This is a genomic window from Oceanobacter sp. 3_MG-2023, assembly GCF_030688925.1.
Taxonomy (GTDB): domain Bacteria; phylum Pseudomonadota; class Gammaproteobacteria; order Pseudomonadales; family Oceanobacteraceae; genus Oceanobacter.
The window spans coordinates 57,672-114,214 of the sequence record NZ_JAUYVX010000006.1; the positions used below are offsets into that span (position 1 = coordinate 57,672).

57 protein-coding genes (2 of these 57 cut by a window edge) are annotated in these 56,543 nt (G+C 54.6%); 18 read left to right on the forward strand and 39 right to left on the reverse strand.

Going from position 1 to position 56,543, the window contains the following annotated elements; all coding sequences use genetic code 11:
- The 6 genes from Q8W32_RS07220 to Q8W32_RS07245 all read right to left on the reverse strand — a co-directional run.
- Window positions 1–2 carry a 2-nt sliver of an amidase gene (locus Q8W32_RS07220; RefSeq protein ID WP_305414335.1) on the reverse strand. Its footprint begins 1,288 nt before the window's first position, so just 2 of its 1,290 coding nucleotides fall inside the window; its start codon straddles the left edge of the window (only 2 of its three bases are visible, at window positions 1–2); its stop codon lies off the left edge, out of view.
- 391 nt (window positions 3–393) lie between these two features.
- Complete coding sequence (locus Q8W32_RS07225; RefSeq protein WP_305414337.1) at window positions 394–1,413, reverse strand: DUF3445 domain-containing protein; 1,020 nt, start codon at window positions 1,411–1,413, stop codon at window positions 394–396.
- Between the two features lie 82 nt (window positions 1,414–1,495).
- Entirely contained in the window at window positions 1,496–2,467 is a 972-nt protein-coding gene (locus tag Q8W32_RS07230) for a PDR/VanB family oxidoreductase (protein WP_305414338.1), read from the reverse strand.
- On the reverse strand, window positions 2,467–3,015 hold the full coding sequence (locus tag Q8W32_RS07235; RefSeq protein WP_303432840.1) for a dimethylamine monooxygenase subunit DmmA family protein: 549 nt from the start codon (window positions 3,013–3,015) through the stop codon (window positions 2,467–2,469). Before Q8W32_RS07235 ends, Q8W32_RS07230 begins: the two co-directional genes overlap by 1 nt.
- A 78-nt stretch (window positions 3,016–3,093) precedes the next feature.
- The gene (locus Q8W32_RS07240) at window positions 3,094–3,447 is read right to left on the reverse strand and encodes a cupin domain-containing protein (protein WP_303432839.1); all 354 of its coding nucleotides are present in this window, start codon (window positions 3,445–3,447) and stop codon (window positions 3,094–3,096) included.
- Window positions 3,448–3,495: 48 nt separating this feature from the next.
- Window positions 3,496–5,853: a DUF1989 domain-containing protein gene (locus Q8W32_RS07245; RefSeq protein WP_303432837.1), complete on the reverse strand. Its 2,358-nt coding sequence runs from the start codon at window positions 5,851–5,853 to the stop codon at window positions 3,496–3,498.
- A gap of 359 nt (window positions 5,854–6,212) precedes the next feature.
- Here Q8W32_RS07245 and Q8W32_RS07250 point away from each other — a divergent pair, with 359 nt between their 5' ends.
- The 3 genes from Q8W32_RS07250 to Q8W32_RS07260 are packed head-to-tail and all read left to right on the forward strand — an operon-like array spanning window position 6,213 to window position 9,014.
- Window positions 6,213–7,436 (forward strand): sensor histidine kinase, encoded by a 1,224-nt coding sequence (locus Q8W32_RS07250; RefSeq protein WP_305414341.1) that lies wholly within the window; start codon window positions 6,213–6,215, stop codon window positions 7,434–7,436.
- Window positions 7,437–7,440: 4 nt separating this feature from the next.
- Window positions 7,441–8,193, forward strand: a complete 753-nt coding sequence (locus Q8W32_RS07255) for a response regulator (protein WP_303432834.1) — start codon at window positions 7,441–7,443, stop codon at window positions 8,191–8,193.
- Window positions 8,190–9,014, forward strand: a complete 825-nt coding sequence (locus Q8W32_RS07260) for a PAS domain-containing protein (protein ID WP_303432833.1) — start codon at window positions 8,190–8,192, stop codon at window positions 9,012–9,014. Before Q8W32_RS07255 ends, Q8W32_RS07260 begins: the two co-directional genes overlap by 4 nt.
- Before the next feature lie 23 nt (window positions 9,015–9,037).
- Here Q8W32_RS07260 and Q8W32_RS07265 read toward each other — a convergent pair whose 3' ends face one another.
- Both Q8W32_RS07265 and Q8W32_RS07270 read right to left on the reverse strand, forming a co-directional pair.
- Window positions 9,038–10,441, reverse strand: a complete 1,404-nt coding sequence (locus Q8W32_RS07265; RefSeq protein ID WP_305414343.1) for a sigma-54 dependent transcriptional regulator — start codon at window positions 10,439–10,441, stop codon at window positions 9,038–9,040.
- Window positions 10,438–12,384 carry a sensor histidine kinase gene (locus tag Q8W32_RS07270; protein ID WP_305414344.1) on the reverse strand — a complete coding sequence of 649 codons (1,947 nt, stop codon included), beginning with the start codon at window positions 12,382–12,384 and terminating at the stop codon, window positions 10,438–10,440. Before Q8W32_RS07270 ends, Q8W32_RS07265 begins: the two co-directional genes overlap by 4 nt.
- A gap of 395 nt (window positions 12,385–12,779) precedes the next feature.
- On the opposite strand from Q8W32_RS07270, the gene Q8W32_RS07275 reads away from it, so the two are divergent.
- Genes Q8W32_RS07275 through Q8W32_RS07285 form a run of 3 tightly spaced genes read left to right on the forward strand, consistent with a single transcriptional unit; the run spans window position 12,780 to window position 15,321 of the window.
- Entirely contained in the window at window positions 12,780–14,189 is a 1,410-nt protein-coding gene (locus Q8W32_RS07275) for a cytochrome ubiquinol oxidase subunit I (RefSeq protein ID WP_305414345.1), read from the forward strand.
- Window positions 14,189–15,184, forward strand: a complete 996-nt coding sequence (gene cydB / locus Q8W32_RS07280; protein ID WP_305414346.1) for a cytochrome d ubiquinol oxidase subunit II — start codon at window positions 14,189–14,191, stop codon at window positions 15,182–15,184. The genes Q8W32_RS07275 and cydB overlap by 1 nt, the downstream gene beginning before the upstream one ends.
- Complete coding sequence (locus Q8W32_RS07285; protein ID WP_303432826.1) at window positions 15,184–15,321, forward strand: hypothetical protein; 138 nt, start codon at window positions 15,184–15,186, stop codon at window positions 15,319–15,321. Before cydB ends, Q8W32_RS07285 begins: the two co-directional genes overlap by 1 nt.
- 268 nt (window positions 15,322–15,589) lie before the next feature.
- On the opposite strand, the gene Q8W32_RS07290 is transcribed toward Q8W32_RS07285, so the two are convergent.
- The 14 genes from Q8W32_RS07290 to Q8W32_RS07355 form a co-directional block, all read right to left on the reverse strand.
- Window positions 15,590–16,588, reverse strand: a complete 999-nt coding sequence (locus Q8W32_RS07290; RefSeq protein WP_305414347.1) for a transposase — start codon at window positions 16,586–16,588, stop codon at window positions 15,590–15,592.
- 290 nt (window positions 16,589–16,878) lie between these two features.
- Entirely contained in the window at window positions 16,879–17,127 is a 249-nt protein-coding gene (locus Q8W32_RS07295) for a DUF2164 domain-containing protein (RefSeq protein WP_303432824.1), read from the reverse strand.
- Window positions 17,128–17,262: 135 nt separating this feature from the next.
- The gene (bfr, locus tag Q8W32_RS07300; RefSeq protein WP_303432823.1) at window positions 17,263–17,745 is read right to left on the reverse strand and encodes a bacterioferritin; all 483 of its coding nucleotides are present in this window, start codon (window positions 17,743–17,745) and stop codon (window positions 17,263–17,265) included.
- Between the two features lie 10 nt (window positions 17,746–17,755).
- Window positions 17,756–18,229, reverse strand: coding sequence for a bacterioferritin (gene bfr / locus Q8W32_RS07305; RefSeq protein WP_303432822.1), 474 nt, complete (start codon window positions 18,227–18,229; stop codon window positions 17,756–17,758).
- A gap of 210 nt (window positions 18,230–18,439) precedes the next feature.
- Window positions 18,440–18,919 (reverse strand): DUF2947 domain-containing protein, encoded by a 480-nt coding sequence (locus Q8W32_RS07310; RefSeq protein WP_303432821.1) that lies wholly within the window; start codon window positions 18,917–18,919, stop codon window positions 18,440–18,442.
- A gap of 144 nt (window positions 18,920–19,063) precedes the next feature.
- Window positions 19,064–20,467, reverse strand: coding sequence for a threonine synthase (thrC, locus tag Q8W32_RS07315; protein WP_303432917.1), 1,404 nt, complete (start codon window positions 20,465–20,467; stop codon window positions 19,064–19,066).
- Window positions 20,468–20,673: 206 nt separating this feature from the next.
- The gene (locus Q8W32_RS07320) at window positions 20,674–22,128 is read right to left on the reverse strand and encodes an NADPH cytochrome P450 oxidoreductase family protein (protein WP_305414352.1); all 1,455 of its coding nucleotides are present in this window, start codon (window positions 22,126–22,128) and stop codon (window positions 20,674–20,676) included.
- Window positions 22,128–22,958: a DUF4198 domain-containing protein gene (locus Q8W32_RS07325; RefSeq protein WP_305414353.1), complete on the reverse strand. Its 831-nt coding sequence runs from the start codon at window positions 22,956–22,958 to the stop codon at window positions 22,128–22,130. Before Q8W32_RS07325 ends, Q8W32_RS07320 begins: the two co-directional genes overlap by 1 nt.
- Before the next feature lie 37 nt (window positions 22,959–22,995).
- Window positions 22,996–23,517, reverse strand: a complete 522-nt coding sequence (locus Q8W32_RS07330) for a DUF2271 domain-containing protein (RefSeq protein WP_305414354.1) — start codon at window positions 23,515–23,517, stop codon at window positions 22,996–22,998.
- Between the two features lie 58 nt (window positions 23,518–23,575).
- Window positions 23,576–24,220, reverse strand: a complete 645-nt coding sequence (locus Q8W32_RS07335; RefSeq protein ID WP_303432816.1) for a PepSY-associated TM helix domain-containing protein — start codon at window positions 24,218–24,220, stop codon at window positions 23,576–23,578.
- 340 nt (window positions 24,221–24,560) lie between these two features.
- Window positions 24,561–24,947, reverse strand: coding sequence for a hypothetical protein (locus Q8W32_RS07340; RefSeq protein ID WP_303432815.1), 387 nt, complete (start codon window positions 24,945–24,947; stop codon window positions 24,561–24,563).
- 2 nt (window positions 24,948–24,949) lie between these two features.
- The gene (locus tag Q8W32_RS07345; RefSeq protein ID WP_303432814.1) at window positions 24,950–25,264 is read right to left on the reverse strand and encodes a rhodanese-like domain-containing protein; all 315 of its coding nucleotides are present in this window, start codon (window positions 25,262–25,264) and stop codon (window positions 24,950–24,952) included.
- Window positions 25,264–25,665 carry a hypothetical protein gene (locus Q8W32_RS07350; protein WP_303432813.1) on the reverse strand — a complete coding sequence of 134 codons (402 nt, stop codon included), beginning with the start codon at window positions 25,663–25,665 and terminating at the stop codon, window positions 25,264–25,266. The genes Q8W32_RS07345 and Q8W32_RS07350 overlap by 1 nt, the downstream gene beginning before the upstream one ends.
- A 107-nt stretch (window positions 25,666–25,772) precedes the next feature.
- Complete coding sequence (locus Q8W32_RS07355) at window positions 25,773–25,973, reverse strand: heavy-metal-associated domain-containing protein (protein ID WP_303432812.1); 201 nt, start codon at window positions 25,971–25,973, stop codon at window positions 25,773–25,775.
- Between the two features lie 314 nt (window positions 25,974–26,287).
- Here Q8W32_RS07355 and Q8W32_RS07360 point away from each other — a divergent pair, with 314 nt between their 5' ends.
- The 3 genes from Q8W32_RS07360 (at window position 26,288) to Q8W32_RS07370 (ending at window position 29,942) form a co-directional block, all read left to right on the forward strand.
- Complete coding sequence (locus Q8W32_RS07360) at window positions 26,288–28,864, forward strand: heavy metal translocating P-type ATPase (protein ID WP_305414356.1); 2,577 nt, start codon at window positions 26,288–26,290, stop codon at window positions 28,862–28,864.
- 97 nt (window positions 28,865–28,961) lie between these two features.
- On the forward strand, window positions 28,962–29,363 hold the full coding sequence (gene cueR / locus Q8W32_RS07365; RefSeq protein ID WP_303432810.1) for a Cu(I)-responsive transcriptional regulator: 402 nt from the start codon (window positions 28,962–28,964) through the stop codon (window positions 29,361–29,363).
- A gap of 177 nt (window positions 29,364–29,540) precedes the next feature.
- Window positions 29,541–29,942, forward strand: coding sequence for a NifB/NifX family molybdenum-iron cluster-binding protein (locus Q8W32_RS07370; RefSeq protein ID WP_303432809.1), 402 nt, complete (start codon window positions 29,541–29,543; stop codon window positions 29,940–29,942).
- Here Q8W32_RS07370 and Q8W32_RS07375 read toward each other — a convergent pair.
- A complete protein-coding gene (locus Q8W32_RS07375; RefSeq protein ID WP_303432808.1) occupies window positions 29,939–30,466 on the reverse strand; it encodes a DUF3087 family protein in 528 nt (175 codons plus the stop codon). The two genes, Q8W32_RS07370 and Q8W32_RS07375, sit on opposite strands and share 4 nt — an antisense overlap.
- Before the next feature lie 142 nt (window positions 30,467–30,608).
- Complete coding sequence (gene ffh, locus Q8W32_RS07380) at window positions 30,609–32,030, reverse strand: signal recognition particle protein (RefSeq protein WP_303432806.1); 1,422 nt, start codon at window positions 32,028–32,030, stop codon at window positions 30,609–30,611.
- 470 nt (window positions 32,031–32,500) lie between these two features.
- On the opposite strand from ffh, the gene Q8W32_RS07385 reads away from it, so the two are divergent.
- Window positions 32,501–33,184, forward strand: coding sequence for a DUF2461 domain-containing protein (locus Q8W32_RS07385; RefSeq protein WP_305414358.1), 684 nt, complete (start codon window positions 32,501–32,503; stop codon window positions 33,182–33,184).
- Between the two features lie 153 nt (window positions 33,185–33,337).
- Window positions 33,338–34,147, forward strand: coding sequence for an inner membrane protein YpjD (locus tag Q8W32_RS07390; protein ID WP_303432802.1), 810 nt, complete (start codon window positions 33,338–33,340; stop codon window positions 34,145–34,147).
- 9 nt (window positions 34,148–34,156) lie between these two features.
- On the opposite strand, the gene Q8W32_RS07395 is transcribed toward Q8W32_RS07390, so the two are convergent.
- Both Q8W32_RS07395 and Q8W32_RS07400 read right to left on the reverse strand, forming a co-directional pair.
- Entirely contained in the window at window positions 34,157–34,735 is a 579-nt protein-coding gene (locus Q8W32_RS07395) for a hypothetical protein (protein WP_303432801.1), read from the reverse strand.
- Between the two features lie 16 nt (window positions 34,736–34,751).
- On the reverse strand, window positions 34,752–35,090 hold the full coding sequence (locus Q8W32_RS07400; protein ID WP_305414360.1) for a hypothetical protein: 339 nt from the start codon (window positions 35,088–35,090) through the stop codon (window positions 34,752–34,754).
- 306 nt (window positions 35,091–35,396) lie between these two features.
- Between Q8W32_RS07400 and Q8W32_RS07405 the strand changes: the two genes are divergently transcribed.
- The gene (locus tag Q8W32_RS07405) at window positions 35,397–35,654 is read left to right on the forward strand and encodes a GlsB/YeaQ/YmgE family stress response membrane protein (protein ID WP_303432799.1); all 258 of its coding nucleotides are present in this window, start codon (window positions 35,397–35,399) and stop codon (window positions 35,652–35,654) included.
- A gap of 46 nt (window positions 35,655–35,700) precedes the next feature.
- On the opposite strand, the gene Q8W32_RS07410 is transcribed toward Q8W32_RS07405, so the two are convergent.
- The 4 genes from Q8W32_RS07410 to Q8W32_RS07425 form a co-directional block, all read right to left on the reverse strand.
- Entirely contained in the window at window positions 35,701–36,372 is a 672-nt protein-coding gene (locus Q8W32_RS07410; RefSeq protein WP_303432797.1) for a carbonic anhydrase, read from the reverse strand.
- 162 nt (window positions 36,373–36,534) lie between these two features.
- A complete protein-coding gene (gene oadA / locus Q8W32_RS07415) occupies window positions 36,535–38,334 on the reverse strand; it encodes a sodium-extruding oxaloacetate decarboxylase subunit alpha (protein ID WP_305414362.1) in 1,800 nt (599 codons plus the stop codon).
- A 15-nt stretch (window positions 38,335–38,349) separates the two neighbouring features.
- On the reverse strand, window positions 38,350–39,765 hold the full coding sequence (locus tag Q8W32_RS07420; protein WP_305414364.1) for an acetyl-CoA carboxylase biotin carboxylase subunit: 1,416 nt from the start codon (window positions 39,763–39,765) through the stop codon (window positions 38,350–38,352).
- Window positions 39,766–40,379: 614 nt separating this feature from the next.
- Entirely contained in the window at window positions 40,380–41,378 is a 999-nt protein-coding gene (locus tag Q8W32_RS07425; protein ID WP_305414365.1) for a YeiH family protein, read from the reverse strand.
- A 243-nt stretch (window positions 41,379–41,621) separates the two neighbouring features.
- Here Q8W32_RS07425 and Q8W32_RS07430 point away from each other — a divergent pair, with 243 nt between their 5' ends.
- A complete protein-coding gene (locus Q8W32_RS07430; RefSeq protein WP_303432793.1) occupies window positions 41,622–42,524 on the forward strand; it encodes a LysR substrate-binding domain-containing protein in 903 nt (300 codons plus the stop codon).
- A 192-nt stretch (window positions 42,525–42,716) separates the two neighbouring features.
- On the opposite strand, the gene ribB is transcribed toward Q8W32_RS07430, so the two are convergent.
- The 6 genes from ribB to Q8W32_RS07460 all read right to left on the reverse strand — a co-directional run bounded on the left by ribB (window position 42,717) and on the right by Q8W32_RS07460 (window position 48,237).
- On the reverse strand, window positions 42,717–43,388 hold the full coding sequence (ribB, locus tag Q8W32_RS07435) for a 3,4-dihydroxy-2-butanone-4-phosphate synthase (RefSeq protein WP_305414366.1): 672 nt from the start codon (window positions 43,386–43,388) through the stop codon (window positions 42,717–42,719).
- A gap of 119 nt (window positions 43,389–43,507) precedes the next feature.
- The gene (locus Q8W32_RS07440) at window positions 43,508–43,993 is read right to left on the reverse strand and encodes a flavin reductase family protein (RefSeq protein ID WP_305414367.1); all 486 of its coding nucleotides are present in this window, start codon (window positions 43,991–43,993) and stop codon (window positions 43,508–43,510) included.
- A gap of 10 nt (window positions 43,994–44,003) precedes the next feature.
- Entirely contained in the window at window positions 44,004–45,320 is a 1,317-nt protein-coding gene (locus Q8W32_RS07445; protein ID WP_303432790.1) for an LLM class flavin-dependent oxidoreductase, read from the reverse strand.
- A 35-nt stretch (window positions 45,321–45,355) separates the two neighbouring features.
- Entirely contained in the window at window positions 45,356–46,387 is a 1,032-nt protein-coding gene (locus tag Q8W32_RS07450) for an LLM class flavin-dependent oxidoreductase (RefSeq protein ID WP_305414368.1), read from the reverse strand.
- Window positions 46,388–46,389: 2 nt separating this feature from the next.
- A complete protein-coding gene (locus Q8W32_RS07455; protein WP_303432788.1) occupies window positions 46,390–46,689 on the reverse strand; it encodes a hypothetical protein in 300 nt (99 codons plus the stop codon).
- Between the two features lie 42 nt (window positions 46,690–46,731).
- Window positions 46,732–48,237 (reverse strand): hypothetical protein, encoded by a 1,506-nt coding sequence (locus Q8W32_RS07460; RefSeq protein WP_303432787.1) that lies wholly within the window; start codon window positions 48,235–48,237, stop codon window positions 46,732–46,734.
- A gap of 823 nt (window positions 48,238–49,060) precedes the next feature.
- On the opposite strand from Q8W32_RS07460, the gene Q8W32_RS07465 reads away from it, so the two are divergent.
- The 4 genes from Q8W32_RS07465 to Q8W32_RS07480 all read left to right on the forward strand — a co-directional run bounded on the left by Q8W32_RS07465 (window position 49,061) and on the right by Q8W32_RS07480 (window position 51,963).
- Window positions 49,061–50,044, forward strand: a complete 984-nt coding sequence (locus Q8W32_RS07465) for a LysR family transcriptional regulator (RefSeq protein ID WP_305414369.1) — start codon at window positions 49,061–49,063, stop codon at window positions 50,042–50,044.
- Between the two features lie 59 nt (window positions 50,045–50,103).
- Complete coding sequence (locus Q8W32_RS07470) at window positions 50,104–50,538, forward strand: MAPEG family protein (protein WP_305414370.1); 435 nt, start codon at window positions 50,104–50,106, stop codon at window positions 50,536–50,538.
- Window positions 50,539–50,644: 106 nt separating this feature from the next.
- On the forward strand, window positions 50,645–51,643 hold the full coding sequence (locus tag Q8W32_RS07475; protein ID WP_305414371.1) for an LLM class flavin-dependent oxidoreductase: 999 nt from the start codon (window positions 50,645–50,647) through the stop codon (window positions 51,641–51,643).
- A 35-nt stretch (window positions 51,644–51,678) separates the two neighbouring features.
- The gene (locus Q8W32_RS07480; protein WP_305414373.1) at window positions 51,679–51,963 is read left to right on the forward strand and encodes a hypothetical protein; all 285 of its coding nucleotides are present in this window, start codon (window positions 51,679–51,681) and stop codon (window positions 51,961–51,963) included.
- Window positions 51,964–52,002: 39 nt separating this feature from the next.
- On the opposite strand, the gene Q8W32_RS07485 is transcribed toward Q8W32_RS07480, so the two are convergent.
- Window positions 52,003–52,980 carry a glyoxylate/hydroxypyruvate reductase A gene (locus Q8W32_RS07485; RefSeq protein WP_305414374.1) on the reverse strand — a complete coding sequence of 326 codons (978 nt, stop codon included), beginning with the start codon at window positions 52,978–52,980 and terminating at the stop codon, window positions 52,003–52,005.
- A 304-nt stretch (window positions 52,981–53,284) separates the two neighbouring features.
- Here Q8W32_RS07485 and Q8W32_RS07490 point away from each other — a divergent pair, with 304 nt between their 5' ends.
- A complete protein-coding gene (locus tag Q8W32_RS07490; RefSeq protein WP_305414375.1) occupies window positions 53,285–54,265 on the forward strand; it encodes an MBL fold metallo-hydrolase in 981 nt (326 codons plus the stop codon).
- A gap of 48 nt (window positions 54,266–54,313) precedes the next feature.
- Here the strand turns inward: Q8W32_RS07490 and Q8W32_RS07495 are convergent, their stop codons facing one another.
- Window positions 54,314–54,964 carry a glutathione S-transferase family protein gene (locus Q8W32_RS07495; protein ID WP_305414376.1) on the reverse strand — a complete coding sequence of 217 codons (651 nt, stop codon included), beginning with the start codon at window positions 54,962–54,964 and terminating at the stop codon, window positions 54,314–54,316.
- Between the two features lie 201 nt (window positions 54,965–55,165).
- Window positions 55,166–56,543, reverse strand: the 3' portion of a protein-coding gene (gene ahpF, locus Q8W32_RS07500; RefSeq protein ID WP_305414377.1) for an alkyl hydroperoxide reductase subunit F. Its footprint extends 185 nt past the window's final position; the window shows 1,378 of its 1,563 coding nt (coding positions 186–1,563); its start codon lies off the right edge, out of view; the stop codon is at window positions 55,166–55,168.

Here is a 56,543-nt window from a genome sequence, read left to right on the forward strand (position 1 = left end):
ATCGATGCTCTACCTCGGGCGTTGAATCAGGTTAATGAGTCCATGGTACAACGCCAAATAAAAAATATTCAATTGAACATTCAAGTATTTGACCACATCGATAACTGAATATGGCCCATTGATAAACGAGGTCTTAACGAGGTCTTGATGCAGAACGATCGACTACCGTCGAGATCCGCCAAAGAAAGTCATACCAGAAAATTACAAAAAAAACCCGCCTCTCGGCGGGTAAAACTTGCGGGCTTGAAACTCGGTGTGGATACAGTCTGAGCTGTCATCCATGTGGCGTCTGGCTCACGGCCAGACATACCGGTAATGGAATAAGGACGATCATCCAGCGGTCAGGGAGCTGTCGCCATCCCCTGATCAACCGCTGGCGCTTGCTGCTGCCGTTTACTGTTCGCGATCAAACTGCGACAACCACTCAACCAACATCGGGTGGTAACGGGTCAGCCCCTTGTACTCAATCAGTGGCGCGGGCAAATCTTTCATGACCCGGTGCAGCCGTCTGGCCCAGTCCGGGTTGGCACACAGGTCGTTCATGCTGGCCATGTAGGTCCGGATATTGATCGACAGGGCGTTGGAACGTGGCATCCGGTCGATCACTTGCAGTTCGACTCGCAAGTAAACCTTTTCACCCACATTGTCCGGGGTTACGGACGCTCTGTCGTTACCCCAGTGAGGGTATTCCTCAGGAGAGGTATCCATACGGGCATTGACCGTTAACGTCCAATTCAGGCGGCGTACCGGTCGATTAACCTGCATGGCGGTCAGATATTTTAATGCCCGTTCAAAAATTCCCAGCTCGTGAGCCATGGGAACCGGGCCATGCCATTCGCTGAAGCTCATGCCCGCATCAAAGGCCAGCGACCAGTCGGCCGGACAAGTGACTATACCGGCGTCCATAAACAGGTCGCCGTCGCGTTGATCCATCAAGGCAAGGTCACCCTGAACCTGACGGCCGATGTATTCCATCGGCGGCATCGACAAGGTGCTGCTGTCACCAAAGGTAAAGGTATCGTCGATGTCCAGCAGAGTGTTCTGCCAGTGCCACTGGTCACCCTCTTTGCTGAGTTTGAACCAGTCCGGGTAATCCGCCGACAAGGCGTTCATGGCACGCTCGATCAAATCCCAGCAGGCCAGATCCATATGCGGCATGGCCAAGCAACGTTTTGGGCTTTCAGCCAGTACCAGGCCGCGCTCGTGCATTTCTGACAGGTAGTGTTCATCAACATCGAACAGGTGTTCATACACACTGTCCGGCTCTCCCGGCAGAGCATGTGGCTCGATATTCACCGTGTAGCTGTATTGATCTTCCGGAAAAGGGAACGGAAAACGCTGAATGGCAAATTCACTGTTTGTGTAAGTAAAATCGTCCCGGAAAGTTTCAAGTTTGGTCGGTGTCACACGCATTACGTATCCCTCTTGGTTGGCATTGGCCCTGATGGGCAAATGCCCTGTTCTTGTTCTGGTGATTGGTTATGACAATCTTGGACTATAGATCCAACACCAGGGTTTTGCTTTTGGCTCGTGATACACACGGCATGATGCAATCGGCTTTCTCTGCGGCTCCGAGGTAATTATCCCGGTGCTCAACATCGCCTTCGAGTACTTTGGTCTGGCATTGGCCACAGACCCCGCCCCGGCACATATTGGGGATCTCGAGATCCGCAGCCTCAAGCGCTTCGAGCAAGCTTTCTTCGGCACCGATATCGATGGTTTGACCGCTGCGTTTTAGCGTCACGCTGAAGGGTTCACCAGGTTGCGGCGCGGCAAATTCTTCAAAGTGAATCAGGCTCGCCGGGTAACCGATCTGGGCAGCGTTCTGCCGCACGCCTTCAATCAGCAGCTCTGGGCCACAGATGTAAATATGGGTGCCGCGTGGCTGCTGCTTGAGCAACGCCGTCAGATCACAGCGATTACCGGCATCGGCGTCGTAACGCACACAGGCATCACCCAGCTGTTGTTGCAGCTGGTCGGCATACGCGCCGGTCTGCTTGCCACGGTAGCAGTAGTGCAATTCAAAATTGGCACCCTGACGCTGCATTTCCGGCAAGTAGGACATAAACGGTGTGATGCCCACACCACCGGCAATCAGCAGGTGTTTCTTGGCCCGCCAGAGCGGTGCAAACAGGTTGGCCGGCGGGGTAATTTCCAGTACGTCGCCAATCTGTACCTGGCTGTGCATGAATTCGGAGCCACCTCGGGAGACTTCCTGCAAGCGGACGGCAATTTTATACGCCTCGGTGTCGCTTGGATCACTCAGTAGCGAGTAAGCATTTTTCCACTTTTTGGCTTTGCCATTGGCATCGGTGCCCGACATGGTCACCACGACGTGGGAACCGGGAGAAAACGGCGACAAAGCGCCGTCGACGGCAACCAGGGTAAATTCCTTGATGGTCGGTGCGACCAGCTTCATATCACTGACGCGGACCATAAGATGATGGCTGGGGGTATTGGCTGTCATTACTGCATCTCCTCAGGTTCGAAAGTCTCGCTGCGATCTTCGGCATTAATCGATACGCCAACGTAAGCACCGTACAGGCGCGAGAAATGATCCCGTACCAGCAACTGTTCACCACAACCCGAACAGGTATGCGGTGAGTGCGTGACGTCTTCCATCAGGGTGTAACAGTGGGTGCAAAACAGGCGACGGCGATGACTACTGGGTGCCATCAACTGAATCTGGTCGGGAGCAAAGTCCATCCCCAACAGGGTATTCCGGCAATCCCAGAGGAAGGGTTCATCACCAGCGACGTATACCGCAGCGGCTACCGGAGCATCCTCTAACAGTTTGAAGCTCTCCGCCTGGTCGTCACCAACCACCACCCAAAGAACGGTATTGTCAGGGTCGGCGATCGAAACACATTCATCATGCATTTGTTTCAGGCCTTGCTGGTCTTCATTCTGGGCAATAAATATTTGCCACTGTTTGCCACTGAGCAAGGTCAGTGGTTTATAGGACGGGCGGCTTTTGATTCGTTCGTCTAGCTCAATCGATTCGGTCGGGGTCATCGCTGGCTCCAGTGTTCATTCACAGACGTCCGCCTGCCAGTGTTATCCGGCGACGGGGATGCGGGTGTGAGCAGCAGCTCAACCACCACCTTCACGGCGCTGGCCAAAGAAACAACCTGTGCCATCGCTCGGTGGGTTAAAGGTGATGATGCTGCCTTTTTCAAAATAAAAAACGTCACCCACTTTGGCTTCAACGCGGTAACCGGTTTCATCACTAATGACCATGCCGCCTTCGACGATGATTTTCATCTCATGGTCGGTGTATTCACAAACCAGCGGCTCATCAGATTTTTCCATACGCGAGCAGCCGTCCAGACGGGCCTTGTCGGTATCGTCCAACTGGCTGACACCCTGCAACCAGGTATGGATACCGGGGCGGCTGATTCCCGCTTGCGGCGTTTTGATCGCTTGTGAAAAGTGGGTCATTGACATGGTTGTACTCTCACAGTCATTCATTATTCTGCGTTCACAATAAGCCGATCAGGAGCGTACCCGAGTGCGCTCAGGGTCATAAAACGGGGTGGTCGTGACCATCGCCGGAATACGTTTTTGCACCCCGTCAAGCTGGCCGACCTCCAGGTCGGTTCCGGGCGCAGCGGCATCTGGTGCCACCCGGCACAGGGCAATTTGCTGTTTCAGCAACGGCGAGAAGGTCGCGCTGGTCACCACGCCGACCGGGAAACGGCCGCCTTTGGCGAGTGGGAAATACACCTCGTCACCGTGGCTGACGGTCTCGGTACTGTCGATCAGCAACCCGACCAGTTTCTGGCGGCTTTCCGGTGCCTGACGCGCCAGCGCCGCCCGGCCGATAAAATCTTCTTCCTTGGTTTTCATCGGGACGGTAAAACCGATACCGGCTTCGTAAGGGCTGGTTTGTGGGCAAAATTCATAACCGGCAAAAATCAGCCCGGCTTCGATACGCAGCATATCCAGTGCCAGCAGCCCCATCGGCGCAATATCGAACGCTTGTCCAGCTTCCCAGATAGCGTCCCAGATGGCCGGGGCATCGTCCGGGTGGGTCCAGACTTCAAAACCCAGTTCGCCGGTGTAACCGGTACGTGACACCATGACCGGTTGTCCGCTCTCGCCACCCAGGCGACCGATGGTGAAGTGGAACCAGGCCAGGTCGGCAATATCCGGCTGATGCTCCGGCGTCCAGATCAGTTGGCTGAGCAGCTCACGGCTATTGGGGCCTTGTACGGCGACGTTGTGTAACTGACTGGTGGATTCTTGTACCCGCACGGCAAACTGATGCTCACTGGCCAGTTGCTTCAGCCAGGTGCAGACAAACGAATCACCCGTCACCAGACGGAATGCCTGCGGCCCCATGCGGAACACGGTGCCGTCATCGATCATGCCACCGGTCACATGACACAGCGCGGTGTAGGAGATCTCTCCCACCGACAGCCGCCGGACATTACGGGTCAGCGCCAGCTGTAACAGCCGTTCGGCATCCGGGCCAACCACTTCAAATTTGCGTAACGCGGTCAGGTCGATCATCGCCACCCGTTCGCGACAGGCGAGGTATTCGGCAGTGGCACCCCAGCCGGAATATTCGTCAGCCAGCCAAAAACCCTTGTACTCACCGAAGTGTGTGGTCAGGGCGGAAGTGCGGGAATGGAAACCGGTTTGCTGAGTCATACGTGGAAGCTCCTCGGGAATATCCCGCCAGGCGACAGATCGTGGAAAAGTTTGCTCGGCATCGTAAACCCGGACGTGAATATCGGTCGGGCACCAGCCATTGGCGGAGTCAACATCATCAGGACAGGCGGAACTGAGACACAGCAAATCGCGCTGTGCCTGCATCAGGACGTAATCCCCCGGCCGCGACCAGGGTTCCTCGCCATACACCGCACCACAGTCACTGACAGTGGTATTAAAAAAGAAATTGATCGCAGGCCAGCCAGCCCGGGGGGCAATCTGCCAGTCGCGCAGCTGGGTATTGAAATTGTCGGTACAGCTGGCATGACCAAAATAACCGGCGTCTTCATAAAAACGTGGCGTACAGGCCAGCATAAAGCTGTCGTGGCGACCGACGGTGTCTTGCACCACTTCCAGCATGATTTTCAGATTCTGGTCATAAAAACGCGAGTGCAGACCCGGCGTCGGCAAGCTGTGCCCCATCATGGTACGGGTCGCCACAGCATCCAGCATGGGAATGTCATGCGGAGATATTTCACCACGTCTGGCGGCTTCTACAGCGTCCAGGTCAAAGGCGATAAAATCGGAGCTTTGCTTGCCCTCGACATCAATCACCTGAATCCATTGCCCGGCCTTGACGGTATAGGCCCGGGCTGTGCTGTCGGGAATATGTAAATCCTGTACCGGTGGTGCCAACGGTTCCGGCAGGTTACCCGCAAATCGCGTGCTGCCGTGGCCAATTTCCACTTCTCCGGGGGCAATCTGGCTATCCACCGCCATCGGGGCCGCCGGGGCCACCACCACCAGGGTCTGTTCCCGGTGCGCGGTCAAGGTGCAGCCGGCCATGATGGTCTCGGCAGGGATGCTCAGCACATCACTCAAATGCCCGGCCACCTGCCAGTCTTGCAACTGCTGACGAGCCTGCAGCGAGCGGCTGTCGCCCTGCTCCAGCAGACTCAGGGTGCCGTCGGCCACAACCGGTGTCAGCGCCAGGGTGCTATCGTTGGCGGTCAGCGCCGGCGCTGACACGTCATCACAACGAATGATCTCGACGCCTTGCAGTGGGTCGCTGCCGCTCAGTATCAGGGTATCCCCTGGTCGTAACAGCAATCGCAACACCATCTGGCCACACAGCCGATAACGGCGACAATGGTCTGGAATCCGGGATTGAGTCTGTGGTTGCAAAGCAAACGCCATAACAACTCCTGCTGGCTCTCACGTCATTCTGTGCGTCAACCCAGTGCAATTCCGGCCGTCCGGAGTCACTCTGGTGCATATTCGCCGTCAGACATACACAAAGCCTGGTTAACAAATGGTGGAAACAGAGCGGGTGTTGCTGTTTCCCTTCGGTTAAAAATATTTACTCAAGGGATTGTTGGTCTCAATACTCAGGAAGGGATACTCACTTGAGAATATTCCTTATCAAGGGGGATATAACGGGACAAATATCAGCCAAAATATCGAAACTGGCACAGCACCTGCTACCTGTCTTGCCCAAAGGTATCCTCTGGTCGTCGATCACGTCGCGGCCGGGACCATAATCGGAGGGAAATTCGATGACAGTGATTCAATCGAATGGCATGGCCCAGCCAATATCTGGCCGACTGCAGCGCTTGTTGGAATGGGTGATTTCATCACAACAAAGCCGTTACATCACTCCCCGACCTGTGCCTGCCGATGCACCGGAATTTACCCAGCGCCTGCTGCCTGATCTCGCTTGCGATATCTCCAGCTGCACTCAGCCAGCAACCGAACTGGCCACACTGCTGGTGCCACTACAATCCTGGTTGCAACAGCAGTTTCATCCGACCCGCCCCGACAGCCTGCTGCAAGCACTGTGGTTACCCGGTAGCCAGGACAACGGTTACCGCTGCGTCATGCTGGCCAATAGCGCGGAGATCACTCCGGTTAGCGACCCTGTCCATGTGCTGTTGCCTGCTGGCCACCGGATGCAATCCCTGTCCCTGAAACAAGGGACAGCCTGGTTACTGGTGAACGGACAACATATCAAATCCCGAGACCAGGAATCGCTGGAGCAATGCCTGTCGCTGCTCGGCGAGCAACTGTGTCGTGGCCTGAATGGCTGGCAGCAACAGCAACAACGGCTGCAACAAGCACTGAAAGATGAGCGCCAGTGGCACGCCGCCGAATTACATGACTCTGTCGCCCAGGTACTGGGATACCTGCGCATGAGCAGTGCCCGCTTGGCCAAACGCTGCGATAACAGTGCCGAACTGTCAGCTTTGTTACCTGAAGCCCAGGACCTCTCCGAGCAATGTCTGTTTGCCTATCGCCAGACCCGGGAACTGATTGCAACTTCCCGCCTGTCAACGTTGGCCAGTGAACTCGGTAATGAACTCAATCAGCTGGTAGAAGAATTTGAAGAGCGTTCAGCACTGGTGTTTGAGCTGGATAATCGTTGCGAAAATCTGCCACTGAATGACCACCAGGCCACCCAGTTGCTCTATATTGTGCGGGAATCTGTGTGTAATCTGGTGCGCCACGCTCATGCCAGTCATGCCCGTATTCGTCTCTATCAGGAAGCGGACGGCACACTGGTTTGTGCGATAGAAGATAATGGGCGCGGCATTCAGGCAGCCGCCAACAATGGCAGCTTCGGGCTACAGATCATGCAGGAGCGGGCACAGCGTATCGGTGCCAGCCTGACGATCGGTTCCCGCCAGCCCAGCGGTACTTGTGTCCGCTTGCAGCTGCCACTGACCCATCCACTCACTCAGGCCCGACACGACCGCCTGGCTGAACCATCCTTTCGGAAATAGCATTATGACTCCGTCATCCGGTATGACACCTGGTAGTCCACCCGGCCACTCATCCATCCCCCAGGCTGCCGCCCGTGTGGTGGTGGTTGATGACCACCCATTGTTTCGCCGTGGTGTTGTCCAGCTGCTGAACGACAGCGACCAATTCAGCGTTGCCGCCGACCTCGAACACGGTGGCGACCTGCTGGCCGTGCTGGCGCAACATCGGCCACAGCTGGTACTGCTCGACCTCAATATGCCAGCAATCAGCGGCCTCGATTTACTTCGTCAGATTCGCCAGCACGAGATCGATACCAAGGTGGTGGTGATTACTGCCTCCGAGCATGACAGCGACCTGTTTGAAGCCCTCAGCAGTGGTGCCGATGGCTATCTGATGAAAGACACCGCCCCCGACGACATGCTGTCCCAGCTGGACGGGGTGTTAAGTGGCGAAGTCGCCCTCAACAATCACAGCGTCACCCTGCTGGCTCAAGCCTTCCGGCAACCAGGGCCAGGCGACCAGGATATCAGCCCTGCCACCACCGAATCCGACACACGGCTCCCGGGCGGCGTTGATCTGACAGCACGAGAGCGCCAGACCCTGACCCTGATTGCCCAAGGGCTGAACAACAAACTGATTGCCCGCGAACTGGGGATCAGCGACGGCACCGTCAAGGTCTATGTCAAAAGCCTGCTGCGTAAACTGAATCTGCATTCGCGGCTGGAGCTGGCTGCCTGGGTACACCAGCATCCGGATGCCGTGAGCCTGACGCTGTGAGCTGGCTGCGCCGTCAGTCCCGATCATTGCGGCACGCGGAGTCTGCGACGACCGATCTGCAACAGTTGCTCGACAGCCTGAGCGATGCCGTCTTGCAGCTCGACCAGCTCGGACGCCTGACCTACGCCAACCAGGCCTGGCAGCAACTGAGTGGCCACACCATTACGAGCAGCCTGAACCAACCACTGGCTGATTTTCTGCACCCGCAGGATCGTGCCGCCTGGCTACAGCTGCTTAACGGCAGCAGCGACCTGACTGCCAGTGGTCCGTATCCGCCGCTCAAGTTACGCCTCGCCAGCCCGGACCGGCAGCCACTCTGGTGTGAATTACGCCTGCAAACCCTGGGGCCGCAATCACCAAAGACCCGGCAATATTCTGCCACCCTGTGTGATATCTCTCTTCAGGAGCAGGAAGACCAGCAAAACCGTGCGACCCAGCGTGGCCTCAATGCTCTGGTGTCGCGCCTGCCAACAATGATTTACCGCTCTCGTAACGACCGCGACTGGACCATGGAATACGTCAGCGAAGGCTGTCTGGCCCTGACAGGGTACAGTGCCGACGATCTGGTCAGAATGACTCAGAAAAGTTATGGCAGGCTGATTCATCCGGCGGACGTCGACTACGTCTGGCAGCAGGTACAGGAAGCCCTGTCACAGCGCCGCAGCTTTGAACTGAACTATCGGCTGTTTCATACCAGCGGCCAGATGAACCATGTCACGGAAAAAGGCCATGGCGTCTATAGCAGTAACGGCAATGTCCTCGCCGTTGAAGGGGTGATTTTTGCCCGATCAGACTGGCACGATCAGGTCAAGTCAGCCTGATGGCAACGTCACCAGCCGCAGGCCTATAGCCCATAACGTTCTATTTTCTTGATTAACCCTTGCCGGGAGATACCCAATTGCCGGGCGGCCCGGGTACGGTTGCCGCTACATTGCAACAGCGCCTGCCCGATCAGTCGGATCTCCAGCGCCCTGACCTGCTCATCCAGGCTCGCTTCACTGAGAGGCACCTCAGCGACCGCACACTCGATGGCGGACGCTGGATTTCCGGCCACCGCTCCTGCCGTCGCAGGATACAGCAGCTGAATATCCTCCAGGGTGATTTGCCCCTCTGGGCAAATGGACGCCACGCTTTCGAGGGCATTCCTTAATTCCCGAACATTACCAGGCCAGGTCTGGCTCCGGAACCAGTGCATCGCCTCCGGGCTGAGCTGCCAGCTTTTACCTTGCTGTTGCTGCAAACGCGACAGGAATGCCTGCAGCAATACCGGTACATCTTCCTGTCGCTCCGACAGTGGCCGGGTTTCTATATTGACGCCTTTAATGCGGTAATACAGATCTTCGCGAAATTCAGCACCGCGTACCTTTTCGGCCAAATCGGCATTGGTGGCAGAGACCACCCGGATATCGATGTGTTTTTGCTCGCGCCCTCCCACCGGGAAAAACGTGCCTTCCTGCAACACGCGTAATAACTTCACCTGCATTGCCAATGGCATTTCACCAATTTCATCCAGAAACAATGTGCCGCCATCGGCCAGGCTTAACAAACCGGCCTTGTCTTTTTCGGCTCCGGTAAACGCGCCTTTGACGTAGCCAAACAATTCACTTTCCAGCAAGTCGGCCGGTATCGCTCCACAATGCACCGATACAAAAGGCTTGTCCGAGCGATGACTCAGGTCGTGTAATGCCCGCGAGATCACTTCCTTGCCCGTTCCTGATGGCCCGGTGACCAGCACCCGCACGTCCGTGGGCGCGATACGCTCAATCAAGGCCCGCACTTTTTGTGCACTGGCCGAAAGGCCCAGATAGGCCGCCGCCCCTGATGGCTGCTGGCTGGACTGTTTCAGCTGCTGCAGCTCTCGCTCCAGCGTCGTCTTGATCAGCGCCCGCCGCACCACCACCGCCAGCATGTCAGGATCAATCGGCTTGGCGATAAAATCCCACGCTCCTTGCGCCACCGCTTGCAGCGCCAGATCACGATCGGCATGGCCGGTGATAATAATCACTGGCCGACCGTCAAAGTCAGCCATCGCCGCCAGGGTAACCTGGGGGTCAAACAGCGGCGGCATGGATAAATCCAGTAACACCAGGTCAGCCTCAAACGACACCAGCGCCTGACGGGCATCGTCCAGGCTGACGGCAGTTTTGACGTGATAACCCTGATTCGCCAACCAGCGACTGGCCAGCTCCCGAAATGCCGGCTCGTCATCCACCAGTAATATGCGTTGTTGTGTCTTGGCACGTGTCATAAAAGTTGCTCTGGCAAAAAGTCATTATTCTGTGTAACCACGGCAGCCGGTTCGACAGCAGATGCCGTTGCCGGGCGGCACGGTAACCGCAGCTCAAACGTTACCGGCCAATCGCTATCCTTGCGGTGATAAATCTGGCCTTGATGGGCATCGACAATACGCCGCACAATCGCCAACCCCAGACCACTGCCGCCTGCCCGCCGAGTGACAAATGGCTGAAACAGGGCATCCCCTTGCAGTCCGGCATCCACTTCCGGCCCGTTGTTGTGAACGCGCACCAGCAGATATTGCCCCTCTTTCTCAGCCTCGATACACAAGTGGCCATCGGCCGCATTACGCAGGAACGACAGGGCATTATCGATCAGGTTAATAAACACCTGCTGCAGTCGTTGCGGGTCCCCTTCCAGCTCAAGTGTCTCGGCAATTTTCAGCTCACACACCACTCCGTCGGACGGAGCTTGCGCCAAGACATTCGCCACTAACGCCCGCAAGGGGATAACGCTGATTTGCAGAGTCAGACCGCCGGAATACACCAGCATATCGCTGACCAGCCGGTCTGCTCTCTTAAGCTGGGTTTGAATATGCTGGCGGGTGGCAGCAGGTGCATCATAAGCCGCCATCGCAATGATATTCAGGGGATTACGCAACTCATGCGCCATCGCTGCCGACAGGCTACCCAGCTCGACCAGGTGCTGTTCATCCAGCCGTTTACGCTCCGCCGCCGCCAGCGCCAGCGAATGCTCCAACAAACCACAACTGGTCGAGAACAGCGAGGCAAACACTTCCGCCGTCAGACGCATACCAGGGCTGGCATCGTCCCAACCCACCAACACAAAATGCCAGCCAGACGCTGATCGTGATAGCCGCAGCGCCAGCGCAGTGTGTTGGGATGGCTCCATCGGAACCGGCTTATCCAGCTGGATAGCGACCTTGTGGCGTATTTGTTGTGAGAGCAACTGCTCACCCAGACTGACCAGCTGAGACCAGTCTTCCGCTTCCTTTAACCGGGTTGACCAAGTCTCCAGCACAGTTTCATTCAGCGAAGCCCCCGGATAAATCAACCGCGATACCATCCGGCTTAACGGCTGATAGATAAATGCAGCCACCACCAATACCAGCAACGAATACAACCACAGTTGCCAACTGGGCACGTTCGCCAATGCCTGTAAACCGATACGTCCGGACACCACCCCGATCACCGCAATCAGACACAGAATCACCAACATCATGGACACCCACAACAGTGCCCGGTTGGCAAAAGCATTGACCGACAGAATCTGATAACGCACCACGGCATACACCAGCAGCAGCAAGTAGGTAGGCAGCAGCAACATCGGATAGGGAAACCAGCTGATGCCAAAAGAAGGAAAAACAAAGCTGGTAGCCAGTAGCAGCCCCCAGGCTCCTACACCAAACATCGCCAGAATCGATCGCTTTTTATTACCCGAATGACGATACCAGCCAAACAATAATACTGCGTGTGCCAGTATACCGATCAGTACGGTATAAGATAAATTCCAGACACCCACGTCGGTAAAGACAAAAAAGTAACGGATATCCAAGGTGCCAATAGAATCTCCGGCACCCACCCACCAGCTTTGTAGTACCACGGCAATACTGGTGGCATAAAACCAGGGAACCGTTTGATAAAGACGATCAAGTTTATCTTCTCTGGCAGCACCGGAGTTTACAAACCGAATCGCAAAGTGCAGGAAAAAAGTAGGCATCAGTGGATTGGCCAAAATCATATAAATACCAATACGTTCATAACCATGAAACAGCACCACATGGCCAAAACACCACACCGCCATCATGATGGCAAAACCAGCCAAGGCTTGCAGGTCGCTTTGTTTGCGAGCACGCCAGAGTAGCCAGGCCGCGACCAAAAAACCGCAAACACTGGAGACCAACATGGCGATTTCAAACATCAATGAGAGCTTCAAACTGTCAACCTCGCTTACACCACCACAACAAACAATCGTAAACTTACTTTACAGTTCACACAAAAATTAATTTTTATCCTTAAAAATCAACAAGATAAAAACCAATAAAAATTGGCCTATCGATTGCTTATAAGCAAATCATATTTCTTGATCTATCTCAAAATTTTATCTGTTTTTGGAGAAAGCAAAATGAATACTGGATTTTTCATGACGGAAGTCATCGCACTGTTCAGCATTGCTGGTTTGGCATTATTTCCTTTGGCCATCCAGAAAATGCGCACGCTGGCCAGCAACAAGGCCAACTAGCGGACGACTTGATCAATCATTTTTATCATTCACGGCTTTTGTTTTTTATAAAATATTAAAAGCTCTGGTTTAACACTATTGGAATGGCTATGGATCTCGACGTCGCTCTATTATCCAGATTGCAGTTCGCCTTTACGGTGAGCTTTCATATTATCTTCCCCAGCATTACTATTGGCCTGGCCACATTAATTGCTATCTGGGAAGGTTTATGGTTAAAAACCCACAACCCTTATTACTTGCAACTGGCCAAATTCTGGATAAAACCCTTTGCCATTACCTTTGGTATGGGCGTCGTATCCGGTATTGTTTTATCCTATGAATTCGGCACCAATTTTTCCAGGTTTTCGGAAATGACTGGCGCAGTATTAGGGCCATTAATGGCTTATGAAGTGCTAACGGCCTTTTTTATGGAAGCCGGTTTTCTTGGAGTGATGCTATTTGGCTGGCAGCGGGTTGGCCGCAAACTGCACTTCTTTGCCACCACGGTGGTGATGGTCGGCACCTGGTTTTCCGCATTCTGGATTATTGTTGCCAACTCCTGGATGCAAACCCCTGCCGGTTACATCATTGTCGATGGCCACTTTGAGGTGGCCAACTGGATGGAAGTCATCTTCAACCCCTCCATGCCCTACCGCCTGATGCATATGCTGATGGCCTCGTTGATCACCGCCACCTTTGTGGTCGCCGGTATCAGTGCTTACTACCTGTTAAAAAAACAGCATATTCCCTTCGCCCGCAAAGGCTTGTCCATGTGCATGTGGTTCGCTCTGGTCTTGACGCCATTACAAGCATGGGTGGGTGATATGCACGGCTTGAACGTCAAGGAGCACCAGCCAACCAAGCTGGCGGCGATTGAGGGCATTTGGCCTGCGGAAGAAAACAACGTACCACTACTGCTGTTTGCCATGCCGAACATGGCCACCGAATCCAACGATTATGAAATTGCGATTCCAAACCTTGGCAGCCTGCTGTTGACCCATAGCTGGGATGGCGCGCTGCAAGGCCTGAAAGCCGTACCGGCAGCAGATCGTCCCAACGTACCACTGGTGTTCTGGTCATTCCGGGTAATGGTCGGTATTGGCTTCGGCATGATCTGTATTGCCCTGCTGGCGCTGGCTTTACGTCGCAAGGAGCGCTTGTTTGAGAGCAAACCCTTTCTGGCACTGGTAACGCTGTTTACTCCCAGTGGAGTGATTGCGGTGCTCGCTGGCTGGTACGTGGTGGAAGTCGGTCGCCAGCCCTGGATTGTTTATAACCTGGTGCGTACCTCAGACATCGTATCGCCACTACCAGCCGAGCGGGTGTTGTTCACGCTGATCATGTTTGTGTTGATCTATACCTCCCTGCTGGGTGTTTACCTCTACTTCATGCGCAAATTGATTAAAAAAGGCCCACCCACCATGAACGCACTGGAAGAACAGTTGATTGGTATGGATGCCCCCGGCTATGCCCTCGCCTGGGTCAAAAACCTGAACCAACAAGAACGAGGAGCAAAATAATGGATCTGGCCTTGTTCTATTTTCTGTTATTGGGATTTTCCATCTTTATGTATGTGTTGCTGGATGGCTTTGACCTGGGGATCGGCATTCTCTACCCCTGGTTTGATCAGGATGGTGAACGTGATCACCTGATGCGCTCCATCTCACACGTCTGGGACGGTAATGAAACCTGGCTGGTATTTGGCGGCGTCATGCTATTTGCAGCCTTCCCTGCTGCCTATGCCGCGATTACCACGGTATTTTACCTGCCGATTATGCTGATGTTGTTTGCGCTGATTTTCCGGGGAGTGGCGTTTGAATATCGTTTCAAATCCGACACCTCGCGACCCTATTGGGATTTTGCCTTCAGCGCCGGTTCTGCCATTGCCGCTTTTTGCCAGGGCATGCTGCTAGGCTCTCTGGTGCAAGGTATTCCAGCAGGTAGTCACAGCCTGTCGAGCCTGCATTGGCTAACACCCTTTTCGGTATTGACGGGCTTTGCGGTTATGGCAGGTTACGCTTTATTAGCCGCCTGCTATCTCTATATGAAAAGTCGTGGCCAGATTCAGCAACACGCCGCCAAACTGGGAAAATACCTGCTGATGACCACCCTGTTCGCCATGGTGGCAGTGAGTTTATGGACCGTAATCAGCCAGCCAGCTATAAGGGATCGCTGGTTTACCGATAACCACTTTTTATTGTTGTCGCCACTGCCGATACTGACCTTTTTGGCAGCATTATTCGCCTGGCGAGGCCTGCACAACCACCAACACGAAAGCCGTCCCTTCTGGTGTGCCGCCATCATCTTTTTGCTCAGCTTTGCCGGATTGGTTGTTGGTCTGTTTCCCTATCTGATACCGGGCCAGCTAACCTTTATGGCAGCAGCATCCCCCGACAGCAGCCTGTACTTTTTATTACCCGGCGTGTGTATTTTTATCCCGCTGATTTGCCTTTATACCTTATGGGGTTACCGGGTATTTTCCGGCAAGGTAGAAGATTATCAGGAGGGTTATTAATGGATGTAACCACTATTAAAAACAAGATAGCCAGGCTCAAATCCTGGCAATGGTTTTTACTGCTGTATTTAATCGGTTTTACCGCCGTTTTTTCTATGTCCTACGGGATCAAACTACTGATGACAGGCTTGCCCTGAGCCACTCTGGTCAGGGACATCTTTTTAACTAGGACACCCACTTTTATTTTCCGGTGAAATTGGCTGAAATTGGGACACCCATTTTTATTTTCAAGCTGCGGTATCCCACTTCAGGCTTTGCCAGACGAATCTGCCTGTTTTGGGTGGTCATTGGCAGGGCGAACTAGTGATAAAAAGGATAAATCTTGATCGTTGCGCGTGATCAAGCCTCAGAGTATGTCTCTGATCGTCGTACCTGGTTTGGGAAATTCGCGGTGAGTGATTCGGATCAGCCCGCCAACAGCTTCCTGGCTGGCGCTATACCGGTCGGTCGTTTGTAACCGAGTCGTTCGCAGGCAGAACGAACATTGGATTCGCTACCAACAAAGGTTGTGAAGCACTGCTCGAATTGCTGACTAATGGTCAGCCACTGATTGTCATCCAGGCCAATTCGGCTGAGGATCGGCGATACGCTTGTATCAATCGCGCCACGTTTATCGCCGCGAGCTATCCGCCCGGTTGCATCAACTAACGCCAGATAGTCACTCAATGGCATCTGGATACCCACGGGTGAATGTTGTTTCGGATGGCCAACAAATGGCAAAAGCCCGGAAGATTGCCGTTCGATGGCATCGGTATTTACCGTCGTTGTTGCGTCATTGATTCGACGGCTAACGGATGTGTGATCGGAGGTTTCAAGCGTCGCGGCAATTTTCGCTCTCACCGGATTCAAATCCACGTAAGCCATGCAACTGAGTAACGCTGCTTCATCGAGCAATGCCTGGGACTTGAAACGACCTTCCCAGAATCGCCCGGAACAGTCATCTTCCGCATTCGCCTCGCGGGCAATGGCTTCGTTTAACACGCGCATAAACCAGCTGATATCCGACAATCGGGAACGCCATTCCTCAATCAGAATCGACAACCGCTGCTGCTCCGGCTCTGAGAGCAATTCTTCCTGCACAAACCGCTGCGACAGCGCATTGCCCTTGAACAGCTGATGCCAGCGCAGCACAACGTCCATATCGCTCCAGGCCTGAGCCTGCCGGGTATCGATAAACAGCACCACGTGGTAGTGATTCGACATCACTGCATAAGCCGCAACCTGGATGGCGAATATTTGCGGTAACGCCAGAATACGCTCTTCCAGCCAGCCGCGCCGATGTTCGTAACTCTGGCCAGACACTGAATCTGTTCCACACAGATAAGCGCGACGTACACAGCGGGAAACGCAGTGGTAATAAGGAGTGGCCTCAATCGAGACCTGTTGTTTACGAGGCTTGGGCATAGTCGAACTCCGTCCGTGAAGTTGATGATTTTCAATTATGACATCGCGACGCGGCAATGGAATCAGGCAAAAGTACTTGATTAGTGGGTGTCTTAATGGATTTTACTAATGGATTGTTAATGGATTGCTTGATTGATGGGTGTCTCAATGGATTGTCGAGTGCCTATAGAATTGATGGGTGTCTTAATAGTGATTCCTATAGAATTGATGGGTGTCTTAATAGTGATTCCTATAGAGTTGATGGGTGTCTCAATAGTAGGATTGTTTAGTGGGTGTCTTAATAGAGGATTTCACTCCCCCTCTGGCTGTTCCAGCTCTTGCAGCAAATAGCCCACTTCTTCCATCTTTTCATGCAGCAACTGCTGGCTGTCTTGCAAACCACGATTGTAGTAATACGGGCCGATTTCACGGGCAAAAAAATCAATCAGAAACTCGGCATCAAAGCTGCCAATGTCTTGCTGCAGCTCGTCGTTGAAGTATTTTTTCACTTTGGCTGCCATGTGTGATTTTTGTTCTGTAGAAAATCGAATTTCGTTCATGTCGGTTCCTGGCTAACCCTTTATTTTGATGATAAAAAACAGCCCCAGGTTGATCGCTCAACAAGGGGCTGCTTTGAATCGTGCTTGAGTTTACGCAGTCCGTCAAAGCGGACAGCTGCTGCGGGCATCGCGTCCTCAGGCAGCAGGGGCATCCATTTGTGATTGCAGGTAGTTCTGCAAGCCGATGCGCTTGATCAGGCCCAGCTGTTTTTCCAGCCAGTAAGCGTGGTCCACTTCGGTGTCATCCAGCATTTTCAGCAAGATATCACGCGTTACATAATCCTGAACCGACTCGCAATAAGCCATCACCTCACGAACATCGGCCACCACCTGATATTCGAGGTTCAGGTCATTCTGCAACATGGTCGGTACATCGTTACCAACGTGAATCGGTGTACGGGTGACCATATCGGGTGTGCCTTCGAGGAACAGGATACGTTCAATCAGGTCGGCAGCGTGTTGTTTTTCGTCATCAAATTCGTGGGAGATACGGACGTACAGCTTGTCCAGGCCCCAGTCCTGATACATGCAAGAGTGAACAAAGTACTGGTCCATGGCAGTGAGTTCACCCGCCAGCAGTTCGTTCAGTTTTTCAATAACCTGTTGATTGCCTTTCATGGTGTTCCCCTTAGTCGTCGCTCATCATGGACTGCAGATAGTTTTCGATACCGGTGTTGGCGATCAGATGCTGCTGGGTTTCGATCCAGTCCAGATGCTCTTCTTCGTACTCTGTGATTTCTTCCAGTACTTCGCGACTGACGAAGTCCTTGACCGATTCACAGTAGGCGATGGCTTCACGCAGCAGCGCCAGCTGTTCGACGATCTGGTCCATGTCGCACTGCAACATCTCAGCCGGGCTTTCACCGATGCGCAGACGATTCAGTTTCTGCAGATTAGGCAGGCCTTCCAGAAACAGTACGCGTTCAATCAGTTCATCAGCCTGTTTCATATCCTTGATGGATTTTTTGAAGCATTTTTTGTCGAGTGCTTCGAAACCCCAGTTCTTATACATGCGGGCATGCAGGAAATACTGGTTGATCGAAGTCAGCTCAATGGTTAACACCTGGTTCAGGTATTCAATAACCTTGCTATCGCCTTTCATAAGCCCCTAATCCTTGTCGTGATTACATTGATGCCAAGTCTAGGTATCAAAAGGCTGGTCGGCAAGTCTGTAAATGCAATATTTACGTTATAAATAAGTTTGCACCTACCAATATTATTGAATTTTCAATTTTGTAGCAAAACAAACAAGTTATTGATTTTAAACAATTTTATATCAATAAAACTCAATCGCCTTATCATTTGAAAACCATCACCGTTTAGGACGAGTTCCTGTTTGATATAAGCCATCATTAAAAAACCACACCACTTCATCACGACTCTTTCCCAGTAACATTGGCTGGTCATCAACAAAAAGAAAATTCTTCCAGTGTTGCTGAAATATATCCCAGCGCGTCTGGACAATATGATCGACGTCGTAACAAAAAAAGACGGTGACGTTGGTCTCCCAGTGAATATGCTGCGCCAGGTCTTCCGGCATGCTGTTTTCGTCGGCTTCCCAGGCATTCTGCCAGTTTGCCTTCGGCTGCCAGATACCTTTTTTGGATGGCCAGTCATCACCTAGAAAGTGGCTGGCATGCGCCGCTTCCTTGCTGATATGGGTTTTCCAGAACTGGTTGGCTGAGGCCTTGTCGAGCGGGCGAATCAGCGCCAACGTCTCAGAATCGATCGGTAATTCACGATGACGGAAAATCCAGCCCCATTTAAAGTCGTTCAGGGATACGTACTGCATGGCAAGCCTCGAGGGAAGAGAGTCAAACTCGGAATGTCAGATGTACCATCATTACCATAATCTGCACAGCAGTCAGTGGTCGATGGTCAAGTGATAAGAAACCAGGCAGCGGGCACGCTGGTGCCCGCTGGCAAGGCAAGCCAATCAGTCTTTGAAGGTGTGGCTGGCAATAAATGCGTGCACGGTGGCCAGATCGGCAGGTAATACGCTCAACCGCTCTTCGCGTTCCATCAGATCGGTTAGATGATGCGGCAGTTTGGGCATTTCGAATCCGGCGCGCTGGACCGCTTCTTCAAATTTCACCGGATGCGCGGTGCCCAATGTGATCATCGGAATCCGGGGGTTGCGACGGCATTCCCGAGCGGCTTTCACACCAATGGCGGTATGCGGGTCCAGCAGGTAGCCGGTTTCGGCAAAGACCTGTTGCATCGTTGCAATGGTGGCATCCTGATCCACCGCGAGGCTGTCGAACAACTGGCGGGCGCTGGCCAGCTTGTCTGCGTCGAGGGAGACCACTTCGGTTTTGGCATTCATCCGGCCCATCAGGTCGGCCAGAGCGGCGCCGTCGCGATCGTACAGGTCAAACAACAGACGCTCAAAGTTGGACGATACGGCAATGTCCATGGATGGCGTGATGGTGTGCTTGAGCGGGTGAACTTCGTACAGGTTCTGGCTCATCAACCGATGCAGGACGTCGTTTTCATTGGTCGCAATGATCAGCTGCTCGATTGGCAGGCCCATTTTACGCGCCATGTATCCGGCAAAAATATCGCCGAAATTCCCGGTCGGTACCGAATACGCCATTGGCCGCAGTGGACCACCCAGGTTCAGGCTGGAATAGAAGTAATAAACAATCTGGGACATGATGCGCGCCCAGTTGATGCTGTTGACAGCGACCAGCTTGCGTTCACCGCGCAAGAAGGACTGGTCGCCAAAGCTGGCCTTGACCATATCCTGCGCCTGGTCGAAATTGCCTTCGATGGCGATGTTGAAGATATTGTCGCCGGTAACGGTAGTCATCTGGCGGCGTTGCACTTCAGAGACCTTGCCATGGGGATGCAGGATAAAGATATCCACATTACGACAAGCCTTGGTGCCTTCGATGGCCGCCGAGCCGGTATCACCCGAGGTGGCTCCCATGATCACGACCTTTTCCTGACGCCGTTCCAGTACGTAATCCAGCAAGCGTCCCAGCAGTTGCAGGGCAAAATCCTTGAACGCCAGCGTCGGGCCGTGAAACAGTTCCAGCACGTATTCGTTGTGGTCGATCTGCTGCAACGGCGCAACGGCTTTATGACCAAAAGCACCGTATACATCATCGATCATGCCTTGTAATGCATCGGCGTCTACGCAACCTTCCACGAAGGGATAAATCACCTTGTGCGCCAGTTCGGTGTACGACAGGTCACGCCAGGATTCAATCTCTTCCAGAGAGAATTGTGGCACGTCTTTCGGTACGTACAGGCCGCCATCAGCGGCCAGACCGGTTAACAGAACGTCGTCGAACGCCAGCTCTGGCGCATTACCCCGAGTGGAGATGTATTTCATCATGGTGTGAAAACCCGAATGCAGTGGTGGATTCGTGCAGCGCCAACACCGGCGTGGCCGTGCAGACCATCAATGTACCGGCAGGGTGCTAGAAAAGTGGGCTAGCTTACCTGTTTTGACCGCATTGCGCACGACCAGCAGGAGGAATTGTGAACAGCAAGCCGTCACCTGACTGACGACTTGCTCCACCGGGCAAGTGCCCATATTCAATAGACATCGCGGCGATAACGGCCCTGCACATCCAGCGCATCGACCTGATCATCTCCCAGTACAGCACGCAGTACCTGATCAACAGCGCTGGCCATACCGGCACGACTGCCACACAGATAAATCATCGCGCCCTGTTGCAGCCAGTGCTGCAGTTCTTGCTGCTGTTGTTCCAGCACCTGCTGCACATACCCCCGGGTCAGATACCCTGCCTGTAACTCTCCGTCAATGTCGCGGGAGAACGCCAAATCCAGACGCCCCAGCAAACCTTGCGCTTGCCATTGCTGCAGCTCTGTCTGCCAGAGCGCATCGTGAGCCAGGGTACGTTCACCAAAGATCAGCCAATGCCGGGCCGTTGAACTCCGTTCAAAGCGCTGCTGCAGATGCGCCCGCAGTCCGGCCAGCCCGGTGCCATTACCAATCAGAATCAGCGGGACATCGGTATCCGGGGCATGGAAACCAGTGTTCTCAATAACCTGTAAACGCGCTGCTGCCTGCAATGGCAATTGTGTACATAAAAAGCCGCTGCCCAGTCCGGGCTGACCATCAGCCTGGAACTGCTCCCGTACCAGCAACCGCAGATGCCCTTCCGATGGCGTGCTGGCGATGGTGTAATCGCGGCTTTGTATTTTGCCTGCCGCATCATCCAGACTCAGCCGGGCGATATCTCCGGCTTGCCAGACGTCGGAGCATTGAAAATCCAGTTCGAACACCCGATGACCGGGGCTGCCGTGATTCAGACACTGTCGCCGTAACAAGACACTTGCCGTATGCGCCGGCTTGGCGGATAACGGCCCAGCAGCGGCGGCTGTCGAAATACCGTCGGTCTCTGTGATGGCAGTCGTATCGCCCCATAAACCGGCACTCAGACCGGTATAATCCGGCACCCTGTCGAGATGAGACTGCCAGCGCTGCAAATCGGCCGGAGCCAGATTATCCACCAGCACCGGCTCAAACAATCGCTCGGCCCCTGCTGTCTGCAAGGCATCGCTGACAGCCACCCCAAACGCACAGAATTCCGGGTAGGCACGGTCTCCCAGCGCCAGAACGGCAACCCGACACGTCCAGCGCTCATGGTCAGAGCGCGGGTCTTGCAACCGGGACAAAAACCGGTTGCCATTATCCGGGGCTTCTCCTTCTCCGGTGGTGCTGATAAAGAGAAAGATATCCCGACCGTGCGGCGATGAGGACGACAACGGTGCCTGAGTCAGCTGATTCAGGGTTAGCAGGTGAGCAGCACGACCCTGGTGCTGCAATCGCTGTTGCCACTGTTCCGCCAGCGAGCGGGCATGACCGCTTTCACTGGCGTAGACACACAATGGCCCACCGACACCATCGGCGTCAGCAGGTGTAACCCCCCAGCCGAGCCGGTGCCGATAACACCAGCCCGTCAACAGCAACCAGGCCAGCACCAGTACAATGGCTTGCAGTTCCGCCATCCCGATGTAACTCATCAGTCCGGCAGTACCTCAAAGACACCCACGTAGCTGCCGGTACGTTCGGTAGCCGGTTTTTTGGCGTCGTCGTCCTTGTATTCCGCTTCCAGGAAGTAGCGACCCGGGGCAGGCCAGTCAATCTGGATATTACCCTGGCGACTGGTGGTCAGCTCGATGGCTTCCTGATCGTTGCGGTAGCGGGAACCTTCACGAATCAGGGTGACTTTTGCGCCTTTGGCGGGCTTGCCGTCAATCAGAAACTGGAACGTCGCGTCTTCCCCAACGTACAGGTCTGTCGGATGTGTGACCGGCTTCATTTCAAAGCCCTGGCCAGTCACCTTGTTGGCATTGTCGGAGGGTTCGCCAGCAGTCACAAAGGTTTCCAGGCGGCGGGAGTATTGGCTTACTTTCAGGTTTTTGGCGTTTTTGGGGACGTTCTTGTCAAAACCTTCCTGGGTGTAGTCTTCACCTCGCCCTGGGTAAGAGCCTCGCTTGCCATCACTTTTTTCCCAGCGCGCACGCAGACCTTGTGAGGCGATAAAGACCCGGTACGTGCCTTCTTGCTTCAGGGTCAGATCGAAGGTGCTGCGGTAGCGGGCTTTGGCGGCGTTTTCCGGCTCCACCATGCTGCCATCGGGTGCGGTGATACGAACGCTCTTAACGTTCAGGGCAAAATGGTCAAAATTGAAGATTTCGTTGGAGACAGCAGCATCAAACGCCACCACCGGCTCTTCTCCGGACAAGACCGTCACATCCGGCAAGATCCAGGCACGGTGCGCATTGACCTGCATCGACATCAGGGTCGCACCGGCCAAAACGGCAGCGCTCAATAATTTCAGTGGTTTCATACACGTATTCCTTTATCAAATGATGGGTTGGCAAGGATCAGGGCTGGATACTGAGGACAACGTCGCCCAGCTCCTTGGAGCCATTGGCGGTGGCACTGAAGCTGCCGTCCACCGGCCATTGAAACGGGATGCTCAGCAGTTCACGTCCGCCCACTTCCCGAGCGGCTTCCACACGTAGCTGGTAATTACCCGCTGGCAAGTCCGCCAACCGGGCCTGATTGCTACGAAAAGAAAGGTCGTACTGGCCTGGGCCACGGGTGGCACTGGTGATGCCGTCGACGGGCATATCCAGCGAACGGCCGCTTTTGCGCCACCACTGGCGCATGTCTTTCAGCCACTTGTTACCTTCGTTATCCGCCATGTCGGCGTCGTACCAGACGTCCAGGTTGGTCACTGCGCGGGTGTCCTTGTTTTCCAGCCAGATCGCAACATAGGGCTTGTGGTATTCCGCGACCTTGAGGTCAGGCAGTTCAATACCGATGCGCAACTCGGTAGCGCTTGCCTGACTGGCCAGCACACTGGCTGCCAGAACCAGCAAGCATTTTTTACCCGGTAACATACAGACTCCTTATATGGTGTGTTCATGAGCCATCCGCCAAGGATGGCGCGTTACAGATTTAATGGATGGTCAGTAAAACCAGCAGCAGAGGTATCACCAGTCCCAGCGACACCATCGGCCAGGTTCCCGGCCGCTGGCGGGCATATCGCACCAGCAACCAGCAGCCACTCAGAGAAAAAACAATGCAACTGACCGAAAACACATCCAGAAACCAGCTCCACGCCACTCCGGTATTACGGCCTTTGTGCAAATCGTTCAGAAACGAGATTGGCCCACGGTCGGTCTTTTCGTAAATCAGCCAGCCGGATTCCAGATCCAGGCTCAGCCAGGCATCACCGCCCGGTCGCGGCATACCGAGGTAGACTTCAAGATCGTCCCATTCGGCATCCAGTGCCGGAATACTCAGATCGTGGTTTTGCTGCAGCCATTGCCGCACCGACAAGGGCAAGGGGCCGTCTGAACGCTGTGCCAGTATCTCCAGCAAGCCGGGCGACAAGGTGGTTTCGATGGTGGTAACCACGGCTTCGGCAGGAATATGGCGGGCGTTGTTCAAGGTGATGCCAGTGATGGCGAACAGCAGCATGCCAACCAGACACAAGGCGGAGCTGACCCAATGCCATTGGCGCAAGGTCGCCAACGACACGGATTTCCAACGGGTGGCTACTGGAGTTGCAGAATTTGCTGCCGGGGGCGCCGCAGACATGGTGTCCCTGTTTGTTATGGTCAAGTGGATGAATCAGACGATGAACACGTAATACACGGCGCCAACGGTCCTTTTTGTGGCGACAGAGTGTGTCTCAGTTAGTTACAAATCTACAATTGAAAATATTAATGAGAAACAGTATCAGTGCGTTTTGTAGGTATAAAAGGCAGACCGATATGCCAGGAGCAGGCCATAGGTACAGGTACAGCACAGGAACAGTGCCGGGAATAACAGAAAAAATCAGAGAACGGCTAGATCACCTGCGCAACAGCCTGCCATCAGTGAATGCAGGGCGGTTACTGCAGGACACAGCATAAGATGTGGTTAATGCAAGACGCGGTTAATGCAATACAGGCAAAGGCTGGATTTCATTCACATCCAGATGCACAGCCAGGATACTGACCAGTGATGGCAGTGACAGGTTTTCAAACACGTCGTACACCGGATTGGCTTCCGATGACTCGGGGTACTCCAGATGAACGCCATAACGACCTGGCGCCTGACCCAGGGTATACAGGTAAGCGCGCATTTCCGGTTCGTCCAGATCACAAATATACACCGCTCGCAGATCGGTCAGGATGCGTTCGTCAATCGCAAACCCATCCTCCCCCAGCTGTTCTGTCAGCAGCAGCAACAGGTGCTTGATATCCTGATCCTTGTCCATCGCCCAGATATTCAATTCGCCGACCCGGATACCTGCCGGGTCGGTCTGCATGGTGGTTTTCATAATCAGCTTGCCACTTGCAGCTCCTGCCAGCGCAGGTAGCCTCCACCAAGGTTATAAACCTGTTTGAAACCGAAGCCGCCAAACAGCTCACACAGGTTTTCACTGCGATGACCCGAGTAGCAATAAATCAGGATCGGTCGTTGCTTGTCGCCCTTGCGCACCAGACTTTCGATCAGGCTGTCGTGGGCATGCAAGGCCCCTTCAAGATGATGGCTGCGATAGTCGCCAACATCGCGACAATCGAGCAGCAACAGATCGGGCTTGTCGAGCAGATTCTGGATGTCTTCACACAGAATCATTTTGACGGGATCGGTCATCAGTGCGTCTCCACTAACCGGCTGATCATGGAGTCGTAGGACTGGTGATCAAACTCGATATGTTCACGCGAAAAGAAGTCGGCGGCGTTTTCGACCGCATCCTGAATCGCCGCCAGTACATAGGCCTGACAGTGACGGGACCCAACCATATGCGCAGGGACCGAGGATTCGATCCGCAAACGCCGATTGGTGCGGTCAAATGAATGAAAACGCATCCCCCGAAACGGCGGTACATCGGTGCTGCCCGGCACCAGAAAGTAGAGATCCAGATGAGGATCTTCCGTGTTGGTCTGACGCCCGCTCATACTTGTCAGTTTTGCTGCAACCCTTGTCAGCGCCCCGACAAACGGGCTGTCTGATAACCCGCTTTCTGGCAAATATGCCCCGCAATACAGTGTCATAACGGCAGTCTCCCTAGTCAATTGCCAACTCACAAAGAGGTATTGCAAAGAGTCTGCCAGCTTGCTGGGCCTGCCTCACAGAAGGGCTATTGGCCGCTATGATTCGGTTACCCTTGCTCGTGAGCCGGGAAGCCAGCCTCATGTAACGCCGCGATCAACTCGGCTGCCGCGACCCGGGCATTGGTTTCTACCAGCCCGCTTGCCAGCGACACCTGGACTTCAGACTGATCATCCAGTCCAGTAATAATGCGGGTAACCGCGTTAACACAGCCACTGCACGTCATGCCTTCGACACTGAGTTTCATCATGATGACTCCTGTTTTATCGGCGGGTATCTGTGCTCCGCCGCGGTGATTTTAATGTGGGTTCTGATGCTATGTTGATGATTCAACACCGCTTTCATATGAGCCCTGTCCCCATGACAAGGTCAATACAACCGCAACGCCAAATACCATTCTATTGATCTGGCTCGATGGACAGGGTACAGGCTGACGGATTTATCCTGATTCGGTTTACCTTGCCATAATGGGAAGGTTTACCCTGTCCCTCTCGTCGCCGCTGATTAACTGGCACCGCCAACACTGACGCTTTATTCGACCTGACAACCTGACAAGGAGATGCCATGTCTGCCATTGCTACCACCAGCCCAGCCACCGACCCAACCGTGGCTCTCGCAGAACACACAGTGCAGCTGCGTATCGATGGCATGACCTGCGCCTCCTGCGCTGCCAGAGTGCAAAAAGCACTGCTCCACGTCGACGGTGTCGAAGACGCCAACGTTAATCTGGCGACGGAAACCGCCACCGTAACAGCCAGACCAGCACCCGCCGGATCATCGACACCCCCCCAGGCCAGCCTGTCGGTACAGGCCCTGATGGACGCCATCACCCTCGCCGGGTACAAAGTGCATCTGCCGCCCCCCATAGAATTGGCCATCGAAGGCATGACCTGTGCGTCCTGCTCCGGTCGTATCGAACGACAACTCAATCTGCAGGCTGGCGTCATCAAGGCCGAGGTTAATCTGAGTACGGAACAGGCACGCATCCAATGTCTGCCCGGCACCACCGCCGAACACCTGATCACCGTGATCGACAAAGCCGGTTTTGGCGCCCGCGCCATCAGCAGCGCCGAACCCGCTGGGCAAGCGTCGCTGGACACCCAGGCCAAGCGCAACGCCGAAGCCAGAATATACCAGCGCGACTTCTGGCTGGCCGTGGCCCTGACCTTGCCAGTGTTTATGCTGGCCATGGGAGGCCATTTGGTGCCAGTGCTGCAGCAGTGGCTTATGACCGTTCTGGGCCAACACACCAACTGGCTGATACAAGGCGCGTTGACCACGCTGGTGCTGCTAGGTCCGGGACGAGGATTTTATCTGCGGGGCATTCCCGCCCTGCTGCATGCCGCACCCGATATGAATTCATTGGTGGCGGTCGGTACGCTGGCAGCCTGGGGGTTCTCCACCATCGCCACACTGGCACCCGGCTTGCTGCCACACGGCACCGTGCACGTGTATTACGAAGCCGCGGCGGTAATCGTCACGCTGATTCTGCTGGGGCGTTTGCTGGAGGCCCGGGCCAAGGGGAAAACCTCCGCCGCCATTCGCCACCTGATGGGACTGCAGCCCCAGACAGCACGGGTACAGCGTAATGGCCAGCGGGTCACAATCGCCCTCGCCGATGTAGTAGCGGGAGATCGTATCGAACTGCGGCCCGGTGAGCGCATCCCGGTGGATGGCAAAGTAGTGGCAGGAGACAGCTATGTCGACGAATCCATGCTGACAGGAGAGCCGGTAGCCGTTCACCGTCAACCCGGCGACAGCGTTACCGGTGGCACCCTGAACCAGTCCGGTGCCCTGACCCTGCAGGCAACCGCCGTTGGAGAACACAGCGTACTGGCGCAGATTATTCGTATGGTCGAGCAGGCCCAGGGGGCCAAACTGCCGATTCAGGCCCTGGTCGACAAGGTCACACTCTGGTTTGTGCCTACCATTATGGCGCTGGCCTTGCTGACTTTTGGGGTATGGCTGATCTTTGGGCCTGAACCGGCATTAACCTTTGGCCTGGTCAACGCCATCGCGGTGCTGATTGTTGCCTGCCCTTGTGCCATGGGGCTGGCCACCCCCACCTCGCTGATGGTCGGCACCGGGCGCGGGGCGGCCATCGGTGTGTTATTCCGCAAAGGAGAGGCCCTGCAACAGTTACAGGATGTGGCGATGATTGCATGCGATAAAACCGGCACCCTGACTGAGGGCAAACCGGCGTTGACCGATTTCGACGTCACCCCGGATCTTGAAGCAGATTCTCTGCTGGCCATGATCGCGGCGGTTGAACAACACTCCGAACACCCCATTGCCCGCGCCATTGAAGATGCCGCGCAGCAACGACAACTGAACCTGCCGACCTGCTCCGACTTCGCCTCGCTTGCGGGCTTGGGGGTAACCGCCAGGGTGATGACAGACGTCACGCAAAATAAACAGATGCAGACCATTGCACTGGGATCGGATCGACTGATGCAACAACTCGGCATCGATATTCGCCCGCTGGCCCATACCGCTGCCCGACTCGGCCAGGAAGGCAAAACGCCACTGTATGTGGCGTTGGCAGGCCAACTCGCCGCCATTATCGCCGTCTCTGACCCGATCAAGGCCAGCACCCCCGCCGCCATTGCCGGTTTGCACCAGCTGGGTCTCAAGGTGGTAATGATTACCGGCGACAACCACCACACCGCCGCGGCCATTGCACAGACACTGGGGATCGATCAGGTGATTGCCGAGGTATTACCCAGCGGCAAGGTCGACGCCTTGCAACAGCTCAAGAACAAACTCCCGACAGGCCAACAATTGCTCTTTGTTGGTGACGGCATCAACGATGCCCCGGCACTGGCCGCCGCCGATATCGGCATGGCGATTGGAACAGGCACCGACGTCGCCATTGAAGCCGCCGACGTGGTACTGATGTCGGGTAACCTTAACGGTGCCCGCACGGCTATTGCCCTGAGCAAGGCCACCATGACCAATATTCGCCAGAACCTGTTCTGGGCTTTTGCCTACAACGCAGCTCTGGTGCCATTGGCGGCCGGGGTGTTTTATCCATCCTTCGGTTGGTTGTTATCCCCCGCCGTTGCGGCCGCAGCCATGGCCATGTCGTCGGTGTTTGTTATTGGCAATGCCTTGCGACTTAACCGTGTCCGTCTGGCCTGATCACGGTGATCTTCCAGACAACAATGGCTCCTTCACACGGTTGACCCTTCACACGGTTGACCCTTCACACGATTGTCCCACAAGAGAGGAGACCAGCATGAACATTGGAGCCGCCGCCCGCGCCTCAGGCATCAGTGCCAAAATGCTGCGCTATTACGAGAATATTGGCCTGATCCAGCCTGCGGGACGCAGCGCTGCAGGCTATCGCCAGTACTCCTCGGCCGATATTCATACACTGAGGTTTATCCGTCGCGCCCGGGATATGGGATTTTCGATTAAAAAAACCGGAGAACTGCTGGCCCTGTGGCAAGACCAGTCTCGCCACAGCGAAGACGTCAAACGCCTGGCCACCGAACATATTGACGTGCTGAATCACACCATTACAGAGCTGCAAGCCATGGTCAGCAGCTTGCAATCGCTGCTGCAAGGCTGTGCCGGTGACGATCGCCCGGACTGTCCGATTCTGGAAGAAATCGCCAATCCTCAGCCGCAGAAATAACTGGCGATATCAATAACAGCCAGTTCAGCACAACCGGTACAAGCGTCAGTGCACCACTCAATGCTCAGTCATGCCATTCTGGACATTTTCGTCCGGTTGATGTGCCCTTGCCTGCGACGGATCAAATTCGCAATGCCTTCCCGTTTTAGCATAACGCCATTAACCGGAGGAACTCCCATGACAGACACCCTGATCGCTGTTGCCGTACAAGACAACGGCAGCGTATCTCCCCACGCTGGCCGAGCAGCACACTGGCATGTCTATGCCATCTCACAGGGCCAGCCCGAACTGGTCTGGAACCTGACCTTGTCACCAGCAGGCAGCTTGCATGAATGGCATGTCCGCGGTGACGGTAACCGGCACCCATTACACGAGGTGGATATTGCGATTTGCGGATCGGCCGGGGAAGGTGTCACCCGGAGGCTGGCTGAACGCCACACGACTCTGGTGGCGACGTCGGAATCTGACCCGGTCACGGCAGTCATCGCTTATCTCAACAGCAACCTTGCCCCCGGCCGCCCTCATGAAGAACTGCCGTGCCTCGATCCCGAGCATCGCCAGGCAGTCAGCGGCCGCTAAACTCCTGACTTCAGCCGCTGTTTAAAGGCATCCAACAGCGCCGGGCTGTATTCATCAACGGATACGGTCAATTGCCGCTCTGCCAGAGTGGCTTCCAGTTCGATGATTTTCTCTTGCAACTCTGGCAGCGTCAGGGTGTTGTCTTCGGCGGTGTACAACAGCTTGGCGCCGCGCAAGTTAAAGTTCTGAATCACAAATGCCTCACGATCGCCATCAGCCAACGCCTGTTCTATCAGCTTGCTGCTGCGATAAATCCGGTTCAGCTCCTGCTTCAGGCGCCACAGGTACACCACGTCCGCCATCCAGGGTTTGTCCTTGATGATATTAAAGACCAACCCGACCAGCCCCGCAGCCGTGGCGACAGCCAGCGCATTTAACCAGGTGCTGGACTCACCATTGGCCCATAACCCCCGATACAGTTCAGAGAACAGTAGCGCCAGTACCAGCAAGGCCACCACCGCGCCTCCCTGCACTTGATTAAGACGTTTTTTGTAGCTGCTTTTATCTATGGGACGCAACTGCACAATCATCCTTCCTGTATCGATAAAAAGAAGCCGCAGCATAAAACAGAATGGGTTGTTAAGCAGGTAACGGCATAAAAAAAGCCTGACGGGGATAACCACATCAGGCTTTGGGTATCGACTGGTTGATTGACCAGCTGATGGCCTAGCGCATGGGTGGCATACCGCCACCACCGCCAAAGCCCGGTGGCAAGCCGCCACCCGGACCGCCCATACCGCCGCCACCCATACCACCCATGGCGCGCATCATTTTTTTCATGCCACCTTTGGCGGTGACTTTTTTCATCATTTTCTGCATTTGCTTGTGCTGTTTCAGCACCCGGTTAACGTCCTGGATCTGGGAGCCAGAGCCGTTGGCAATACGTTTTTTACGGGAACCGTTGATCTTGTCCGGGAAACGGCGCTCGTCCAGCGTCATGGAAAAAATAATCGCTTCCATCTGCTTGAACTGGCTTTCAGCGGCGGTGGTTTGTTTCGCCATCTGGTTCATGTTGCCCATACCCGGCAACTTGTCGAGCATACCGGTCAGGCCACCCATATTTTTCATTTGCTGCAACTGGTCGAGGAAGTCTTCAAGATCGAAGCCTTTGCCTTTTTGCAGTTTTTTCGCCAGCTTGTCGGCCTTGGCCTTGTCGATATTACGTTCGGCTTCCTCGATCAGGGTCAGTACGTCACCCAGGTCGAGAATACGGGAAGCAACACGATCGGGATGGAAAGGCTCCAGCGCGTCGGTCTTCTCACCCATCCCCATAAACTTGATCGGTTTGCCGGTAATATGACGCACCGACAGGGCCGCACCACCACGCGCATCACCGTCTGCCTTGGTCAGTACCACCCCGGTCAATGGCAAGGCTTCACTGAAGGCCTTGGCGGTGTTGGCAGCATCCTGACCCGTCATGGCATCAACCACAAACAGGGTTTCGATCGGGTTGATTCCGGCGTGGAGTTCCTTGATCTCGGCCATCATGGCATCGTCGACCGCCAGACGTCCGGCGGTATCCACCAGCAGCACATCAGCGTGGGCCTTTTTCGCCGCGTCGATCGCACCGCGGGCAATGACCAAAGGTTTCTGGCTGATATCAGACGGGTAAAACAGCGCCCCGACTTCGTTGGCAAGGGTTTCCAGCTGTTTGATGGCGGCCGGACGATACACGTCGGCAGAGACCACCATGACTTTTTTCTTTTCACGCTCGGCCAGATATTTGGCCAACTTGGCGACGGTGGTGGTTTTACCCGCACCTTGCAGACCGGCCATCAGCACAACAGCCGGAGGCTGGGTCGCCAGGTTCAGCTTTTCGTTGGCTTCACCCATGACGCTTTGCAGCTCTTCATGGACAATTTTCAGAAAGACCTGACCCGGATTCAGGCTTTTCAGCACCTCGGTGCCAATGGCGCGCTCTTTAACCTGATCGGTAAAGGCTTTCACCACGGGCAAGGCCACGTCGGCCTCCAACAGCGCCATGCGAACTTCACGCACAGTGCCTTTGATGTTTTCTTCGGTTAACTTGGCCTGGCCGGAAATGCTTTTAAGGGCTTTGCCAAGTCGGTCGGTCAAACTTTCGAACATAATGACAACTCGTATGCTGGTACGTCTGGCCGGGACTGGATAACCGGACCGGCGCTTCGTTTGCGAAAAATAGCCTTGAGAGGACATCGATTTAATCTTGCACGGCTCTGCGCGAGTGTTGCCGTTGTTCAGGGGCTGCCGGATGATCTCGACTCGGTGTCGCCGACTTTTGACTTGACCCGTCAGGCCTGCAAGTCGGCTTCGTGATTCGAAACCATCCAGTGGCCCAGAGTGAGCACCGGATTAAATAGATGTCCCCCCGAGTATACCCTCTTTAAAGGCGGTTATCTTCACACCCTTGGGCGAATTCGTCACAGTCGACGTTACCCGAACCATACCCGTTGGTGGCAAGCTCGACACCAGCGCCGACCAGGCAAAGCCGATTGCCTGGCTACCGGGGTTCTGGCAACCAATCAAACGCGGCCGCGGGAACTCATGCCATCGCCGCCACCTCTTGGGAGAGCAACACGATGTTTACGGCTTTTTCACCGGAATTACTGACTTTTTTGCAACAACTGCGAGAGAACAACAACAAGGCCTGGTTTCAACAACACAAGGCCGAATACGAACAGCAGGTGCGAGGCCCGGCGCTGGCGTTTATCGCGGCGATGGAAATGGAAGTTCGTGCCATCTCTCCGTATTACACCGCAGTGGCCAAAAAAGTGGGCGGATCGTTAATGCGGCCGTACCGGGATACCCGTTTTTCGAAGGACAAAACGCCGTACAAGCTGAATGTCGGCATCCAGTTTCGCCACGAATCAAGCAAGGATGTCCATGCGCCGGGGTTTTACCTGCACATTGAACCGGACGAGGTATTTATCGGCGTGGGTGTCTGGCACCCGGATTCGCCCTCACTGGGCAGGATTCGCGACGCGCTGGCAGAACGACCGGCCCATTATCTGGATGCCATGGCGAACGATGATTTCCAGCAATACTTTCAGTTGGCGGGTGACCGCCTGATCCGGCCACCCCGGGGTTACGACAAGGAACATCCGCACATTGAGGAAATCAAGCGCAAGGATTTTATTGCCCTGACTACATTAGACCCGGCCATGCTGTTTCAGGCCGACTTTTGCGATCAGGTCGCCCGGCGCTTTCGGGCTGCCAGTCCATTTCAGGGCTGGCTCTGCGATGCCCTTGGGTTGAGATACTGAAGTAACACGCCAGCAGAATAATCCCGATGGAACGAGCCGCCGCTCTTGACCGGCATGCCAATTGCTCCCCAACGGGGTTATCTCGGCATGGCATCTGCTTTGCGAAGCGGAAGCCATGTGCGACACTGGACGCGTCTTTTTGGAAACCTGTTTATGTCCGAATTTTTTGTTGCCCTTCCTGCGGCTGCCCTGTATCTGTTTTCTGCCTTCCGCCAGTGGCAAACCATTCGTGGTGATCGCCCGGCCAATCGTAATATGGTGCTCACCCTGGCCATGCTGGCCTCTCTCACCCATATGGGTGTACTGGTGTTCAGTGCCGCCACCAACAGTAGCGACCAGTCCGGAATCAATTTCGCCTTTTATGACATTGGCTCTGTAATCGGTCTGCTTATTACCTTGCTGTTGCTGTTTTCCAGTCTGAAAAAACCGGTAGAGAATCTGTTTGTCGGGTTATTCCCGATGATTGTGATAGTGCTGCTGGTGTCATCGCTGTCCCAGCGCCACGAGTCTTTACAGCATCTCAGCTACGGTCTGGTCTGGCATATCATGCTCTCGATGCTGGCATACAGCGTGTTTGTGATTGCGGCAGTGCAGTCGATCCTGCTGTCCTTGCAGGACCGTCACTTGCGCAAGCACAAGACCCACGGCCTGATCCAGGCCTTGCCACCGCTACAGACCATGGATGTGCTGCTGTTTGAGATGATCTGGCTGGGTATGATTCTACTGACCATGGCGTTTGCCATTGGCTGGCCGAGTGTGGTGGATCTGAAAGAGCAGCATCTGATTCACAAGGTCGCTTTTGCCTCGATTGGCTGGTCGGTATTTGCCTTGCTGCTGTTTGGTCGTTATCGCTTTGGCTGGCGTGGTGTCACAGCCAGCCGCTGGACGTTAATCGGTACCGGTTTTCTGGTGCTGTCCTACTTCGGTTCCAAGTTTGTGCTGGAAGTACTGATCGATCGATAAAACCAGCAATCAGCGGCGCTGGTTCAGTAACTGCAAATAGTCACAGATACTGGCCATCAGCCCCTGATACACCCAGAAAGCATCCTCACCATCGGATTTTTTCAGTTCGGCAATGCCATTCAGCCAGCGACTCAGGCGTTTCATCACGGTTTCGATACTCATCACCAGCCAGGCGTCATTGGCGATGAACTTGTCGACGATGTAATCCAGCCGGTCAAACGTGTGCTTCAGCAGTGGATAGCGGGTATTGAATACCTTGCTTTGCTGTATCTCGATAAAGTGCTCGTAGGCGTCGTCACAGTAGTGTCTGGGCTTGCTGGCTTCCGCCAGATACCCAGCCTGATAGGTGGCCATCAACGAATCAAAGCCTGCCTCAAAAGCGGCCACTGAGTTAAGTGCCACAAAGGGAGACAGGATGTCGCCGACAAAATCGTAGACCTTCAATACATCCTGCACCATCGCCTCAAAGGTCTGTGAAAAGTCGCTACCCGGCACATGGCCAGCCACCGTACGGTGAATTTCCAGCCATTCCGCCCGGGTAACAGACACGACTGCCAATTCTTTCAGAATAGTCAGCTCATTATTCATCGCCTTTCTCCACTTGTCAGGCTGTCGTCAAATCAGCAATCGCTGCAATGCAGGCGTTATCCTTGACGGCGTGCAGGGCGTTGTCGAACAACATCTGATCTCCAAATAACGCACTTTTGGCAATGATCTGGCCTTGGGTGTCCTTGATAACAAAAAAGGTCTCACCTGCAGGGGTTCGGCCTGCTGCAATCTGATGTCCCATCAACGAACCCAGCTGCACGTCCTTGATTCCTTGTTCGGCCTCGGCTTTGGTCGGGTAATCACCGCCCAACAGCAGTGAGTGGCCACGACTACTGAGCAGTTCAAACGTAAATGCCTGGCTGATCGTCGTTTTCAGTTCAAATGTCGCTGACATAACTGGCTCCTGTAGCGTCTGACGCTATGCTTTGAATGAAGGTGTCCTTGATACGTCAGCAAGCCAGGGGCCAGGGTAAAAACCGCCCTTTTGACCTCTTTGCCCAGGGTTTCGTAGGCTTTTTTGTCATCAACCCGACAAGGCTGTCAGAAACACTCTGATACTTTGTCAATGCTGAACATCAGGCATCACATTGATTTCATGTGTCATTATCGATTTTCTTGAACTATGCAAGGCACATCAATCCAAAGGCAGGCATGGCGACGGGTACAACATCAGCCAATAAACAAGAGAGGAGGGGAAATCATGGAGTTAGCGAATTTATTGGTGTTTTTATTCATTGGCGCGACTGCCGGATGGCTGATCAGTACGCTAAAAAAAGAAGGTGGCTTCAGGATTATTGTCAATCTGATAATTGGTATTGTCGGGGCGTTTATTGGTGGTCTTGTCTTTGCGCTCACCGACCTTGCCGCCATTGGTTTTATTGGTTCGGCCCTGATGGCAACGGTCGGGGCATTACTCTTGCTGTACATTGGTGACGTCATGCAAAAGCCCGATCCGTAAAAGGATCAGGCCAACCTCTGCCGGAAGCAATATTGGGTTCCTTGTGTCAGCTGTCAGCGAGTGCCTTGATATGGTCTGCGTAACGCTCGGCAAACGGCATAAAGTCTTCACACTGTTCATCGCTGCACAAAATATCGCCGCTCTTGATGTCATACACCCAGCCATGCAGATAAATCTTTTTGGCGGCCACCTTGGCGGCCACACAAGGATGCGTCCGAATATGGGCGACCTGCTGCAAAACGTTCTGGCTGATGGCCTCATTCAGATAACAGGTGTCTACCGGTGTATTCCAGGCGATGCCATGACGCTCACGCACAATATCCATGGCGGAACGGCAGTGCCCCAGCCATTCTTTTACGTGTGGTAAACCCTGATCCTTGATCGCCTGAATATCCAGCGCCCCCTTGATCGCGCCGCAGTCGGTATGGCCACAGATAATCACATGGCGCACCCCGAGTACCGCAACAGCGTATTCAATGGAAGCCGTCATCCCCCCGGTGAAGTTCGAGGGTGGCGGCACAATGTTGCCGGCGTTGCGGCAAATAAACAGGTCGCCAGGTTCTGAACCGGTGACCAGGTTAGGATCAATGCGGGAATCAGAACAGGTAATAAACAGGACATCCGGGCTTTGGCCATCGGCCAGCTCACCAAACAAATCTTTATTTTTCGGGTAGATGTTTTGCTGAAAATTCAGCACACCCTGCACCAGTTTTTTCATCTCTCTTCCTCAAAATGCCATCAAGCGGTTGTTCCGATTTATAAGCCGGGAGATTACGTCACCCGCGTAATCAACACATCTCTTTTGATGTGAATCATCGGAGTCATTCCATCAGCATGGTGAGTTGGGTAGCAGATTGCCGGTGTGCGTAAACGAAGTGGCTCAGCCGATCTCGATCAGCACTTCGCCGGGAGTGACGCGATCCCCTTTGGTGACATAAACCGCCTGGATCACACCGGCGATATTGGCGCTGATTTCAGTTTCCATTTTCATGGCTTCTGCCACCATAACTGCCTGACCGGCTTTGACGGTATCGCCTTCCTTGACCAGCACATCCACCACATTACCTGGCATGGTGGCCGTGACGTGACCGGGTTCCGTTGCGCGTTTACGGCCTTTGCTGGCACCGTCATCAACATATTCATTTAACGGTTCAAAGATCACTTCTTGTGGCACGCCGTCCATACTGAGATAGATCTTGCGCTTGCCAGCCCCAAAATCACCAACGCCGGTGACTGCGATATCGTAGCTTTCTCCGTGCACATCGATAACGAACTCGGTGGCCACACCCATTTTGCTTTTGCTGTCGACATCCGCCGCCAGCAGCGCTTCGGGCATCAATGTACCGGCAGCACGCTGCTGCAGGAATTCACGCCCCAGATCCGGGAACATGGCAAAGGTCAGTACGTCTTCGTCATTAAGGGCCAACTCGCCGATATCGGCTTTCAGGCGCGCCATTTCGGCATCCAGCAAATCCGCCGGACGGGTTTCAATAATACCTTCCGTACCAATCGCTTGCTGTTGCAGTTCGGCGTTCACGGCCGCCGGTGCCTTGCCGTATCCCCCTTGCAGGTAACGTTTGACTTCGTTGGTGATGGTTTTGTAACGCTCCCCTGCCAACACGTTGTATACCGCCTGGGTGCCGACAATCTGAGAAGTCGGCGTCACCAGAGGAGGGAAGCCGAGGTCTTCACGTACCCGTGGAATTTCTGCAAATACATCGCGAATCCGGTCGAGGGCATTCTGTTCTTTCAACTGGTTGGCGAGGTTGGACATCATGCCCCCGGGCACCTGGTTGATTTGCACCGAGACATCTTCACGGGTGAACTCGGATTCAAACTGGTGGTATTTTTTGCGCACATCACGGAAGTAATCGGCGATCTCGCCCAGCCCTTCCAGATCCAGCCCGGTATCGTATTCGGTGCCTTTCAACGCGGCCACCTGTGATTCACAGGCCGGATGGCTGGTACCACTGGCAAAGGAAGAAATCGCGGTATCTATCCGGTCGACACCGGCTTCAATCGCTTTCATCTGACACAGCGGCGCCAGACCGGAAGTGCTGTGGCTGTGGATCACAATATCTACGTCCACCGCTTCTTTCAGCGCCTTGACCAGGTCATAAGTGCCATACGGTGTCAGCAGACCGGCCATGTCTTTAATGGCAACGGAGTCGGCTCCCATATTGACCAGGTCCTTGGCTTGCTGCACAAACAGATCCAGCGTGTGTACCGGGCTGGTGGTGTAACAGATAGTGCCCTGGGCGTGTTTGCCTGCGGCCTTGACCGCTTTCATCGCGGTTTCGAGGTTACGCAGGTCATTCAAGGCATCAAAAACCCGGAACACATCCATGCCGTTTGCTGCCGCTTTATGGACAAATGCCTCAACCACATCATCGGCGTAATGGCGGTAGCCGAGCAGGTTCTGGCCTCGCAGCAGCATTTGCAAACGGCTGTTGGGTAACGCCGCCCGCAGTTGGCGCAAGCGTTCCCAGGGGTCTTCTTTCAGAAAACGGACGCAAGCATCAAACGTTGCCCCACCCCAGACTTCCAGCGACCAGAATCCGGCTTGATCCATTTTTTCACAGATCGGCAGCATGTCTTCGGTACGCAGGCGGGTAGCAATCAGCGACTGGTGAGCATCACGCAGTGTGACGTCGGTTACCTGTACTGGCTTCTTGGTCATGTTCAATCTCCTCGATTAGGCGGCCATATGGGCTGCGATGGCCGCGGCCAGCGCCAGGGCAATTTCACTGGGGTCTCGTTTTTCTGAGTAGTTCATCAGCTCAGGGTGGCTGGGTACAAAACTGGTATCAAACACCGCTTTTTCAAAATCTGGATGAGCCAGAATCTGCTGGTAATAAGGTGCTGTGGTTTTGACTCCGCGCAAACGCATATCATCGATGGCCCGTTTACCCCGGGCGATCACTTCTTCCCAGGTCAAGGCCCAGCAAATCAGCTTCAGACACATGGAATCGTAATGAGGCGGAATGTCGTAACCGGTGTATATCGCTGTATCTACCCGAACCCCCGGGCCACCCGGCGCGTAGTAATGGGTGATATGACCGAAGCTGGGCAAAAAGTCGTTTTTGGGGTCTTCGGCATTGATACGGAACTGCAAGGCAAAGCCGCGATAACTGATGTCTTGCTGACGATAACTGAGCGGTAAACCCGCAGCGATACGCAGCTGTTCGCGCACAATATCGACGCCGGTAATCTGCTCGGTAATGGTGTGCTCTACCTGAACCCGCGTGTTCATTTCCATGAAATACACCTTGTTGCCGGTCAGCAGGAACTCAACCGTACCGGCATTTTCATAGCCCACCGCAGCGGCGGCCTTGACGGCAAGAGTGCCCACATACTCACGCTGCTCCGGCGTGAGTTGTGGGCTGGGTGCAATCTCAATCAGTTTCTGGTTGCGACGCTGGATCGAACAGTCGCGTTCGTACAGATGTATGACATTTCCCTGGCTGTCGGCCAGAATCTGTACTTCGATATGGCGGGGATTAACGATGCACTTTTCCAGAAATACATCGGCAGAACCAAAGGCCTTGGTCGCTTCGGATATGACTCGGGGGTACTGCTGGCGTAATTCTTCCGGGCTGTCGCAGCGGCGAATCCCCCGACCACCACCACCGGAAGTGGCCTTGATCATCACCGGGTAGCCGACCTCTTCTGCCAGCGTTAACGCTTCGCTAATGTCTGCCAGGTTACCGTCGGAACCGGGCGTAACCGGCACACCCGCCGCCCGCATCGAATCACGGGCCTGGGTTTTGTCACCCATGCCATGAATCACCGCCGATTTGGGGCCAATAAAGGTAACGCCTTTTGCTTCACAAAGGCGGGCAAATTCCGCGTTTTCAGACAAAAAACCGTAACCGGGATGGATGGCATCACAACCGGTCGAGACTGCCAGATTCACCAGTCGCAGAGGGTCCAGATAACCCGCTAACGGATCGTCCCCTAACGAATAGGCTTCGTCCGCTCGTTTGACATGCAGGCCATAACGATCGGGTTCGGTGTAGATGGCAACCGAGCGAATTCCCATTTCGGCGCAAGCGCGCACAATACGCACTGCAATTTCGCCACGGTTGGCGATCAGTACCTTCTTCAACATGAGTCAAGCCTCGAACATGGTTGATGGGTTCACCCTACGACACTCGTATATCAATCCAAAATTGATATTATTTTAGTCAGCCATAAGCTTTACCTTATAGACAAGCTGCAGCTATGGACTCAACAAAACCCGGCAGAACCAGTTCTGTTCAACGATGGTGTCAGCCTCTTCTCTATAGCCGTTACCCTGATGACTGATGACCACCGATTGCCCAACAACAGCCACATCAGCCGCATCACCATGACAGGGCAACCGGCCAGCAGCTTGACCTGACGCAATCAGCCCCGGTCTTGACGTCATAACGGCCTGAATATGAACAAACACATCCACTCATTCAGGCCGGTTCAGGTCATCACCGGAGGCGAGACAGAGAGGAGCAAGAGATAAAAAGCGGAGACAGAACCAACCGCAGAACGGGCAGGTCGCCGCCCTGATTCCGTGCAACTGCATCATAAGCGGGCCATGGTTCAGTTATGACATCGGTAAATTATATTTATGCAAAGTGCTTTCGTAATGGCTAAAAGACATCTCGAAAAATAAAGAAACTGACTATTAAACAAACAATAAAGCCAGCATTTAAAAACGGAAAACCGGTCAACTATTGATTAATAAAATCAGAAACCACCGCTTATAATAATCACCAACAATGGCACCAAAAACAGCAATACCGAAAGAACCAGCAACAAGAACAATGGCCGCCAGCTTTCACCCAGCAGATTCGCGAACTGGATTTTTGCACCCAGGCCAACCATCGCCGTTACCAAAAAAACAGTGGATAATTCTTCTGCCAACCATTTGACCTGATCACCAATAAACCCCAGTGCATTAAGCGTTACAATAGCAGCAAATGCGTATAGGAAACCGGGCAAGCCATTACCATGATCGCTGTTTGATTTCTGCCAAATGGCAATAATCGCAATCACCGGCACCAGCGCCGCAACACGCAACATCTTGGTATAAATGGCAACATCACCCACCGTATCGGAAATGGCGTAACCAGCCCCGGCTACCTGGGCGACATCATGAATGGATATACCGATCAAGACACCGGCACTTTGAGCGTTAATACCCAGCACATCCACCAGAAATGGATAACTGATCATGGCAATACTGCCGATTCCAGTGACGCTGGCAGCAATATAAGGAAGAATCCGGGACGTCCCCTGACGAGCACTCAATACCGCCGCCACTGCCATCGCAGCCGACGCGCCGCAAATAGCCACCGCTGCGCCACCAATCAGCCAGCACTCCGTCGGTAGCCGTAACCAGCGACCAATCACCCAGGCCAACAGAATTGTCAGCGGAACACTCAGACTCACCAACAATACCGGGGTCCAGCCAAGCGCCAGCACCTGATGCAAATCCAGTCTCACTCCCAGCAACACCACCCCCAGTTTCAGAATATTCTGCCGACTGAATTCTATGCCACTGTAGAGTGGAAATTCCCGCGCTGGAGCACCAATAACATAGCCAAGAAAAAGCGCCAGAATCAGTGATGGCACACCCCAAAAAGGCGATGAAAAAACAGCTGCCATACCCAGAGCCAGACAGAGAGCAAAACCAGGAATAATCGAGCCTTGTGAGCTGAGCAGGGTATAAAGTCGGAAACCCACGGAGTGATCCTTAAACAGTGATTTGAGATCCGGTTATTGCAGATATTGTGCCACCCGAAAACATCACCCAATCCGCGCTCCAGCAGCGATATAAACAAGAAAGAAAAAGCCTCAAACAGCGTAAAAAAACGCTGCAAAAAAGAGCAACAACAGTCTGTTTATATTCCAGGCACGGTTAATGCTTCAGTTAATATTCAAACGTATCCGCGGTTCCCTGAACTCATCAACGTACTGGAATATTTTATGCCCGTTACACTACGCCAACTGGAAATTTTTTCGTCGGTCGTCAAAAACGGAAGCTTCAGCGACGCGGCAAAAGAACTCAATCTGTCGCAACCGGCGGTCAGCATGTCGGTCTCGCAACTCGAAAATATTCTGGGAGAGCGGGTCTTTGATCGCGTCGATCGTACTCTGTTACTCAATGATCGAGGCCGGGCCATATTACCCCTGGCGGTTGAGCTGTGCTCCCGCGCCAGTGAAATAGAAACCGGCCCCAATACGCACCTGACACAACAGGTTGGCTCATTAAAAATAGGAGCCAGCTCGACTATTGGCAATTATTTATTACCGGTCATATTGGGAGGGTTTATCAAGCAACATACAAAAGTCAATATTCGCCTGAATTCAAGTAATACGGAACAGGCACTGGAAGACTTATCTTCTTTTAAAATTGATATTGCTTTTATTGAAGGCATCAGTGTCGCTCCGGAATTACAGGCATTTCCCTGGCGACAGGATAATCTGGTTATTGTGGCACATCCGAATCATTCACTAGCAAAACATCCACCGTCCAATGTCCATGATTTACTTGACAAGCCTGACTGGATATTACGTGAATCCGGATCCGGTACCCGTACCATATTCGAGAATTCATTACGTGATCATTTACATGAATTAAAAGTCTATCTTGAATTAGGGCATACCGAAGCGATTAAAACAGCAGTCGCCAGTGGATTGGGCGTCAGTTGCCTGTCGATTACCGCCGTCAAGGCCATGATCGATCACGGTGATCTGGCAGCGGTGGCAGTACCTTTTCTGGATTTGAAACGGAACCTGTATATCGTGGTGCACAAAGACAAATATCGTAGCCGTTTAATGAATGCGTTTTTGCGCTTCTGCGAAGACTGGTCCGCCAATACGGCATAACCCTTTCCGGCAACCCTTTCCCGCCATCACGGCTGACTCAAGTCAGCCCATCCCGGCGCCCGGCCAATCAGCAAAAACTCAGCCGCTGCCGACATAAGATTGTTACTGTCTCCTGTTGTCTCCAGGCACCCATGCTCAGCACAGGCGATGCCTGGCAACGCCTGATGCAGAAAGTGCCCGGCCCAGAATCAATCAGAAATACTCTCCGACCAGCTGGCCAACAGAGCAATCCTGAAAACCGGCCCGTTGGGTCTGGTAATCCACCAGATCACGAATCGCCAGCGTCTTCAGGCCAAATTCTTTAGCCAGTTGCCGCAGGTCACTCTGCCCTGCCATACCACCGTCGTAGTTCATGATTTCGCAGATCACAGCACCTGGCGTCAGACCAGCCAGCTGGGCCAGTTCAACCGAGGCTTCGGTATGACCGGAGCGCTCCAGTACACCACCAGCCCGGGCGCTCAATACCGGCAAATGCCCAGGTGCAATCAGATCACCCGCCTGACTCGCCGGGTCCAGGGCAACTCGTACAGCCTCCGCCCGGTCTGGTGCGGAAATCCCTGTCGTTACACCAACCCTGGCATCCACTGGCATACAAAACGGGGTGGCATGAGCCGTCTGGTTTGCTTCTGGAGCCACCAGCAGAGAAAGCCCCAGTGTCTGGGTACGGGATTCTGGCAGCGCTAAACAGATCAGGCCACGTCCATGAATCGCCATAAAATTAATGGCTTCCGGGGTAGCGTGTTCTGCAGCCACACACAGGTCACCTTCGTTTTCGCGGTCTTCATCATCGGTCAGAATAATGATGTTACCGGCCGCCAATTCCGACAGGGCGGCGCTTAACTTGATGGATGGCATATTGGACATACGTCCTCCTGATAGTCGACCGGCAAGGCCGGAGGTGCCCGGCCGGCCGTTTCAGTGTTCATTAATAGAAGCGGCAGGCAGTACCCGCTGGCACGCCTGACGGTGGCAAACCGCTACGGTCAGGCCGGGCTGTCCAGTCCGGCGTAACGGCCTTGCCAATACAACAACGGCTGCACTTCCTCATTCACCGCCGCATAATCCAGCTGGGCTATGTAGATGGTGTGATCACCGGCTTCGTAGGTCTCGGTAATCACCGCTTCCATCACCGCAGCGCTGTCATTAAACACCAGTGCACCACCCGGACAACGCCGGGTGTCGAGGTCATCAAAACGGCCCGGGTCGGCTGTTTTCCAGGCATATCGATTGGAAATTTCCTGCTGGCTCTCGCTCAACAGACTGACTCCCATACGCTCTGCCTTGCCCAGTAACTGGTCGGTATCACTGCCACGTTTGATACACACCAGCGCCAACGGCGGCTGTGCCGATACCGAGGTAAAGGACGTGGCCGTCATGGCGTGCAGTTGACCGTCGTTCTCCATGGTGATCACCGCCACGCCGGACGCCAGTTGCCGCATCGTGTTGCAAAAAAGTTCGTTGCTTATCATTGCCGTCGCCTCAGTTGGCCAAGAGGTTCTCGCGCAGCGTCGAACCCGTGTATTCGGTGCGGTAACGGCCACGTTTCTGCAGCTCAGGCACGACCATATCGACGAACTCTTCGAAGCAGCCCGGGGTGTAAGTGGCCGCCAACATAAAGCCATCAGCACCGCCTTCATCCATGAATTCTTCCATCTTGTCGGCGATGTCTGTGGGGGTCCCCACCAGAATCGGCATGCCCATGCCTTGTGCGTAATAAAGCGCCGCTTCTTTCACCGTTACCGGTGCGCCGCCCTTGGCGTAAATGATGGATTCAAACAGCCCCTGAATACCCGGGATCTCGATGTTCTGTACGTACTCATCAAGGTCGTAGGTCGAGAAGTCCGGGCCAAAGTGTCCAGACATCCAGGCCAATGCGCCTTCCAGCGGAATACAGGCCTTGATGCGTTCGTACTTGGCTTCGGCTTCTTCCCGTGTCTCGGCGACCACGGTTTGCAGTCCGTAAATCAGTTTGACGCTGCCAGGCGCACGGCCTGTCGCCGCCAAGCGGCTGTTCACGTCGTCGGCATACTCACGCATGCGATCAATATTGGGGTGAACGGCAAAAATAGCTTCCGCATGGCGGGCAGCAAAATCACGTCCTGTCGCCGATGAACCGGCCTGCCACAGTACCGGGCGGCCTTGTGGTGAACGGCAGACAAACGAACGGCCTTTCGACTTGAAAAACTCGCCGTCAAAGTCGATCTCGCGGACTTTGGTCGGGTCGACGTATACGCCGCTTTCCTTGTCAGCAACGATGGCATCCTCATCCCAGGAATCCCACAGTTCGTAACAAAGCTTCAGGTACTCTTCCATCCGTTCATAACGGCGTGAGCGATCGGTCATCGGCTCACCGTACGCATCCCATTCACATTTGGAGTAGGAGCTGACCACGTTCCAGGCCACCCGTCCGCTGGAGAGATGATCAAGGCTCGACAGACGGCGAACCATGGAATAAGGATGTTCAAATGCGGTCGAGAGCGTCACTCCCACACCCAGATGTTTGGTCGCGCCGGTGACGATTGGCACAATGGTTGATGGCTCGTGGGTCGGGCACTGGACGGCGTATTTCACACTCGCATCCGAACTCTGCTCGTAGTTGTTATAGGGCGCCAGCTCGTCTGCAATAAACATGGCATCAAACAGACCCCGCTCCATGGTGCGACCCATGTGTTGCCAGTACTCGGGCTTGCGCCAATCCCAGTTGACCTTGTCGCGGGAGTGTCGCCACATACCTGTTGCATGACTGTTGATGCCATGTTGTACAAAACCGAGCAGGTGTGCTTTTTTCTTGGACATTGTATTTCTCCACTAGCGCTTATTATGAAAAGTATTCAAGCCGTATAAAGAGAGTGAAACGGCTGCATAACCTGTTGAGCGAACTGATGACTGCCACCGACCATGTCTTCAAATTGACACATCAGCACATCCACCCCCGCATCGTTCAATTCACGGAGGCGGGCAGCGATGGTGTCGGTAGACCCCACCAGCCCAATGTCGAAACCACAATTGGAGTCGAGCATTTTTTCCTTGCTCAGTCCTTCCCAAGAGCTGGCACCGGACTCATCCATCGCCGTGCGCAGTTCATCAACCAGCGCGTCATCCCGCTGGCTCTGTAATGCCTGATAACGGGCTTGCGCCTCGTGATCGGTTGCTGCCATCAACACAAAGGCGCTGACAGCAATTTTCAGCGGTGTTGCCTCTGCGGCCTCGGTGCTGCGAATATTCGCAATGGTTTCCCGGAGTTCAGCAATCGGCATGCTGTTCAGGAAAATCGTCTCGCCGTACCGCCGGGCCATGGCCAGGGCAGTCTCGGACTGCCCTCCCACCCAGATCGGTGGCACCGGTTCGAGCTTGTCGACTGGCGGTGCGACTTCGGCACTGAAAAACTCCGCCGCCGCAGTTGCGGTTGTTACTCCCCAGAAACGCTGCAGGCTCTGGCAGTACTCATTCGCACGGCGATAGCGACCAGCATGGTCCAGGTAGTCCACACCGGCCTGTCGGAACTCTTCCGGCCACCAGCCACAGACGATATTGACGGAACAGCGCCCACGACTCATTTGCTGCAGACTGCGGGCCATTTGCGCCGCCACCAGTGGTGAGCAGAAGCCAGGCTTGCTGGCGACAACCAGTTCAATCCGTTGCGTCAAGGTGGCGATGCCAGCGGCAAATATCCATGGGTCAGCCACTTCTGCATCCTTGCCATAAACACAATTCAGCAGATTCTCCGAGCCGTACAGATAATCAAATCCGTCATGTTCCGCCTGAACGGCCAGGCGAGCACACTGCTCAAAGTCGGGTAACGGGCGATGGTTAAGTAATCGCAACCAACCGCCGTACACCGGCAACCACAGACCAAACTTCATGACTACCCCTCAGCGTCGACAAAGAAAGCCACGCCATTCATGGTCGCGGTCACAATGGCAAGAAAAGGCCCGGCATAAATCATTTCAGGCACAAAACCGACCATGGCAATGATGCCGCTGGCGGCCAGGACAGCAGCCAGAATCGCCAGACCATAGTTGCTGTCCTGCTCTTCAGGGATGGCCGTCTCGGCGGTGGCGCGGTGATCTGCCACCGCCCCGGTAACGCCCTTGATATAGCCGGCCACAAAAATGGCCGTCGCTATCAGACACAGAAACAAAGTTACATAAAACAAGATCGACATAGCGGTTTCCTCAGTGGGGTCGTATCAGTTTGCGACGGGATGTCAGGCACGATTGGCGACTTCAACATTGTGATCCAGATCGGCCGTCATGCTCTCAAGCTCATCCATATCGAACTTGACGGGTTTCAGCAGCGCACCCAGTACCACCGTGATACCGCTGATAGAGAGAATCGACAGCGTACCGACCAGCTCGCCGTACATGCTGCGGATGGGCATACCAACCAGGATGGCGAGAATGACACCGGCCACAAAACCGAGGGTGTTGGTTCGCGACCAGAGAATGGCCAGTACCAGCGGAATCAGAATGGAGGTCTTCAATGCGTAGGTCGTCAGTACCAGCGAGGTGAAATCGACCCCGGAGAGCACGATCAGCGCCGCGACACTGCCGCCAACAAACATGGAAGCCTTAGTGATATAGAACAGGGTTTTTTCACCGGTATTGGGGGCAAAGCGTTTGACGATATCAATGGCAACAACAGATGACAGCGCTGCACTGGCACCATCAATGGTGGAGTAACAGGCCGCCAGGATCACCAGCGTATAAGCGATGATCAGCGTCATCGGCAGACCGATATGAGAGATGATATAAGGCCCAACAGCGACAATATCACCACCCAGTTCGGTGGCCGTCAGACCAAAACCAATACCGACCAGACCAAGCATGCCCAGACAGATAGGAATCGGGTAGAACAGCGCCCCGGCCCACAGGAACGTACGTGACACCTGATCCTTGCGTACCGACCAGACTTTCTGCCAGAAGGTTTGATCAGCAACAACCGAAGCCAGCAAGCCAAAGGCCAGCGTGATACCAAAGCCCGCCGCGGCAGCGGAGTCGGTGATCGACAGATTGATTTCATCCGCCTCGCCGACAGCGGCAAAGACCGTATCAACCCCACCAGGAATCAGATCAAAGACTGCCACAATCACCAGCGCCGCAGGCACTGTAATCATCCAGGTGTTGATCGTGCCCGTCATAACGGCTGTCCAGAGCCCGCCAAAGAATGAATACGCCATCACCACACAGACAGTGACAACCGTGGCCACGCGCCAGTCGATCGAAAACACCGTCGACATCACAACCGAGGTGCCTTTGAGGTTGATCAGGATCTCCAGCAGGATGCCAAAAATCATCGTCATGGTGACCACACTGGCAGCCGCCTGGGAACGACCAAAGCGGTTATAGGCAAACTGGCTAATGGTATAGCCGTCCGGCATCCGCTTGCGCAGAATACGCGCCAGAGGAATCATCACCATCAATGCCAGGCCGTTGGGAACCACAAACCAGAACAGCCCCGACAGGCCCCACTGGAACGTCATCGCTGAACTCATCATCACGGCCATGGCCCAGGTCCAGACCGAAATCACCGACCCAACGCCAAAGCCCAGGCCAATGCGGCGATTAGAGGAAATAAAATCATGTGTGTTTCTGATCAGCGTTCGCTTGATCAAGTAAGCAAGGGCCAGAAAGACCAGCCCCAGTCCGATCATAAGTGCAAAGCCAAGGCCCGGTGTGAGCCCTTCAGTTAGCTGTAGCGCCGACTTGTCCATACATAGGTTCCTCAAGTGGAGTTCGGGATACGCCCGAAGGCGCTCTGAGGGGGATAAAGCAACAGCTATGCCATGACTTCAAATGGCTTAAAAACGGCCCTTATTTCTGTTTTTTATATACTTATCACCATTATGAATATCAAATCCCGCCCTGCTTCCGTGCAGTTGCATCATAAAATAGCCATTGAAAACTTATCTTTTATATAAGTTTTCCTTATGGGAAGGCGATTCTGCGGCCATTCAGGTCCCTTGGTACAACCCACTCATCGAAACGCTAAAACAGGCTCGAAACCCGTCTTACAATCGGATTATTGTGATCTAATCGAAGCCTCTGAATAGTTTTTATACCTATAGATTATTGATAGTATTTAATTTTCGACCATAAAAAATGAATTTTTCAGTGATTTAATTTAATGTAATTTCAGTGTCCATTCTGCCAATCATCCACATAAGCCTCCGTTCATTGCCCCGTCGGTGTATTTTTACGGTATTTGGCCACCATCCGACGCAACAAAATCCCTGCTATCGCTCACGAACTTGAACGAATGTTCAATAATGGCGCACTCACCAACGGACTGATAACGGAGTCTGATAAACGACGCATTGGCCTCTGCCATGGCTGTTTATCTGAGGTCTGGCAGCGGCCGTTTTCCCTTTCCCGCAGTCGCTGAAGCGTCCCGACCAGAATGCTCAACACCCACAGCGCCGAAACCCGCGATAACGCCAACAAACGATAATCAGCTCATTTCCAGACACTTGAACGAGCAACCTTAGATAACGCCGCGTTTTACCTTATAGTCGGCTTTTTTGTATTGAGTCTGGTATGCCAAATTCTGTTCAACAACTGATCAGTCGCCTGTCTTTCCGGCAGCTGCAAGTGTTCCGTGCCGTCTATCGCCACCGCAACTACAGCAAAGCCGGAGAACAACTGGGACTGACTCAACCCGCGGTCAGCTCACAGGTCAGGCAGCTGGAACTGGCGCTGAAACAACCGGTGTTCGAATACGTCGGCCGCAAACTGTTCTGCACCGCCGCCGGGGAGCAGTTGGCCTCCTGCATTGAAGTGATTTTTGAAGAGCTGGGCACCTTGCAGAACCAGCTGGTTATCATGGGTAACCAGGTGGCCGGGGATCTCAACATTGCCGCCGTGGATACCGCCCACTGCATACTGCCGTATCTGTTAAAGGATTTTATGCCACGCCACCCGCAGGTACAGGTGCACGCCCGGATGGTGACCCGTTCCGAGTCGTTACAGCGTCTGGCCGATTACACCGACCATCTGGTGATTATGGGCATGGCTCCAGTCGACAAAACCCTCGCCACCCTGCCATTTCTGGATAACGAGCTGATTCCACTGGTGGCCCCCGGCCATCCACTGCTGTCTCAGCCAGACGTGCGTGTGCAGGACTTTCTCGACCATGGACTGATTGTCGGGGAGCAGGAATCCGGCACCCACCAGGCTCTGACATGCTGGAGTCAACAATGCCGGATACCACTACAACCCGTGATGCAGATCGACTCCAACGAAGGCCTGAAACACGCCGTCATGGCCGGTCTCGGCGTCACCGTACTGCCGAAGCTGACGGTGCTGTCGGAACTGCATGATGGCAGCCTGCAACAGCTGCCACTCGATGGCTTTCCGCTGCGCCGCTCCTGGTGTCTGGTCTATCTCAGCGACAAGCAGCCCAACCCGGCCATGCGGGCATTTGTCGATTTTATTCAGGACAATATCCAGACGATCGAGCAACAGTTTGCCCGCCGCGCCGCGATGATCACGACCAGCCGCCAGCCAAGCAATGACGCTTAATCACGACTATCCTGTCATCACACCTTGTCACAACCGCCACCGCACAACAGGTATCACCCATGCCAGAATTAATGACTTCATACAGCCTGACGTTTCAGGCCCTGATGCTGATTTTTGCCACTCTACTGGTACAAAATCTGGTCGCCACCATGGCGCACCGCAAACAGGGGCGCTACACCCCCGGAATTGTTGACCCGCAGTTGAGCCATGGCTCGTTTGTGTTTCGCAGTCACCGCACCTTTATCAACTCACTGGAGAATCTGCCACTGCTGCTGGGGCCAGCCCTGATCGGCATATTGAGTGGCTTTGATGCCCTCAAACTGGGGGTCATGTGCTCCATTTATGCCGCCACCCGGCTGATTCACATGGGGCTGTATTACGCCATTGCCACCGAGCGAAACCCCAGTCCGCGCAGTTATTTTTATATGGTCGGTTTGCTGGTCAGCATCGTCCAGCTGGTAATGGTACTGATACACGTGCTACGCCTGCCCTGAGCAACCCCGGCAGCCGGGGCTATGACAACAGTGTGTACCACCGCCAGTGCTGTTGTCGTGCCGGAGAACCTGCCAGCATAACCGGCTGATAAAACATGAGGTTTGTATGTCGGTACTTGAATCGATTCCGTTGTCATTGCTGGAGCTGGCCACGGTGCCGCAAGGCGCTGATATTCCCCAGACGCTGCAGCATATGCTGGAGCATGCACGTCACGCCGACCAGCTGGGTTTCAAACGCCTGTGGCTGGCGGAGCATCACAATATGGCCGGTATTGCCAGTTCAGCCACTGCCGTGCTGGTTGGCCAGGTTGCCGCCCATACCCGACAGCTCAGAGTCGGTTCTGGCGGCATCATGCTACCCAACCATCCACCGCTGGTGATTGCCGAGCAGTTCGGCACCCTGGCATCGCTGTACCCGGATCGCATCGACCTCGGTTTGGGTCGGGCACCAGGTACCGACGCCATCACCAGCCGGGCATTACGTCGTGACGAGCGGCGAGCGGATCATTTCCCTGCCGAAGTCGCCGAGCTGCAACGACTGTTAGGTAAAAGCACTGGAGGCCACGCCGTCCATGCCTACCCCGGCAGTGATACCAAGGTACCGATCTGGCTGCTGGGATCCAGTTTGTTCAGCGCCCAGCTGGCCGCACACCGAGGCTTGCCTTACGCCTTCGCCGCGCACTTTGCCCCTCGCTATCTACACGAAGCGCTGGCCTTGTATCGGCGGGAGTTTCAACCATCAGAGCAACTGGCCAAACCGTACGCCATTGCCACGCTGCCGTTGATTGCCGCAGCAACCGACCAGCAGGCCCAGTATCTGGCCACCAGCAGTCAGCAACGGGTGATCGCCCTGATGACAGGACAACCCTTGTTTTTACCGCCACCCACCAGAAATATGGATGCCCTGTGGGATCTTCCGATGCAAGCGCAAGTGCAGTCTTTTCTGGCCATGGCTGTCGTCGGTGGGCCAGCAACACTGGCATTCAAACTGGCGTCGCTGGTACAGGAGCTGGAGGTGGATGAGTTGATGTTCACCAACGATATTTATGATCGCCAACAGCGGCTGGATGCACTGGATATTGTGATGGCAGCAACGCGAGGCTGATCACGGTATGACGCAAGGCGAGGGATTACGCTGCCGTGCTCGCAACCCGCTACCAAACGCCAACCCTGATTGATCTTGGGCACGACCCCTTTGGCCAACAGCAACTGAGCGACCTGTCAGACCGATTCCTGTCTGATCAACCACTGTCTTACATCGCAGACTACTACCTTTATCAGGGAGCTGACCCCCGTGACGCCAAACCGGCTGCAAACAACACAACCGATAAAGCGTGGCATGCCGAAATGGCCAGACGAGCCAGGTTGATTGGCGGCCGCGTGGAATCGCAAGTCAATAACTGGCTGACCCGCCATGCACATTGATATGCGCATTAAATCACTCGATCAGCCACCGGCACGAACTCAATAACCCTTGGCGATATCGACCAGGTGCCGCAACGGCTGACCGGCCAGCTGGCGGTAGCCGTTCTCGACCAGCTGCGCCAGCATTACCTGGCCAGAAGCCGACGATGCCATATGCGGCGTCACGATCACGCCGGCTTGATCCCAGAGAGGGTTGCCTTTCGGCAACGGCTCCTGCGCAAACACGTCCAGCACAGCAGCTCGCAAATGGCCGCTGCTCAAGGCATCGATCAGGTCTTGCTCATTCAGGTGCTCGCCGCGGCCGCAGTTCATCACTACCGCGCCCGGCGGTAATTCAGCAAACAGCGAAGCATCCAGAATCGCCTCGGTTGCCGTGGTCAGTGGCAGCAAATTAACCAGCAGGTCACAGCTGGATAAAAACGTTCCTCGCTCAGCCTCTCCTGCGTAACAATGCACTTGCTCAATCTGCTTGCGACTGCCTGCCCAGCCAGAAACAGGATAACCAAGCCCGGCCAGCCTGGCCGCGATAAATCCCCCCAACTGCCCCAGGCCCATCACACCGATCCGCATACGACCAGCCTGGCGCTGCGGATGTAATTGCCAGATCTTGGCCTGCTGGTTGCTCAAGGCCAGATCAAAATCGCGCTGATGATGCAATACACCCCATAACACATATTCCAGCATGCCTTGCTGTTGCCCTTCATCAACGACTCGGGATACGGGCAAGCCGCTGTGCATCAGTATGTCGCCCAGATGATCAACCCCTGCCGATACAGCTTGCAGCAGCTGCAACCCGGGACAACGCTGCAACAAATCCACCGGTGGATGCCAACACGCCGCCACCTGGGCATGCCGGGCAGCCGGATCGTCCGGCGTACACACCGCAACCTGTGGATACTCTGTGGCCATCAGCGCCATCAAGCGGGCACTGAATGCCGGGTTATTGGTGGCAAACACAATGTTCAGATCAGAAGAGGAAGCCGGCGTAAGAGCGGGAGTGAGGGTGTCTGTATTCATCAGCGGCCATGATTGTCCAAGAATTCGATGCAATCCAGCTTACGCAACTCAGTTGCGCAAACCAACCAATGCGGATTGTTGAAGACGAAAACGGCTGAAGACAAAACAAGCACCACTGGCAGCACGTTTTTATTCACCAGCGGCGGGAATAACTGCAACAATTAATGGTCAACCGGTCGCATCAAGAAATGCCAACACTTCGTCGGATTGCCTCTGTTGCCAAAGACGGCTTTACTGACGGTGATAATAATAGTCCGGGCGCGACCGTCGACCCGGATCCAACCGCCACTGTGGAGAGACTCTTATGACGGATGCACGGCAGCAGCCCGCTCAATACCCCACCCCGATACACCACCCGCACGACATCTGGCAGCTGGATGCAGAATATGTCACTCCGGGGGTCGCCAGTGTCTATATCATCCAACAGGAAGACCGCCTGGCCATTGTCGAAACCGGTACCTGCCATACCGTTCCTCATATACTGGAGCAGATCCATCAGCTCGGCCTGACCCCGGCCCACGTCGATTATGTGATCCCGACGCATGTTCACCTCGACCATGCCGCCGGTGCCGGACACCTGATGGCCTGGTGCCCCAATGCCCAACTGGTGATTCACCCCCGCGGGGCAGCCCATATGATCGACCCCGGCAAACTGGAAGCCGGAACCCGGGCGGTGTATGGCGCCGAAAAATACGAGCAACTTTATGGCTCGCTGTTGCCGATTGCCGCAGAGCGGGTGACTCAGGCCAGCGATGGTTTCACGCTGGACTTCAACGGTCGCACCTTTACCTTTCTGGATACACAGGGTCACGCCAAGCATCACTTTTGCGTCCACGACAGCGCCAGCAACAGCATCTTCAGTGGCGACACCTTTGGTATTTCCTATCGCGCGTTCGATGCCGACGATGGCCAGAATCTACTGTTTGTAACCACCACCCCGGTGCACTTTGATCCACCCGCGTTGCGTGCCAGCATCGAACGGCTGGCAGGGCTCAAGCCCGAGCGTATTTACCTCACTCACTACGGCCCGATTGTTCCCCACGCTGACAACGTCAGCCAGTTGCTGCAATCCCTCGATGCCTTTGTTGCCATCGCCCGGCAGGAAATCGCGCCGCCCGAAGGCCGCAGCGACCGAATCCAGCAGCGCATGATGGCATACCTGCTGGCGCAGCTGGAAACAATCAACCCCGCCGCCGACCTGGATCAGGCTCGCCACTGGCTCAGCATGGACGTCAACCTCAACACCCAGGGCATTGAGGTGTGGTTGCAACGACAGGCGTCATAACCGCTGGCGCTCCGGAGATGCTTGCCGAGCGCGCGACGACGGAGCGTATCAACCCTGTTGCAGGATTTTTGCCGTATCGCGCTCCCGCACGTTATCCAGATAACGGCGACAGGCGCTATCCGGGGCCAGCAACCCCCCCTGTTCATCCAACGGTGGCACATTGACAAGATAATCCAGAAACGGCGTCAGCAAGCTGTCGGCCATGCTGTACTGCTCACCGGCAATCCAGCGTGACGCCGCTAGCTGGCGCTCGATCACTGCCAGAAACTCACGGACTCGCGGCAGATTACCCCGTATCACATCCAGACGCGGCCGGCCGTTGTCACCCTGGGGAAACACCAGCTCCAGCATAAAGCCGTCCATGGTGTAGAGCCGTCCATAAATCGCGATCGCTCCGGTCCAGCGCAGCACCGTCGCCCGCTGCTGGCTCGACAACGCCGCCAGGCGCCCAGAAGCACCAGCCAGATCATCCAGATAGGTACAAATAGCCGTTACTTCCGGCAGACTGAAATCGCCGTCCAGCAAGATCGGGAATTTCCCAAACGGATTGAGCGCCAGATGATCCGGGGAATACGGGGCAATCGGGTTGCCCGCCGGGGCCATGCCAAATGCCAGCGGCAATCCCAGTTCATGGGCATACAAACGAACCGCACGAACATACGGACTGATGGCCGGACCAAAAAGATACAATGAACTCATATTAAAAGACTCCGCAGCAAAAATGGGCCATTCCTGATTCTGAGATGGCCTGACGCACTGTATGCCGCCCAACAATATGTTCAACAACATATTCTGGCAAACCGGCACGATGGCCTGGAATAAAGGCCACAAAAAAACAGCCACTGTATTACAACAGTGGCTGTTTGTTTTCTGCTACTGACCGGCCACTGATAGCCTGAATCAGTTCCGGATCAGGTAATCAAACGCTCCCAGTGCGGCGGTGGCCCCGGCACCCATGGAGATGATGATCTGCTTGAACGGCACCGTGGTAACGTCACCGGCCGCCAATATACCAGGCACGCTGGTCTGGCCTTTGGCGTCAATCACGATTTCACCCCGGTTACTCAGTTCCAAAGTGCCTTGCAGGAATTCGCTGTTGGGCACCAGACCAATCTGGACGAAGATACCGGCCACTGTCAGGTCGTGCATCTCGCCGCTGACGCGATCCTTGTATTTCAGGCCTGTCGCCTTGCTGCCATCACCAACCACTTCAGTGGTCATGGCGTTTTTGATGATGGTAACGTTCGGCAGGGATTCTGCTTTTTTCACCAGCACGGCGTCGGCACGCAGGGTGTCGCCAAATTCCAGTACGGTTACGTGTTCAACGATCCCTGCCAGGTCAATCGCGGCTTCGATACCGGAGTTACCACCACCAATAACGGCAGTTGGCTTGCCTTTGAACAGCGGGCCGTCACAGTGCGGGCAGAAGGCCACCCCTTTGGTTTTGTACTGCTCTTCACCCGGTACGTTCATTTCTCTCCAGCGTGCACCAGTCGCCAGAATCACGGCTTTGCTGGTCAGGATGGCACCGTTTTCCAGTTCAATCTGTTTCAGTGTCTGGCCGTCGACTTCGATCTCACGAATCGCTTTGGCACGCTGGTTGGTCATCACATCGATATCGTAATCCTTGACGTGCTCTTCCAGGCCAGCCACCAATTTCGGGCCATCGGTGGCTTTTACCGAGATAAAGTTTTCGATCGCCAGTGTATCCATGACTTGCCCGCCAAAACGTTCAGCCACAATACCGGTGCGGATGCCTTTACGGGCAGTGTAAATCGCCGCTGAAGCACCCGCAGGGCCACCACCGACCACCAGCACGTCGAACTGTTCCTTGGCGGAAATTTCGGCGGCTTTTTTGGCGTCGGCGTCATCGTCCACCTTGTTGAGGATCTCTTCCAGCGTCATGCGACCGTTGCCAAAAGGTTCGCCGTTCAGCATCAAAGTTGGTACCGCCATTATACCCACGGTTTCCACTTCTTGCGGGAACACACCACCGTCGATCATGGTGGCACGCACGTTCGGGTTCAGTACCGCCATCAGGTTGATGGCCTGGACGACATCCGGGCAGTTGTGGCAAGACAAGGATATGTACACTTCAAAGTCCAGTGGCTTGTTCAGGCCTTTGACTTGCTCCAGCAACTCAGGTGCCGCTTTACTTGGGTGACCGCCCGCTTGCAGCAGCGCCAGTACCAGTGAAGTGAACTCGTGCCCCATTGGCACACCGGCAAAGGTGACTCGGGCCGCTTCGCCTTCCGGGCCAACCGTCATGCGTGGTGTA

What these genes read in the sequence shown, in the direction of transcription:
- Q8W32_RS07225 (WP_305414337.1), bottom strand. Translation starts at nt 1,413, where the DNA reads ATGCGTGTGACACCGACCAAACTTGAAACTTTCCGGGACGATTTTACT.
- Q8W32_RS07230 (WP_305414338.1), bottom strand. Translation starts at nt 2,467, where the DNA reads ATGACAGCCAATACCCCCAGCCATCATCTTATGGTCCGCGTCAGTGAT.
- Q8W32_RS07235 (WP_303432840.1), bottom strand. Translation starts at nt 3,015, where the DNA reads ATGACCCCGACCGAATCGATTGAGCTAGACGAACGAATCAAAAGCCGC.
- Q8W32_RS07240 (WP_303432839.1), bottom strand. Translation starts at nt 3,447, where the DNA reads ATGTCAATGACCCACTTTTCACAAGCGATCAAAACGCCGCAAGCGGGA.
- Q8W32_RS07245 (WP_303432837.1), bottom strand. Translation starts at nt 5,853, where the DNA reads ATGGCGTTTGCTTTGCAACCACAGACTCAATCCCGGATTCCAGACCAT.
- Q8W32_RS07250 (WP_305414341.1), top strand. Translation starts at nt 6,213, where the DNA reads ATGACAGTGATTCAATCGAATGGCATGGCCCAGCCAATATCTGGCCGA.
- Q8W32_RS07255 (WP_303432834.1), top strand. Translation starts at nt 7,441, where the DNA reads ATGACTCCGTCATCCGGTATGACACCTGGTAGTCCACCCGGCCACTCA.
- Q8W32_RS07265 (WP_305414343.1), bottom strand. Translation starts at nt 10,441, where the DNA reads ATGACACGTGCCAAGACACAACAACGCATATTACTGGTGGATGACGAG.
- Q8W32_RS07275 (WP_305414345.1), top strand. Translation starts at nt 12,780, where the DNA reads ATGGATCTCGACGTCGCTCTATTATCCAGATTGCAGTTCGCCTTTACG.
- cydB (WP_305414346.1), top strand. Translation starts at nt 14,189, where the DNA reads ATGGATCTGGCCTTGTTCTATTTTCTGTTATTGGGATTTTCCATCTTT.
- Q8W32_RS07285 (WP_303432826.1), top strand. Translation starts at nt 15,184, where the DNA reads ATGGATGTAACCACTATTAAAAACAAGATAGCCAGGCTCAAATCCTGG.
- Q8W32_RS07290 (WP_305414347.1), bottom strand. Translation starts at nt 16,588, where the DNA reads ATGCCCAAGCCTCGTAAACAACAGGTCTCGATTGAGGCCACTCCTTAT.
- Q8W32_RS07295 (WP_303432824.1), bottom strand. Translation starts at nt 17,127, where the DNA reads ATGAACGAAATTCGATTTTCTACAGAACAAAAATCACACATGGCAGCC.
- bfr (WP_303432823.1), bottom strand. Translation starts at nt 17,745, where the DNA reads ATGAAAGGCAATCAACAGGTTATTGAAAAACTGAACGAACTGCTGGCG.
- bfr (WP_303432822.1), bottom strand. Translation starts at nt 18,229, where the DNA reads ATGAAAGGCGATAGCAAGGTTATTGAATACCTGAACCAGGTGTTAACC.
- Q8W32_RS07310 (WP_303432821.1), bottom strand. Translation starts at nt 18,919, where the DNA reads ATGCAGTACGTATCCCTGAACGACTTTAAATGGGGCTGGATTTTCCGT.
- thrC (WP_303432917.1), bottom strand. Translation starts at nt 20,467, where the DNA reads ATGAAATACATCTCCACTCGGGGTAATGCGCCAGAGCTGGCGTTCGAC.
- Q8W32_RS07320 (WP_305414352.1), bottom strand. Translation starts at nt 22,128, where the DNA reads ATGAGTTACATCGGGATGGCGGAACTGCAAGCCATTGTACTGGTGCTG.
- Q8W32_RS07325 (WP_305414353.1), bottom strand. Translation starts at nt 22,958, where the DNA reads ATGAAACCACTGAAATTATTGAGCGCTGCCGTTTTGGCCGGTGCGACC.
- Q8W32_RS07330 (WP_305414354.1), bottom strand. Translation starts at nt 23,517, where the DNA reads ATGTTACCGGGTAAAAAATGCTTGCTGGTTCTGGCAGCCAGTGTGCTG.
- Q8W32_RS07335 (WP_303432816.1), bottom strand. Translation starts at nt 24,220, where the DNA reads ATGTCTGCGGCGCCCCCGGCAGCAAATTCTGCAACTCCAGTAGCCACC.
- Q8W32_RS07340 (WP_303432815.1), bottom strand. Translation starts at nt 24,947, where the DNA reads ATGAAAACCACCATGCAGACCGACCCGGCAGGTATCCGGGTCGGCGAA.
- Q8W32_RS07345 (WP_303432814.1), bottom strand. Translation starts at nt 25,264, where the DNA reads ATGACCGATCCCGTCAAAATGATTCTGTGTGAAGACATCCAGAATCTG.
- Q8W32_RS07350 (WP_303432813.1), bottom strand. Translation starts at nt 25,665, where the DNA reads ATGACACTGTATTGCGGGGCATATTTGCCAGAAAGCGGGTTATCAGAC.
- Q8W32_RS07355 (WP_303432812.1), bottom strand. Translation starts at nt 25,973, where the DNA reads ATGATGAAACTCAGTGTCGAAGGCATGACGTGCAGTGGCTGTGTTAAC.
- Q8W32_RS07360 (WP_305414356.1), top strand. Translation starts at nt 26,288, where the DNA reads ATGTCTGCCATTGCTACCACCAGCCCAGCCACCGACCCAACCGTGGCT.
- cueR (WP_303432810.1), top strand. Translation starts at nt 28,962, where the DNA reads ATGAACATTGGAGCCGCCGCCCGCGCCTCAGGCATCAGTGCCAAAATG.
- Q8W32_RS07370 (WP_303432809.1), top strand. Translation starts at nt 29,541, where the DNA reads ATGACAGACACCCTGATCGCTGTTGCCGTACAAGACAACGGCAGCGTA.
- ffh (WP_303432806.1), bottom strand. Translation starts at nt 32,030, where the DNA reads ATGTTCGAAAGTTTGACCGACCGACTTGGCAAAGCCCTTAAAAGCATT.
- Q8W32_RS07385 (WP_305414358.1), top strand. Translation starts at nt 32,501, where the DNA reads ATGTTTACGGCTTTTTCACCGGAATTACTGACTTTTTTGCAACAACTG.
- Q8W32_RS07390 (WP_303432802.1), top strand. Translation starts at nt 33,338, where the DNA reads ATGTCCGAATTTTTTGTTGCCCTTCCTGCGGCTGCCCTGTATCTGTTT.
- Q8W32_RS07395 (WP_303432801.1), bottom strand. Translation starts at nt 34,735, where the DNA reads ATGAATAATGAGCTGACTATTCTGAAAGAATTGGCAGTCGTGTCTGTT.
- Q8W32_RS07400 (WP_305414360.1), bottom strand. Translation starts at nt 35,090, where the DNA reads ATGTCAGCGACATTTGAACTGAAAACGACGATCAGCCAGGCATTTACG.
- Q8W32_RS07405 (WP_303432799.1), top strand. Translation starts at nt 35,397, where the DNA reads ATGGAGTTAGCGAATTTATTGGTGTTTTTATTCATTGGCGCGACTGCC.
- Q8W32_RS07410 (WP_303432797.1), bottom strand. Translation starts at nt 36,372, where the DNA reads ATGAAAAAACTGGTGCAGGGTGTGCTGAATTTTCAGCAAAACATCTAC.
- oadA (WP_305414362.1), bottom strand. Translation starts at nt 38,334, where the DNA reads ATGACCAAGAAGCCAGTACAGGTAACCGACGTCACACTGCGTGATGCT.
- Q8W32_RS07420 (WP_305414364.1), bottom strand. Translation starts at nt 39,765, where the DNA reads ATGTTGAAGAAGGTACTGATCGCCAACCGTGGCGAAATTGCAGTGCGT.
- Q8W32_RS07430 (WP_303432793.1), top strand. Translation starts at nt 41,622, where the DNA reads ATGCCCGTTACACTACGCCAACTGGAAATTTTTTCGTCGGTCGTCAAA.
- ribB (WP_305414366.1), bottom strand. Translation starts at nt 43,388, where the DNA reads ATGTCCAATATGCCATCCATCAAGTTAAGCGCCGCCCTGTCGGAATTG.
- Q8W32_RS07440 (WP_305414367.1), bottom strand. Translation starts at nt 43,993, where the DNA reads ATGATAAGCAACGAACTTTTTTGCAACACGATGCGGCAACTGGCGTCC.
- Q8W32_RS07445 (WP_303432790.1), bottom strand. Translation starts at nt 45,320, where the DNA reads ATGTCCAAGAAAAAAGCACACCTGCTCGGTTTTGTACAACATGGCATC.
- Q8W32_RS07450 (WP_305414368.1), bottom strand. Translation starts at nt 46,387, where the DNA reads ATGAAGTTTGGTCTGTGGTTGCCGGTGTACGGCGGTTGGTTGCGATTA.
- Q8W32_RS07455 (WP_303432788.1), bottom strand. Translation starts at nt 46,689, where the DNA reads ATGTCGATCTTGTTTTATGTAACTTTGTTTCTGTGTCTGATAGCGACG.
- Q8W32_RS07460 (WP_303432787.1), bottom strand. Translation starts at nt 48,237, where the DNA reads ATGGACAAGTCGGCGCTACAGCTAACTGAAGGGCTCACACCGGGCCTT.
- Q8W32_RS07465 (WP_305414369.1), top strand. Translation starts at nt 49,061, where the DNA reads ATGCCAAATTCTGTTCAACAACTGATCAGTCGCCTGTCTTTCCGGCAG.
- Q8W32_RS07470 (WP_305414370.1), top strand. Translation starts at nt 50,104, where the DNA reads ATGCCAGAATTAATGACTTCATACAGCCTGACGTTTCAGGCCCTGATG.
- Q8W32_RS07475 (WP_305414371.1), top strand. Translation starts at nt 50,645, where the DNA reads ATGTCGGTACTTGAATCGATTCCGTTGTCATTGCTGGAGCTGGCCACG.
- Q8W32_RS07485 (WP_305414374.1), bottom strand. Translation starts at nt 52,980, where the DNA reads ATGAATACAGACACCCTCACTCCCGCTCTTACGCCGGCTTCCTCTTCT.
- Q8W32_RS07490 (WP_305414375.1), top strand. Translation starts at nt 53,285, where the DNA reads ATGACGGATGCACGGCAGCAGCCCGCTCAATACCCCACCCCGATACAC.
- Q8W32_RS07495 (WP_305414376.1), bottom strand. Translation starts at nt 54,964, where the DNA reads ATGAGTTCATTGTATCTTTTTGGTCCGGCCATCAGTCCGTATGTTCGT.